Source organism: Neorhizobium tomejilense (assembly GCF_964254135.1).
GTDB lineage: Bacteria > Pseudomonadota > Alphaproteobacteria > Rhizobiales > Rhizobiaceae > Neorhizobium > Neorhizobium tomejilense.
The window spans coordinates 612,900-662,890 of record NZ_CAXUSO020000001.1 but is presented as its reverse complement, the minus strand read 5'-3'; the positions used below and the strand labels follow the sequence as shown (position 1 = coordinate 662,890).

Below are 49,991 nucleotides of genomic sequence, written 5' to 3'. Positions count from 1 at the left end.
ATCCCGCTTAGTAAATTCCCTAGGAAATCTAGAAACTCGCTCATCGTACCCCATCGGGACTATCGCAACGCGCCTATCATTGCGCTGGATCTCTTTTGACTGGCTTTCGATACATGCTCAGGCCAGTACCCTAAGGTGATGCGACCGTGAGTAGTCTCAGCGGTCCGCTCTCAGCCCATCCTGACTGAGCGTCTGGACCGTCTTCTCACTAAACATAGGAAATCTGTTCTGCAACAATTGGACAACCATCGACTCTCTCGTCGTGATTGGAACGTGTTTACCGACTCGATGAGTGATCTCTTCCACGCAGCGACCATAAGCCTGCTCTAAACGGATCGTGAGTTCAAAGCCTTCGACGATTTCACCATCTGTAGCGCCCGGATTTGCGATCTTCATCCAACAGAATAGCGGGCTCTCATGGAAGACGTACGGCCGAGGATCGGTCATGCCTGCCTTCCACTCGTGTCGCCCCAAGACGTTTCGTGATCGGAAGATCTGGTAGATTGAATCATTAAGCGGAAGAGCTGAAGCCCGCTTTAAAATTGCATCTATCTCCGGAATGCCTCGCAGGCCGGCTAGGTCATCAGGTGCAATCATTCCTAGTCTCCAGGTTTCCCTTAGTGTCTCCTCCTGCTCCTGCCATGTTCGGTGGAGGATGTCGTTGCCAACCTTGGCACATCAGAACGGCTCCGTCGGTTCCCGCCTTGGCCACAGGATAGGGCATTCATTAACATCATCTAGTCACGATGTGGTGGTGCGGATGGGGAGCAACATGACGATCGGCCAGAAGGTAGCATTGCTTGCATTCGTGATGCTCGTTGCATTCGCGGGAATTGTCTCGCGACACCTATTGTTCGGCAGCTTCAACATGGGGGACAGGACAGGCACGATCGGACTGATGGCGATAATGCTCGCGCTCATCCTTGGGACGGCAACAGCGGCGATTTTCCCCGAAGCCTTCTAAGCTCGGCCCCTCCGCCCCGGCCGAAATAGCGGGCAAGAGCTCGTTGTTTCGGTGCAGCTTGTCGGCTAGCTTCCGATGAATTGGAGGCAATATGTCCGTTCTAACCAGTGTAACGATTTCCATCGCACTGATAGCGTCAGCTTCAGGTGCCGGTCTAAATGACTTCAGCATTTACGGCGGTGGGGATCGGACGACTTATCTCGGATGCATGAACTGCCTAAACAAAGAACCCGATTCTGTCGGCAACACGTCGGGGAAGTACGGGGGCGAAACATCGAGTACCTCAATCAACAATATTTATTCCGAGTACGCAGATGAAACGTCGGACACGAGCGTCTGCAATAAGTTTGCACTGAATCCCCCGATAGTGGTCGGTGCAAATGGGAAGGTCTACGGTGTATTCTCGATAAATGAGTTCGCCAAAAATCAGCATCCGACGTTTTTGCACATGGCGCGTAGCCACTGCACGCGCCTCTACGGGAGAAGGATGTTCTAGTTTTTGGACCTAGCTTTGTGATCCCACTGCGTCCGATCATCAAATGGTGGCGGCAACTTTGCACCATGAGCGGACATTGCTGGCGTCGCAAAACTGCTTATTCTGCGACCGGCCGAGCTATGTTGGGTTCGCGCTCCCGGCTGGTGCTTGGCCTATGCTTAAGCAACGGTTCGGCATCATACATCATAAGAAGGCGTCACTCAGCCGAGAATTTCACCGTCACGCCGCGCTGCCGAAAGTAGGCCTGCATCAGCTTCCTGCCAGAACGGTTGTTCTGCACGAGCTTAGCCGGGTCGAATACGGCCTCTTTCAAACCCGCTCGGGCCATCGCCGCCTTGAGAGCCGCGATATGCACGTCGATGTCGGCATTGTTCGCCTGGAGCGATTCATAAATGCGGATTGTTGCATCTGCTACGGTCGGTTCGCTCACTGTTTCACTCCTGCTGTTGTTTGGCTGGCGCTTATATTGTTGTTAGGCTGGCGCTTACCACATTTTTTCGGCTTGACCTTATTGTGGTGAAAAATCCCCTCGTCAATGTGCGGCGATAGATTGGAACATCGCGTCCGCTTTCGACGATGTGACACCAGAAGCAGGCCCGCGGAAACCAGCATTTCGGTCCGGATGCTAGGGCAACAAGGCGCCCCACACCGGACATTAACACTTTCCGGGAAGAGTGGGCGCAACTGGCACGACAATGTGCATTTCATCGGGGATGACGAGCGCCATGCCAGAAGGCAATGCAATGCAAAAATTGTCCGAGAAAGCCCCAGCTCTTGTAGTGACAGCCATACTGCTAGGGATCATTCCGCATGCCCTGATGGTGTTAGGAATCAGAGGATTTGCAATTGGTTTGACCTTTTTCTTGCTCAATTTGGCGCTCTGCGCAGCGGGGCTTATGACACGGAGATTTCGTATATTCTGGTGGTGTTGGGGTGTTGCGTCGGTCGCTTTATTCCTTCTGTTCGGAATGGCGACGCCGGTCGGGATGCTCCTAGCTCTACCTCTGCTCGTGTCCAACTGGCTTTGATCCAACGGAGTGCTTCGTCCGCTAAGGCCCCGAAACAGCCATGCCCGCATCCGCTCTCCAATCGCGGACTTTTCCTTCGCCGCCTCGATGCCTATCTATGGGGAAACGAAAGGAACCTTGCGATGTCCGATGTCATCACCCCGAAAATCCAGAAGACCGATGCGGAATGGCGCGAGATCTTGACGCCCGAGCAGTACCGCATCCTGCGGCAGGCCGGCACCGAACGCGCCTTTACCGGGCCCTTCTGGAACAGCCATGAAAAGGGCCTCTACAGCTGCGCCGCCTGCCACGAGCCGCTGTTCGTCTCCGACACCAAGTTCGATTCCGGTTGCGGCTGGCCGAGCTATTTCGAGGCGGTGAATCCGGAAGCGATCACCGAAATCCGCGACGTGTCGCACGGCATGGTGCGCACCGAAGTCCGCTGCAGCAATTGCGGCGGCCATCTCGGCCACGTCTTCCCCGACGGCCCCCCGCCGACCGGCCTGCGCTACTGCATCAACGGCCATGCAATGGATTTCGAGGCGATGAAGTGAATCTGATGTTCTCGACCATCAGGCTATAATTTCCAAATGGGCGGGCCGCTCGAGGCTCCGTCCATTTGGAAAAGATTTTCACGCCTGCTGCCGAGCCAGATATTCCGCCCGCTTTTTCTCCGTCTCCGCATAATTCTCGGCCATGCGGTCGATCTGCGCGGACAAGGGGTCGTTCTTCATGCCCTCGTAGTCGATGGTGATCGTCGGTCCTTCGAATGGCGGCATGGCATTGTATTGCCGCTGCGTCATCGCGGTGGAAGCCTTGACGATCCGGCCGCCCAGCAATTCGGCGATCTTCTCGGCCCTGTATTGCGCATTTGCCGGACCGCCGGGGATGTTAGCCTCGTCGGGCAGACCGGCCGCCAGCAGTTTGGTGATGCGTTCGCCCATCGCATCGCTCGCAGTCGTCACAACGCCCTGATTGTCGATGGTGGCGACGACCCTGCCTGCGATGGTGATTGTCGCATAGGTCTTCATGCGCGGATCGTTCGAATAGTCCGGGAAGGACCGCTCGGTATACTGGCTTTCGAGGTAGCTCTTGTTCGCCTCCATGCGCCGCCGCGCTCCCTCCATGAATTGCTGGTACTCGTCTTCCGGCAATTCGGCGACGTTGATCGCCTTGAGGTTCGAACGGTCGAGGACAATCGCGTTGACGACCTTGCCCATGAAATTGATGGTCACCGTCGAAGCGCCGCCATCGGCCTGCGCACCATCGGCGGTTGCCGATGCCTTGCCGGCCCCGCGCGCCGAACCCTGGTCTCCGACGGCGTCCCCATAGGGATCGTCGGCCTTGGCAAGACCCGCGCCATTGGAACCTGCATGTCGAGTGGCCGCGTTGTAATAGGATGTGGATGCAATAGTGGTGGTCATGATTATTCTCCCCGAAAATATTCCCCGAAGAGAAGCATCCAAGCCTTGCGCCAACCTTGGGCTGTAAATTCATGACATTCGCGCATTCGCGCGAGTATTGCGGCAGTTCAATAATCGTCGCTGATCTCGAGCCAGTAGCCGTCCGGATCCTGCAGGTAGACGGACCGGACGCCGTCGGCACGGGTGTAGATCCGGCCTTCGTTTCTGGCCAGATCGCCGTATTTCGTGCCGGTTGCGGCGATGTGGGCGACCGTGGCGTCGAGGTCTGTCACGGCGATGCAGAGATGGGTCGACATGGTGACGTAGGTTTGGCCGAAATCGCCTTCGATCAGGTGGATCGATTGGCTGTCGCCGATGCCGAACCAGCGGATATTCGGCTTGCGGGCCTTGCACTCGATTTCCGGCAGGCGCAGGACGCGGTGATAGAATTCGGCGCTGCGGGTCAGGTCCCGGACCATGATGGACAGGTGGTTTATGCGAAGCGACGCGGCCATGCTCTCCTCCAACAGCAATCGCGGGACCGCCTGACGTCAGGCCGGGTCCTTGTCGTAGACGATGATCCCGGGCGGCAACTGCACCCAGGAATGCCGACGGTAGTCATAAACCGAATGCGGGGCCTCGGGAAGCCGGGATACCCTGTATGCTAGACCGGCAGTTCCACCGTGAAGGCGAAGCGGGCCTTTTGCCCGGCAGCAAGGGCCACGCCGTAGGGACGTTTCGCCAGGTCGTCCGAGCCGCCGAGTTCGGCCGCGGTGCCGTGCCAGGGTTCGATGCAGATGAAGGGGGCGCCGGGTTTCTGCCAGAGCGCCAGGTTCGGCAGGTTCTCGAAGGAAAATTTCAGGGCGGGACCGCCTTCGGCGGCATAGGTCAGCCCATCGCCAGCCCCTTCCGGGAAGATCATCGCATCCGCCTCGAACATCGCATGGTCGAGGGTCAGGCTGCCGGCCTTGAAGGGCGACGGCAGCTTTTCCGGGCTGACCAGCCCACCTTCCAGCCGCGTCAAAGCCGGTTCGGCGCCGTTGTCGAGGGTGATTTTGTGGGCCTTGTCCGCCGCTCCGGGAATCGGCCAGGCAAAGGCCGGGTGGAACCCAAGGCCGAAGGGCATCGGTTTTTGGTCGCGGTTCTCGACTTCGGCCGCGACCGTCAGCGTCCGGCCCTCCAGCGAATGCTCGACCGCCAGCAGGAATTCGAACGGATAGACCGCGCGTGTCGCATCCGAGGCGCCGAGCTCGTAGCGGCACATGGTCCTGCTCGACGAGGCGAGCGTGAATTTGCTGCGGCGGGCAAACCCGTGCTGGCCCATCTCATATGGCTTGCCATCGACGCTGATCCGGTTTTCCGGCGCCTTGCCGACCATCGGGAAGAGAACCGGCGACCGGCCGTTCCAGAAGGCGGCATCGCCATTCCAGAGAAACGAGCGGCCATCGGCGGCTGTCAGCGCCTGCATCTCGGAGCCTAGCGAGGAGATGTCGACGGTCAGGTACTGGTTGGAGATGCGGGTGACGTCTGACATGGCGGCTCCTTCTGGTTCCGGTTCGGAATCATGCCCTCATCTTTGCGCGCCAGACGTTTCCGTTCAATGACGCGCGAAACCTTTTCGAGCCTCAGGCCCGCATCGCCAGGACGGGCCTGCGCTCCTGTTCGGCCTTCTCCGCCATGCGGACCTCGTAGGCCTTGCCCCACTCCGCCATCACCGTCACGGCGTGGTTGAGGCTGCGGCCGAAATCGGTGGCGGAATATTCCACCCGCTGCACCTTCTCCGCAAACACTTCGCGGCGAATGAGACCGTCCGCCTCCATCTCGCGAAGCTGCTGGGCGAGCACCTTTTCGCTGACACCTGAGAGTATGCGCTTCAGCTCCCCGAAGCGGCGGGGCTCGATGTTGATCTCCCAAAGGATGTCGGTCTTCCACTTTCCACCGATCACGTTGAGGGCGCTGGCAAAACCGCAATCGTCGTCCGGCAAGCGTTTCATTCCCGTTCTCCCCTTACTGCAGAGTAACCGCTTACCCGAAGGTGCGTAATTTACCGCCTCCGGCCAGAGGCGTTATCAAAATGCCGTCTCACATATTGGAGTTCGATGCGATGACCACAATAGGGTTTCTCGGCGCCGGCCGAATGGGAACGGCACTTGTTCGTACGCTCGCGAAAAACGGCCACGAGGTGCATGTCTGGAACCGCACGGCGGAAAAGGCGCAGGCGCTCGGCGCTTTTGGGGCACGACCGGAAACGACACCCGAACGGGCGGCGGCCGGAGCGGAGATCGTTTTCGTCAACCTGCTCGACTATCCCGCTTCCGATGCGCAGCTGAGGAAGCCGGATGTCACCGAGGCGCTGAAGGGCAAGCTGCTCGTGCAGCTCACCTCCGGTTCGCCGAAGACGGCGCGCGACACCGGCGCCTGGGCGGCCGAACACGGCATCGCCTATCTCGACGGGGCGATCATGGCCACGCCGAATTTCATCGGCGAACCGGAGACGCTGATCCTCTACAGCGGGTCGGGCGCCCATTACAGGCAGCACGAAAGGGTGTTTGCCGGGCTCGGCGGGAAATCCGCTTTCGTCAGCGAGGATTTCGGGGCCGCCTCCGCGCTCGACAGCGCCCTTCTCGGCCAGATGTGGGGCACGCTGTTCGGTACGCTCCAGGCGCTCGCCATCACCAAGGCCGAAAATATCGATCCCGAAATCTACGCGAACTATCTAAAGCTTTCCCAACCCGTCATCGATGGGGCGGAACAGGATCTGAGGCAGCGGGTGCGGGACGGGCGCGACCGGGGCGACGAGGAAACCCTCGCGACGATCGCAGTCCATAATGTGGCCTTCCAGCATCTCGTGGAAATCAACACGGAGCGCGGCATCAACCCGGTGATTGCGAACGCCTTCGGCAGCCTTTTCGAGGCGGCCATCCGGAACGGCCACGCCGAGGACGACTTCGCGGCGCTGGCGCGCTTCATGGAGACCAAATGACCGAGGCGGAAAACCGGCAGGGAGAGACCACCCGCACCGCCGCCTGTTCCTGCGGCAACTTCCGGCTCACCCTCGCGGGCGCGCCGGAGCGGGTCTATGCCTGCGCCTGCCTCGAATGCCAGAAGGCGACAGGATCGGCGTTTTCCTATCGGGCCCGTTATCGCAAGCAGGCTATCGTCGCCGACGGAGGCGAGCGGCGGCGCTTCCGGCGGATCACCGACGAGGGCCGGTGGATGGACCAGGTCTTCTGCCCGAATTGCGGCACGCTGGTCTACATGGAGGCGGAGGTGCTGGAGAACGGGATCGTCGTTTCGGTCGGCTGTTTCGGCGAGCCGGATTTCGCGCCGCCGGCCGCGATCTTCTGGTCGCGCCGGCGCCATGGCTGGTACGAACCGGACGCAGAAATCCGGCTCGTCGAATAGGGCTCAGTCCTTCGCGACCTCGCCTGCATATTGATCGTCCGTCACCGCCCCCAGCCATTCCGCCGTGCTGCCGTTCAGCGCTTCCTGGATGGCGATATGGGTCATGGCGGTGGTCGGGGATGCGCCGTGCCAGTGTTTTTCGCCGGGCGGGAACCAGATCACGTCGCCGGGCCGGATGGCCCGGACCGGCTCGCCCCAGACCTGGGCGAGGCCAGCGCCGGCCGTGACGAGCAGCGTCTGGCCGAGCGGGTGGGTGTGCCAGTCGGTGCGCGCACCCGGCTCGAAGGTGACCGAAAGGGCGCGGACCCGGGCCGGCTCCGGCGCCTCGACGATCGGATCCAGCCGGACGGTGCCGGTGAAATATTGGGGCGGGGCCTTCGAAGGCTGCGATCCGCTGCGCTTGATGTCCATGGTTCGATCCTCGCTGAACGACTGGTTACATTTCATATGGGTCAGGTCATATAGGTCACAACGGGCGCGGCGTGATGTCCAAAAATTCTTGACTTCGATTTTCGCACGTTTATGCCTTTCCGTCGAAGAGCGTCGGCCTTTGAGGTTCAGTTTGCCTAAGTAATCCCCGGTCTCGACAGGTTCACCCTCCCATGTGTGGAAGAGCGATGACGCTTGCCCGCGTGGGAACACTGTTCATCGGGGTGGCGGCTTGAGACCGGTTTGGCATTGATCGTGCCAGTGCGGCCTCGTGCTGCCCTGAACCGTCCGACTAAGGCCTCCGACGCTTATCTCCCACAGTCCGGACCTTCGCCACACCGTGTGCGCCCTTAAGAGGGCTTCTTCAGTGCCGTTTCCCGCATGAACTTCCTGACCGGAAGATCAAAACGGCATGTGCGACATCCTCCATCTCGAATGGACTGCAACCCCTAAAACTCCACCCCGGCCGATCCTTGCCTGCAGCGGCTGCGGGTTATCGAGACCGTTCCGCTCCAGCGGCCGCATCCGCCTCAATGCCAATGGCAAGCGGCTCGATGCCTGGCTCATCTACAGATGCATCGCCTGCGACGGCACCTGGAACCGGCCGATCTTCGAGCGGCAGACCATCCGGGCAATCGACCCTGCCATGCTCGACGCGATGCAGGCGAGCACGCCGGACTTCGTGGCCCGCATCGAATTCGACGCGCAGGCGCTGAAGGCCAAGGCCGGACGCATCGAGGAAAGCGACGACATCGAGACCCGCAAGGCGGTGCTGCGCCACGATGCGGATTGGTGGCGGATCGCGATCACGCTCGCCCTGCCCTGCCCCGCCAGCCTGCGGCTCGACCGGCTGCTTTCGGCGGAACTGCCGCTGTCGCGCAGCCGGCTGCAGGCGCTTTTCGAGACGGGCGAGATCCAGGTCGCGCCGGAGCGGAAGGATGCCTTGAAACGCGGCATCCGCGACGGCACCCTGATCACGCTCGACCTGCGCGACGAGGCCGAGCGGCTTGCGATAGGAAGGGCGGCGACGGGCGGCTGATCAGCGATAACCCGTGGCGTCAGCCGGCTTGCCGGGCTCCTGCACTTCTTTCATGTAGCGCCAGCAATCCGGCCGCGAGCCGTCGACGTCATCGAATTCATAGACCTTGGCGAGGCCGCCGCTCGACAGCGACCGGCCGTTCCAGCGCGCCCGGTCCGGATCGGCGGCAAGGGCTGTCACCGCCCGCCCGATGAAGCGCGGGGTTTCCGAAATGCAGAAATGCGGCTGGGCGACGAGCGCATCCCGCCAGTTCTCCTCGGTCACCTGATAGATATCGAGCATCATTTCGGAGCGCAGCCAGCCGGGGGTGATCGACACGGAGGTGCTGCCCACCTTTTCCAGATCCTTGCCATGCGCCCAGGCGAGCCGGGTGATCGCGGTCTTGCAAAGATCGTAGAAGGGCGAGAGGCGGTAGTGTTCGGCATTGTATTCGGCCGTGCCGTCGGTGACCTCGACCAGCAGGCCGCCCGGCTTTTCGACCATCAGCTTCAGGGCATGATGCGCGGTGATCAGGTGCGTGTCGATCGCCAGACGCAGCATACGGAGGCCCTTTTCGAGGTCGTGCTCCCAGACCGGCTTGTCCCACTCGAAAAGCCGCTCCCCGCCCCAGATGTCGTTGACAAGGATATCCAGCCGGCCCTGCTCCCCGCGGATGCGCTCGACGAGCGCTGCGACATCCTCCGAGACGAGGTGATCGAGGGGGACCGCGATGCCCGTGCCGCCGGCTTGCGTTACCAGCTCGGCGGTATCCTCGATCGTCTCCGGCCGCCGGTATTCCGACTGCTTCTGCCGCGTCGTTCGGCCGGTGACATAAACGGTGGCGCCGGCCGCCCCGAGCTCGACCGCGATACCCCGCCCGGCACCCCGCGTGGCGCCTGCCACCAGCGCGATTTTTCCCTCGATCGGCTTTTTGTACACGTGCGACATGACTGCTCCTTCCCTTCCGGTTCCGTATGGTTAGAACTGGCGCTTCAAATCAAGGCAATATATAAACGTTTATTCGTTTATAATTCGAGAGGCAAGATGGCACGACCAAAAACCATGCCGGACAGGGACGTCCTGGCGGCGGCACTGAAGGTGATGCACGAAAAAGGCCCGGAGGCGCTGACCTTCGCCTCGCTCGCCACCGCGTGCGGGCTTTCCGGCTCGACGCTGGTGCAGCGCTTCAGGAACAAGGAAGAACTTGCCCGTGCCGCGCTGCTGTTTGCCTGGGACGATCTGGATGCCAAGACGGAAGCGGCGATCGCCGCCGCGCCGAAGACACCTCAAGGTGCCGTGGACATTCTCGTCGCGCTTTCCGGAGACTATGGCGGCATCGAAGCCTATGCCGAAGGCCTGCTGATGCTGCGGGAGGATTTTCGCGATCCGCGCCTGCGCGCCCGCGGCAGCGCCTGGGGCGAGGTTATCTCCACCGCGATCACCGCCTGTTTTGCATCGACACCCGGTAGGCCGGACAATATCGGCATGCTGATGGCCTCGCAGTGGCAGGGTTGTCTTCTCTGGTGGGGGTTCAATCCCGCGGGGCCGATCGACGCGCATGTGCGCCGGAGCCTGGAAGCGTTTGTCGCAGCGGTGCTGCCCGGACAATAGAAAAGGCCCGGGATCTTCCGGGCCTTTCGTTTACCTTCCGGCTCAGGCTGTCGGTTCAGGCGATCTTGCCGCTGCGCCGCGGGCGAAGAATGGCAGCCAGCCTGCGGCAGGCTATCAATAGCATTTCCGTCTTCAGCGACACGATCGCGACACCGGCAAGCACGATCGCGGTGGCGATGACCTCTCCCAGGCTGACGGGTTCACCCAGCAGGACAAAACCGAGGATAATCGTCCAGGGCGGCAGGAAATAACCGTTCATCGAACCGATGGTCGGACCCGCCTTCTTGAGGATGTTCATGTAGATAACGATCGGCAGGGCCGTTCCGAACACGCCGAGGACGAGAAGCAGCGGCAGGTTGTCGAGCGCCGGAGCAAAGGCCGAAAGACCGCCGAGATAGATCATCATCGCGAAGGTCGGCAGGCCGGAAAACAGCTGCTGTCCCAGCGCCAGCCGGACCGGCTGAGCACCTGGAATGCCGCGCACATAAAGATTGCCGAGCGCATAGCTGACCGCCACGATAGCCACGGCGCCGACGCCGCGAAGGCTGACATTGTCGGCACCGAGCGCCGCCGGGCCGATCAGCAGGACCATGCCGCCGAAGCCGGTTGCAAGCCCGAGCGCCACTTTCGGCGTCAGCCGCTCGCTCGCAAACAGCGCCTGCGCCAGAACCGCGACGACGAGCGGCGTGGAGGCCTGGATCATCGATGTCAGGCCCGCCGAAATTTCCGTCAGCGCATAGGCCGTCAGGCTGTTCGGCACGACGCCCTGCAAAAAGCCGAGGACGACCCAGTCGCGCATTTCGCGTCCACGCGGGAGAATGTTGTGACCGGAGACGATCATCCAGATGGCGATCAGGCTGCCGCCCATCAGCCCCCTCACCGCCGTCAGGGCGAGCGGAGAGAGCGCGGTGCCGGCCAGCTTCAGGAGAATGAAAGCGCCTCCCCACAGGAAGGAACAGGCAAGCATCTGCACGATCAGCGGAATTTCAAAGGACTTCCTTGCGGCGATCGAAGGCATGGTCGGCTCCTTACCGATTTATCTTCATATGAAGATATTTGCTCCCAATTTATCTTCATGTCAAGATAGTTTTATCGAGACGGAGAATCGGAATGGCGCAGACGCAAAAAACGCAGGATCACATCGACCGGGCGCGGGCCCAGTGGGCCAAGCAATTGCCGGATCTCGACACGGGTCCGATGGAGATTCTCGGCCGCATCTACCGCCTGTCGCGGCTGGTCACGCCATCGATCGAGGCGACATTCGCATCGTTCCAGCTCGATCGCGGGGAATTCGATGTCGTGGGCACGCTGCTGCGCTCCGGGCCGCCCCATCGGCTGACGCCGACGGAACTCTACCGGTCGCTGATGATCGCCTCTGGCAGCCTCACCCACCGTCTGGGCCGGCTGGAAAAGGCCGGCCTGATCAAGCGCGTCCCGTCCGACAGCGACGGCCGCAGCCTTTCCGTACAGTTGACCGACAAGGGCATCGGCAGAGCGGAGGCCGCGTTCCGGCAGGACATGGCGAGTGAGGCGGCGGCGATCGCGGGCTTCGATCCGGAGAAGAAGGCACAGCTTGCGGACCTGCTGCGGGAACTGAACCTTGCCGTCGAGGCCCATCTTTCACAGCCGGGACCGCCAGAACCGACGGGGGATTGACGCAAGGCGGGCTCACACGGAAACGAGCTTTTGACGTGGCGGCAAGGTCATGGCGGCAACGCCTGCGACGACGCAGACGAGGCCGGCCCATGCGCCCGGATGCAGGCTTTCGCCGAGGAAAACGACGCCGATCGCCACCCCGACGGGCACCCGCAGATAGGCCTGCGACGTCGCGCCGACCGAGCCGAGCGTCTGCATCAGCCTGAAATAGATGACGAAGGCGAGCGCCGTCGAAAACACCGAGAGCGCCACCAGCGCGAGGATCGATTCCATAGAGGGCTCAAGCGTCCAGGGCTTGTCGACGATCAGGCTTGCCGGGACCAGCAGCGCGGCGCCGCAGACGAGCGAGCCCGCCGCCGGCATGATCGGGTCGAGACCCTTGAAGTTCTTGCCGAAGATCGCCGCGCCGGCATAACACACCGTCGCCAGCACGATCGCCAGCTGCGGCACCAGTCTCTCGCCGAGGCCCGACAGCGCTTCGACGCCGATCACCATGCAGATGCCGACCAGCCCCGCGCCGACGCCGAACAGTTTTCGCACCGTCACCGGCTCGTGGCGGGTGATCAATGCCGTAATCAGGAAGGCGAAGATCGGCGTGGTGGAATTGAGGATCGCCGCAAGCCCGGCATCGGTCGACTGTTCCGCCCAGGCGATCAGCGTGAAGGGAATGGCGCTGTTCAGGCAGGCCTGGAACAGGAAGCGCGCCCAGGTGCCGCCGTCACGCGGCAGCTTCAGGCCGCGCCAGCGGATGACGGCGAGCAGCACCGCTCCGGCGATCAGCGTCCGCAGCGCGATCAGCGTCACCGGCGGGATGGTCCCGACGCCGATCTTGATGAACGTGTAGGAAGCGCCCCAGAGCGTGGAGAGCGCCAGAAGCAGCGCCAGTTCCCTGGTCATATTCGGTGTGTTCGGCATGATCTCGCCTGGCCTGTTCGCATTTCGATGCGGGTGTTCTAGGTCAGGACGACGGGCGGATGCTTCGGTGCTGATCGAAGTGTCCGACACTGCGCCGCTCGAACGGCAGCGGCTGAGCGCACTTGCGGGCGGGCACCGCCTGTTGCAATGATGCGGGCTCACTCAAGGAACACGATATGCCCTCGACCGAGCTGTTTCTCGCCTTCCTCGCCACCACCGTGGTGTTCGCCTACATACCCGGGCCGGCCATGATTTATGCCGCGGCCCAGACGCTGGCGCGCGGGCGGTGGTCGGGCCTGATGGCCTCGCTCGGCATCCATATCGGCGGTTACGCGCATGTGTTCGCCGCAGCCGCCGGGCTTTCGGTGCTGTTCCATGCGGTGCCTATGCTCTACCTGGCGGTGAAGCTGGCCGGCGCGGCCTATCTGGTCTGGCTCGGCATCTCGCTGTTCCGCGCCAAGGCGGCCGGCGATCTCGAACTTCCGGAGATTGCCCAGAAATCCGGCCGGCGGGCGTTTTTCGAAAGCATCACGGTGGAAGTTCTCAATCCAAAGACGGCGATCTTCTTCCTCGCCTTCCTGCCGCAGTTCATCGACGCCTCGGCCGCCTTCCCCATCTGGCTGCAGTTCGTGATCCTCGGCACGATCGTCAACCTGATGTTCTCGTCTGCCGATATCGTCTGCGTGTTCCTCGCCGGCGCTGTGATCACCCGGCTGAAACGCTCGAGCGGGGCGCAGCGGCTGATGCAGCGGGCCGGAGGCGCGCTGCTTGTCGGGCTGGGGGCGCATCTGGCGCTGCAGCGAAGCTGAGGATCATTCGTCGGGGAAGAGAATGGCTTCGTAGTCCCGGGCACCGTTCAGCACATGCAGCATTTCAATCCGCTTGTCGCCGACCCGGTAGAAGATGAGATAATTTTTATAGGGCATGCGCCGGATACCGGTGCTCTCGTAGCGAGCAATCAACGGAAACCTCAAAGGCATTTCGGAGAGCTTATTGCTGCGTTCGACAATTTCGCGAACAAAGCTGATGGCGCGTCGAGGATTGTCCTCTGCGACATAAGCCCAGATACGGTCAAGATCCGCGCGAAACCTCGCCGAAAAAACGACGATCACGCGCCCGTGTCTTCCATCATTTTTGTATACTTGGCCTCGAAGTAAGCGAGCATTTCGTCACCGGACATCACTCGACCGGCATCCGCATCGGCAATGCTTTCCGCCAACGCTGCATCCAGTGCCGCAAGCCGCTTCTCGCGCTCTTCGACCAGTCGCACGCCTTCCCGAAGGACTTCGCTACGGGAATTGTAGCGTCCGGATTTCACCAGTTCGTCGACGTAGCTTTCGAGATGCTGTCCGAGATTTGCACTACTGGCCATAGTCTTTCTCCGTTCACAGGAAAATACCAAAACCAATAACTATTATCAACGTCACCCCGGAACCTTCAGCTCCATGCAGGTCAGATCCAGCCAGCGGCCGAATTTGGTGCCGACTTCGGAAAACGTGCCGGCGGTGCGGAAGCCGAGTTTTTCGTGCAGGCCGATCGAGGCGGTGTTTCCGGCCTCGATGCAGGCGACCATGACGTGGATGCCGTTCTCGGCGGCGCGGGCGATCAGGTCCCGCATCAGCAGCCGGCCGATGCCGGCGCCGCGGAAATCGCGGTGGACATAGACGGAATGCTCCACCGTGTGGCGGAACCCGTCGAAGGCGCGCCAGTCGCCGTAGGAAGCGTAACCGGCGACCTTGCCGTTCACGTCCGCGACCAGAACCGGAAAACCTCGGGCCTTGCGGGCAGAGAACCATTCCTTGCGGTTCTCAAGGTCAACCAGCACGTCGTTCCAGATCGCCGTCGTGTTGGCGACGGCGTCGTTGTAGATCTCCATGACGGTCGGGAGATCGGCTTCGGTGGCGTCGCGTACAAGGGGTTCGGTCATTAGGTTTTGTCCATCATGATACTCGCTTGTCCATTATATCAGACGATCGAATGACGAGTCCAGATTTGCTGGTCTGCTCTTTGGATAACTTCATTGGAATCGATGCGGGAGGGGCAAGCGCGGTATCTGCTGATGGTCCTGGCTTGCCGACGGAATGCGGGAGTAGCGAGCCTGAAGCCGGTCGCCTACCCGCGATAAACCGAACCTCGGATCAAAAACCGCCGGAGAGGCTGAAGCAGGTCATCACCGCGCCGTAGTGGACGGCGGCGGCGGCGACGACGAACCCGTGCCAGATGGCGTTCTGGAACCGCAGCCGCTCCCAGACGTGGAAGATCACCCCAAGCGAATAGATGAAGCCGCCGATGACGATCAGCCAGACGGTGACGGCCGGCAGATATTGCGAGATCGGCCCGGCCACCATCACGCCGCTCCAGCCCATCGCGAGGTAGAGCAGGATCGTCAGCTTGTCGAAACGGCCGGGAAACAGGCATTTCAGCGTGATGCCGAAAATGGCGGTCGCCCAGATCGCCAGAAGCATGGCGAATATCCAGGGGTCGTGCGCGCCGCGTTGCAGAAACGGCGTATAGGTGGCGGCGATCAGGATGAAGATCGCCGAATGGTCGAGCCGCCGCAGCACCCATTTGGTGCGCGAGTGAGGCCAGATATTGTAGGTGAAAGAGATCGACAGGCAGATGATCAGGCCGAGGCCATAGATCCAGGCGGCGGCGATTTCGCCATGACTCGACCAGACGGTCGCGTAGAAGATCAAGGCGGTGGCGCCGACCAGCGCGAACACGATACCGACGCCGTGGATGATGCCATCCGCGACGATCTCGTGAAAATCGTATTTCCGCCCGAAATTGAAAAACTCGTTCATCCGACCTTCCGCCTGCATGGATCTAAGAATGAGCATGACCAGGGAGGAAGGCAAGAGAGGGAGGATTCACATTCCATTTCCCGCGTTAAAGTTCGGCCGGCACCTCGGCGGCGCAGGTCTGGCAAAGGGGCGTGTGCGGCACTGCATCGAGGCGCTTCTCGGCGATCGGCTGGCCGCATCTGGCGCAGATGCCGAACGTGCCGGCGGCGATGCGGTGAAGTGCCGCATCGATGGCCGCAAGCTCCCGTTCGCCGGTTTCGCCGAGCTCTTCCAGCACCTCGTCATTGTTGCGTTCGACGGCACGGTCGTCGTCGTCAGGGTTGCGGGGCGTGACGAAATCCTGTTCGATGCGGTTCAGGCGGCTTTCCAGCTCCGCCTTTCTCGCCCTCAGAACACTGCCATATCTTGTCGTATCCATGGGTCCGTTCCTTCTCAGCGGTCGACGAGGACCGAGCACGTGGCGTGGCGCACGACGCGGTCGGCGGTGGCACCGATCAGATAGTTCGAGAGGTCCGGGATATGCGAGGCGACGATGATCAGGTCGGCATCCTGATCCACCGAAGCGGCCAGGATTTCGCGCGCCGGCGCGCCCTGGCGGATCTCGATATCGGCTTCGATGCCGGCTTTCCGGCGAAGCTCGACGAGTTGCCGTTCGGCATCCTGACGGGCTGCGACGGTCAGATCGACGGTCAACTCGGAGACGAGATAAGCGGGCATGTCCTCGACCACGTTGACGATCAGGATCGTGCCGTCCTTGTCGAGCAGGTTCGCGGCGGTAAGTAGGATGCGCTCGCCCTTTTCCAGAGCGGAGACATCCACTGCGACGATAATCTTTTTGTACATGCGATCTTCCTTCACGTCTTTCGGCCTATCGTAGCGTCGCCTGCCCAAAGCCGCCTTGATCAGGGTCAAACACCCCTGATCGTCTACAATTTGGAGACGATCAATCGCCAGTTTGCGCTCTTTCGTGAACGATGAGCATGGGCCATATAGGTTGCAACAGGGCGTTCACCCGCCCGATGTCAGAGAGGATTTCGATATGTCCGATGTCACGCAGCCCTTTGCCCTGACCCGTCCCGCCCATGTCCGCGGCGCGCATCTGGTCGTCAGCGACCTGGCCCTGGTTTCCGGTTTCTACCAGGATATTATCGGCCTGAAGGTCATCGAGAAGAGCCCGAGCGGCGAGGTTCTGGGCGTCGGCGGCCAACCGCTCCTGACACTTTCGACCGGCAAAAACGTCGCCCGCGCGCCGCGCAATGCAGCCGGCCTGTTCCACACCGCTTTCTTGGTGCCGAACCGGCAGGAGCTTGCTCACTGGCTGGCCCATTCCGCCCATAACAATATCCGGCTGGAGGGCGCTTCCGACCACCTCGTCAGCGAAGCGATCTATCTGTCCGACCCCGAGGGCAACGGTATCGAGATCTACCGCGACCGAACCCCGCAGGAATGGGCCTATCAGCCGGACGGCACGATCGCCATGGCGACCGAGCGCCTGAACCTCCAGGAACTCTACAACAGCGCTCCGAAGCACGCCTTTGACGGCATGGCGGATGGCACCGCCGTCGGCCACATCCATCTGCAGGTCGGCGATATTCCGCAGGCAGATGCGTTTTATCGGGACGTGCTGGGCCTGAAGATCATGGCGCGGTATCCGGGCGCCAGCTTCTTTGCAACCGGCGACTACCACCACCATATCGCCGCCAATATCTGGAACAGCCGCGGCGCCCAGGCCCGCGAAGGCAATATGACCGGGCTCTCGGACTACACCGTCCGGTTCAACGACAAGTCGGCGCTCGACAGGGCGCTGACGGCGCTCGATGCCCAGGAGATCGCCGCGACCAAAACCGCCGACGGCTGGTCGCTGAAGGACCCTTGGGGCATCGGCCTGACGCTCGCCGCCTGAGCGCAGCCAACCCCGTTTGCGGACAAGCGGCGTTCCGGAACCGGAGCGCCGCTTTCGCGTTGAGAGCGATCACGGGGACCTCTGGACATGACAATCATGAGTGCGCGCGGCAATGGCAAGCTGAAGAAACACCTGACGGACATGTCGGCGCAACGCAAGGAGGCGGCCCTACACCCGGAAGATATCGAGGCCGCCGAGAACCTGCCGCTCGGCCGCGAGGCGCTCGACGTGGCGATGGCCTGGGCGGTGATCGGCATTTTCGCGATCGTGTTCTTCTCGCTCGTCCATTACATGTCGCTGATCCTGATCCCCGTGACGCTCGCCATCGTCGTCGGCCTGATCCTCGGGCTGGTCGCAGATCGCCTCGGCAAGGCAGGCGTGCCCCGTTTCGGCATTGCCTTCATCCTATCGACGCTGGTCTTCGCGGCCTTGTTCCTGATCATCAATTCGCTCGCCGAACCTGTCGCGACGCTGATCCAGGAAGGCCCCAGTTTCATCGAGCGGACCATCAACCGCATCAAGCCGTTCCTCGAAAGCCAGCATTGGATCAACGTCTCGCCTGCGACATTCGAGACGGGGCCGATGTCGATGCAGTCGCTGATCGAGAATTCCGGAAACATCCTCGGCATCGTCACCGCCAACCTGACCCCGGCAATCATCCAGGGGATGATCTTCTTTGCGGCCCTGCTGCTCTTCCTCTACGGCCGGGTGCGGCTGCGGCGCACCATCATTCTCGCCTTTCCGACACGCCGCCAGCGGCTGATGGCGATCCGGGTGCTCAACTCGATCGACCAGGTGCTCGGTTATTATTTCGCGACCGCCAGCCTTCTCTATCTGGGGCTCGGGGTCGTGATGGCGCTGATCGCCTATTTCGGCGGGCTTTCCATGCCGGTCCTGTGGGGCCTGTTCGCCTTCGTCTCGAGCTTCATCCCGTTCCTCGGCATCACCCTGATGACCGTTTCGGTGGCGATCGCCGGCATTCTTACCCACGACGCCCTGTTCCTCGGCCTGATCCCGGCGATCATCTTCTTCACCATCCACCTTGCGATGGAGAACCTGCTCTTCCCGGCGATCATGGGCCGGCAATGGGAGATCAATCCCTTCATCGTCTTCATCGCCATCCTGTTCTGGACCTGGATGTGGGGCGCCGTCGGAGCGATGCTCGCCCTGCCGCTTTCGCTGATCATGATGACGGTGCTGACCGAACTTTTCCCCGACCGGAAAACCGTGCCGCACCTGCCAGGATGACCTCACTCGTAGAGGTAATATTTTTCCCACTCCTCGCGCGGGACCTTCGAGCCGATCTTGTAGTCGAAGGACATCACTTTCAGGCCTTCGTCGCCGGTCTCGCATTTGTATTTGAGCCGGTACCAGTCGCCGGCGCTGCGAAAAACGGCACCCGGTGCACGGATGGCATTGCCGGCCTCGATCGGATCGCCAAACGTGTAGGCAATCACCTTGTCCGGTTTGAACTCGCCCTTGTTGTCCTGCTTGATGCGATCCATCGCCTCGATATCGCAGCGCTGTTCGCGTCGCTCGTCCGGGGCGAGCGCATCGAGCTGTCGGACGATGCGGGCATCGAGCGCATGCGCCGGCAGCGCGAAAAGAAGGGTCAGTGCGGCGAGTGACCAGGTTTTTATCATGTCATTTCCTATCCAATATGACTCGGACGGGCGGAAACTATGAGACGGTTACGCGATTGACCACCTACCAGAACGGGAAATAGGATGATGTGATTGAGGGGTAAACAATGACCAAACTGCCCTACCCGGTTCTCGTCTCGCCGCTCCTTCCAGAAGATGGCGGCGGTTTCCTGGCGACCGTTCCCGGTCTTCCTGGCTGTATGAGCGACGGCGAGACGCCGCAGGAAGCCATTTCCAACGTAGGTGACGCGATAGCAAGCTGGATCGAGGCAGCGCAGGATATGGGGCGCGACATTCCACCGCCCTCGACAGTGGCCACACTCGGTTAAACCTCATCATGAGCGAAGAAATCCGGCTGTCTTCGGACGCGAAAAAGGAACAGATCAAATTGCGCGCTACATTCCTGAACAATATCGGGATCGGGGCCATTCTGATCGGCGTATTCACGCCGGTTACGCGCGTTACTCTAGAATTGCCGGTGGCCAAGCTCGATGTTCTCTGGATCTCCGTCTGGATGATGATTTGCTTTGCGATCGGGCTCGGCTTACATTCACTGGCGACACGATTGCTGAACGGGCTGGATAGATGACCGCAATTGATATCTTCCTCCTCTTCCTTCCTCTTGCCGGATTGCTGCTGATTGCCGCATTTGTCTGGTGGCAGAACGAGCGCGACGCTTCGCTGCCTCACAGGAAGAAATAACACTCGTTCCTTCCCCGCTTGCCTAGCGCCTAAGCGCCCCCTATCTCTGGCACTCCTCGCCTCACAACCGGAGTGCTTCCTTGGCCACCTCCCGCCTATCGCCTTTCGCCAATCTTCCCGCCGCTCCCGTTGCGCCCAAGAAGCCGGTCTCCGATACCCGCCACGGCATTACCCGCACCGACAACTATGCCTGGTTCCGGGCCGATAGCTGGCAGGCGATGTTCAAGGATCCGTCGCTCCTCGATCCGGAAATCCGCAAACATCTGGAGGCCGAGAACGCCTATATGGAAGCGGCCATGGGCGACACGGCCGAGCTGCAGAAAAAGCTGTTTGCCGAAATGCGCGGCCGCATCAAGGAAGACGACAGCTCCGTGCCGATGAAGGACGGGGCCTTTGCCTACGGAACGCTTTATGTCACCGGCGGCGAGCAGCCGCATTATTTTCGCACGCCGCGCGATGGCGGCGAAAAGCACCTCCTGCTCGACGGCGACAAGGAAGCGGTAGGCAAGGATTATTTCCGGCTTTCCGGCATCGACCACGCAAGCGACCATTCCCGCGGCATCTGGGGTTATGACGACAAGGGTTCGGAATATTTCACCCTGCGCATCCGCGACCTCGCGACGGGAGAGGATCTTGCCGACGTGGTCGAAAATACCGGCGGCGGCGGCATCTGGGCGCCTGACGGCAAGAGCTTCTTCTATACGCTGCAGGACGAGAACCACCGCCCCTCGAAAGTCTTCCACCACATTGTCGGCCAGCCGCAATCGGAAGACCGCCTGGTCTATGAGGAGGAGGACCCGGGCTTCTTCATGGGCGTCGGCGGATCGCTGCTCGACGACTTCATCTATATCGACATCCACGACCACGAGACATCGGAATACCGGCTGCTCTCGACCAAGGACCTGACCGCCGAGCCGGCGCTGGTCGCCGAACGTGAGGAAGGCATCGAATATTCGATGACCGAAGGCGGCGACGTCTTCTATATCCTCACCAATGACGGCGACGCCAAGGATTTCAAGATCTGCCAAACGCCCGTGACGGCGCCGGGCAAGCAGAACTGGACCGAGGTCGTGCCGCACGAGCCGGGCCGGCTGATCATCAGCCACGTGGCGTTCGCCCGTTATCTGCTGTGGCTGCAGCGCAAGGACGGTCTGCCGCAGATCATCATCCGCGACCGGACGACCGGCGAGGAACATGCGATCGCCTTTGCGGAAGAGGCCTATTCGCTCGGCCTGCAGGGTGCCGCCGAATATGACAGCGACGTCATCCGCTTTTCCTATTCGTCGATGACGACGCCGAGCCAGCTCTACGACTACGACATGAGGACCCGCGAGCGGGTGCTTCTGAAGACCCAGGAAGTGCCGTCGGGCCACAATCCCGACGACTACGTCACCCGCCGGGTGATGGCGCCGGCGCATGACGGCGAGTTGGTGCCGGTCTCGCTGCTCTACCGGAAAGATACGCCGCTCGATGGCTCGGCCCCCTGCCTGCTTTACGGCTACGGCGCCTACGGGATCACCATTCCGGCCGGGTTCTCGACCAACAACCTGTCGCTCGCCGATCGCGGCTTCGTTTATGCCATCGCCCATATCCGCGGCGGCAAGGACAAGGGGTTCGCCTGGTACGAAACCGGCAAGATGGAATTCAAGGAAAACACGTTCAAGGACTTCATCGCCGCCGCCGACCATCTGGTGGCCCAGGGCTTTACCTCCTACGATAACATCATCGCCGAAGGCGGTTCGGCCGGCGGCATGCTGATGGGCGGCATCGCCAACATGGCGCCGGAAAAATTCGCCGGCATCATTGCCGCCGTACCCTTTGTCGATGTGCTCAACACCATGCTCGACGACACGCTGCCGCTCACCCCACCGGAATGGCCGGAATGGGGCAACCCGATCGAAAGCCTCGAAGAATACCAGTGGATCGCCGCCTACTCGCCTTACGACAATGTCGAGGCGAAACCCTATCCGCCGATCCTTGCCATTTCCGGCCTGACAGACCCGCGCGTCACCTACTGGGAACCGACCAAGTGGGTTGCGAAGGTCCGCGAATTTTCTACCGGCAGCGCACCGATCCTCTTGAAGACCAACATGGCAGCCGGGCATGGCGGCAAATCGGGACGCTTCCAGCGGCTGGAAGAGATCGCCTTCGAATATGCGTTTGCGATCAAGGTGGCGGGGAAGGTGTAGAGGTCTGCCAGCGAGGGTGTGCCGTGTTCCTGAAAGCATGTCCGGCAACTCCGGAACATAAGGATTGCTAGCGTTTGGGAGGAGAAGAAATGACCGTCTACATTGCCCTGCTCCGCGCGGTGAACGTCGCCGGCACGGCACTCCCAATGACCGAACTCAAGGCGATCTGCGAAACCCTCGGCTTCACGGACGTGAAAACCTATATCCAGAGCGGCAATGTGCTGTTCCGGTCCGACGAGACGGAGGCCAAGGTCGCCGAGAAGCTTGATGAAGCGCTGGGCGGGAAACTGGGCAAAAAGCCGGGCGTGATGGTGCGCTCGACGCGGGAGATGGAGGCGATTGCCGAAAACGCGCCCTTCCCCCATGCCCAGCCGAATTTTCTGCTCGTGCATTTCCTGCCCGAAAAGGCCCCGAACGATGCACTCGACAAGATGGTCGCGCCGGATGGCGAGGAGGCGGTCGTCGCCGGGCGCGAGATCTATGTCCACTATCCGGTCGGCTCGGGCAAATCGAAGCTGAAGCTTCCGGCCCTGAAACCGGGCACGTCGCGCAATCTCAACACGGTCCGCAAGCTCGCCGAAATGGCCCGCGCAATGGAAGGCTGACCGGCCGATGGCGGGCATCGTCATTCCGATCGTCCGCCATGCTGTCGTCCTTGAGGTCCCGGGCGTGGCTCAGACTTCGCCCGCCAGAGCGACTTTCCCTTGAGCGGCTAGGGAGCCCCAGGGCGATATCCGACAGGTTTATCAGCGACTGGAACGGATGCGGAACGCGCCGAACAGCCGTTCATTGTCATTTTTTTGTCAAGCCCCTGCCGTCAATCGGCAACCTCGGACGCAAGCCTCGCGCAAGCTTCGTGCGTTAACTATTTGTTAACCATTCTGAACACGGGCGTTGCGCCATGAAGATCGATAGCGGCCTCAACGGCTATTATTATCCCAACCGGGCACAAGAGATGGACCGGAAAGTCGAGGAAGCGCCTCAGCGTGAAGCTGCGGCATTCCAGCGGTCTCCCAATGCCTTGACGGGAAGCGCCACGCTGCTGTCGTCTTCGCTTGCCAATGCGCTCTGGGTCATGGAAATCGACGACGCGGGCTCAGCAAACGTCGACACGCAGGGCCGATCAGCGCCCCAGGACTGGGTCGAAGATCGCTATCAGGAATTCGCGGAATTCTAAGACATCCCGCTACGCCGTTCTGGCGGGCGTGACTTCCACCGTGACATGCGACAGATCCCGAATGCCCCGGAGCTTATCCTTGTAGAAGGACGGCGCCTGGGGTTTCGGCGTGACCAGCGCGACGATCGCCGCATGGTGCCCCGGACCAAGCTGCCAGACATGCAGGTCCGAAATCCTGTCCTCCTCCGTCTCGACGCTCCGGCGAATCCTGCCGGCCAGTTCCGCGTCATCCGGTTGCGCATCCAGCAATATCGTCGCCGTCACGCGGATCAGCCCCCAGGACCAGCGCGCGATCACCAGACCGCCGACCACGCCCATGACCGGATCCAGCCAGGCCCAGCCATAGGACCGGCCGAGAATGAGCGCGACGATCGCCAGAACCGAGGTCAGCGCGTCGGCGAGGACATGCAGATAGGCGGCGCGCAGATTGTGGTCCTTGGCAGCCCCGTGCGCATGGGCGCCATGGTGACCGTGATGTCCATGATGGCCGCCGTCATGGGCATGGCCGCCGTGATGAGACCGGCCATGATCCTCCCGCAGCAGCCAGGCGCTGAGCAGGTTGACCGCGAGCCCGACCACGGCGACGAGGATCGCCTGATCGAAATCGATCGCCACCGGATTGGCGAGGCGGACAAAACTCTCCCAGGCGATCAGCAGCGCGATCAGGGCGAGCACGATGGCGCTTGCGAAGCCGGCGAGATCGCCAAGCTTGCCGGTGCCGAACGTGTAGCGCGGATTGCGGGCCTGGCGGCGGGCATAGAGATAGGCGAGCGCCGCAATCAGCATGGCGCCGGCATGGGTGGACATGTGCCAGCCGTCGGCGGTCAGCGCCATCGAGCCGAAGATCGAGCCGGCAACGATTTCCGCCACCATCATCGTCGCCGTCAGCGCGATCACCAGCCAGACCTTGCGCTCGTTGCGCTCATGGTCGGCGCCCAGAAACACGTGCTCATGCTTCAGCTCCTCGATGGAATCGGGCATGGTCTTCTCCTTCGTCGCAATCAGCGGATATAGGTGCGGAGCGCGTCGGCGAGTTCGTCGACCGCCTGCGCCCTCTGTTTCTCGTCATCGGCATGCAGGACATGCTCGCGCAGATGATCCTCCATGACCTCACCGGTGAGCCCGGAAAGCGCGCCACGGATCGATGCGAGCAATTGCAGCACCTCGCCGCAGGGCGCCTCGGCTTCCAGCGCCCGCTCGACCGCCTCCATCTGCCCCTTCAGCCGGCGCACCCGCGCCAGAAGCTTTGCCTGTTCCCGAATGGTATGCGCCACGAGCGTCTCCATGTTAATATAGGGGGGTACCCTATATCCCGATGCGCTGCCGGCACAAGTCAAAATCCGAAAGCTCCGTGCAGGTTTCGGGACCTAAGCCGCTAGTGGTCTCACACGGGGGAGAGTCGCGATGACGACAATTGGAAGCACCAATCCTTATTACGCATCTCTTTACGGTATCCTTGGCAAGAACGGCGGCGACAAGAATGCTTCGGGAAACGCCAACGACTACGCGGCGCCGCGGCAGTCGGTCTCGGGCGGCATAACCGGCAGCGATACGGTGTTCGGCGCAAAGCTGGCAGATAGCCTCTGGACGATGGAAAGCCAGGGCGCCGAGGTCGATCAGGACGCCGGCGACACCTGGCTTGGCGAGGCGCCTTCGACGAAATACGAGGACGAGTTCATGGATCTGGCCAAGAAGACCCTGGCCGAGCGCATTCGCGAACAGTATCTCAAGGACAAGGATCTTACCGAAGACGATCTCAAGACCATGTCGGCGGAAGACCGCGAGGCGATCGAGGCGGATATCCGCAAGGCGATCCTCGAGGCCATGGGCGTCAACGGTCAGAAGCAGGAAACCGCGATGGACATGGGCGGCGACCCTGCTGCACTGGCACAGGGCAATGCGCAGAAGCAGCAGTTGCAGAACGGTACCAAGGACGATCCGCGGTTCTCCCTGTAAGGTTATAAAGCTTTCGGCGGCTGCGGCCTTGTCAGTCAGGGCTGTAGCCGTTTTACGTTGGGCGATCGGCGCCATGCCCCCGCTTGCCTTCATGCCGGTGACTGACTAGATAATTCCTCCAGTGACTAGAGCTTCAAGAGGGAATTTTCAGCCATGCTGTCGATCGGCGATCTTTCGAAACGCACCGGCGTCAAGGTGCCGACCATCCGTTATTACGAGCAGATGGGCCTTATCGAAGCGGCCGAACGTTCGGAAGGCAACCAGCGGCGATATGAGCGGCACGACCTCGAGCGGCTCGCCTTCATCCGCCATGCCCGCGACCTCGGCCTCGATATTCCGGCGATCCGCGAACTGATCGCGCTCAGCCAGCACCCCGACCTCCCTTGCGTCAACGCCGACAGGATCGCCGCCGATCATCTGATCGCCGTTCGCGAAAAGATCGAAAAGCTGAAGAAGCTGGAACACGAACTCGAACGGATCATCTCACACTGCGACGGCCATTCGATCGAGGATTGTTATGTGATCCGGGCGCTATCGGACCACGGGCTGTGCGAGGGGGAGCATTGAGAGCGGGTCAGAGGCGTTCTTCGAGAATCTCGGTGGTTGCCAAGCGGCCGTTGTAGAAGAAGCCTAAAATGACGACCTGTTCCTGCTGAACGACGAAGGCGATGCTGAGGCTGCGACGATAACCTATGATCCGCAGCCCCGGAACAGGTCCTTCGCGGGCAGTTCCCCGCTCGGGAAATTCGGCCATGTCCTCAACGAATTTACGGATGCCGACAACGTAATTCCAGGCGACGGGCGGACCTGCCCGATCGGCGATGTAGTCATACAGCGCGTCGAGTTCTTCCTCAGCCTTTTCGTGAATGATGATCGTGCGCCGCATCGCCTATTTGGCTTTCGCCACGCGAGCATGATGCTTGGCTTCAAGCCGAGCGAAAGCGGTATCAAGCGGCACGCCTTTCGAAGCATCGGCCTGCAACTCCTCGAAACGCGAGGGAATTTCGTCGCGAAGCCACTTATCCCGAGCCTCTTCGAAATCCTCGAGCATGCGCAGACCGGCGCGCACGACTTCGCTCGCGTTGTTATAACGTCCCGACTCCAGCTGCTTCTTGATAAAGCGCTCATAATGCTCGTTCAGTGCTATGCTGGCCATGATGTTTTACCCTCCTACGGACAGCGAGAATGTAACATCTATTGTTATTATATGATACCTAGCTGTTGCCAGTATGGGCCATGCCCTGCCAGTCTAATAACCTGGATTCAACCAGTGACCGGGGCATGGCGGAGGCGATCATGGCGGCGGCCAGCCGTTTCGAGGATGGTGCTTGACAAGATTTGAGATCGGGAGCATCTAGGCGCCATGATCAACGCGCGCACAACCATCGCCTGCTCGTATTTTTGGGCCTTCCTTTAAAGGGCGGCTCGACAGATCACCATGTCAACAAGCCGCCGTCAGGCGGCTTTGTTGTTTCAAACGGCACCTGACGGCGAGAAGACCGAAAAAGGATGCCGGAAATGACTGAGGATACCGATATTACCCTGCCTCGCCCGTCGGTCGTGACGATCCGCAACGCGAAATCGCGCGACCTGCCGGAACTCAACGAGATGATCGCGCTGCTCGCCGCGCATCACAACGATCCCGCCGGCATCACCCCTGAAAAGCTCGAGCGCGACCTGTTCGGCGCGATGCCATGGATCAGCGCGCTTGTCGCCGATACCGGCTCGGACCTGATCGGCTACGCCATCCTCGTGCCGCTCTACCGGGCGCAGGAAGGCACCCGCGGCATGGACCTGCACCATCTCTTCGTGCGCGACGGCCATCGCGGCCATGGCATCGGCCAGCACCTGGTCACGCGTGCCCGCGAGATCGCCAAGAATGCCGGCTGCGACTATCTTTCGGTCAGCGCCGCCACCGGCAATTTCGCCGCCCACCGCTTCTACGAACACATGGATTTCAAGCCGCGCCCGGTCACCGGCATGCGCTATACGCAGGCGCTGGCGTGATATCCGCGGCCGAGGCCTATCCGGCGGCCTTGGCCAGGATTTCGCCTGCCCATTCGTTGAGGCTCTTTCCAGCAAGCTCGGCTGCCTTTGCGGCTCGGGCATGCACGTCGGGGTCGATGCGAAACATCACCCGGCCGGAATAGGGCTTGTGCGGCGATCTTCCGAGCCGCTCACAGGTTTCCAGATAATCGTCGACCGCCTCGTGGAAGGCGGTCTTGAGATCGGCGACGGAATCGGCGTGAAAGCCGATGACATCGGCAATGCCGGCGATGTGCCCGACAAAAATCTCATCTTCGGCATCGAATTCGATACGGGCCGAGTATCCCTTATATTCCAAGACATTCATGGCTCTATTCCTAACTGAGACAGAAAAAGCCGCGCATCCTTGATCTGATATCGCTTCGCTTCCTTATCCGGGTGGGGTCGATGGAAGAACGCGACCAGTCCGTCTTTTTCAAAACGAACTCGCGAGCCATTGCCCTCCAGCAGACGGCATCCAATGGCGATCAAAAGATTTTCGACGTCGCTCCAATCGATGGACGGCGACACCGGATCCCGAAATATGGCGCCAAGCGTCTTGCGCTGCTTGCTGTTCATGCTAGCACTTTAATCCATGCTAGCAGATTTTGCAAGCAATCCACCTACCGCGCCGGCACCGCCTTCAGATAGGCGGCGATTGCCTCAAGATCGCCTTTCGGCAGATGCGCGAGGTTCTGCTGCACTTCGACCATGGAGCCGCCGACGGTGTCGAAATCCGGGGTGAAACCGGTTTCGAGGTATCCGGCGATGTCGCTCTCGCTCCATGAGGCGATATCCTTCGAGCCCGGCGTGATGTTCGGGATGGTTCCCTTGCCTTCCGGGTTCGGGCCGCCGGCGAGCCAGCGGTCGGGGAGAAAACCGCCCGTCGCGTCGCGCGGCGTATGACATTCGCCGCAATGGCCGGGACCTTCGACCAGGAACTGGCCGCGCTTGACCTTGTCGTCGGCAGAGGCAAGCTGCACGCGCGGCTGGTCGTTGAAATACAGGAATTTCCATCCGCCGACCGCCAGCCGGATATTAAAGGGGAACGGCAGTTCGTGCGGCGGCGCGACGTTGGTGCTCGCCGGCAGGGTCTTCAGGTATCCGAAGAGATCGTTGATGTCCCTGGCCGAGAGCCTCGAATAGGAGCCGTAGGGGAAGGACGGAAAGAGGTGTTCGCCGTCCGGCCCGACGCCGCGGGTCGTGGCATTGCCGAACTGCGCCAAGGTCCAGTTGCCGATGCCGGCATTCGGATCGGGCGAGATATTGGGAATATGGAACGTGCCGAACGGGCTCGGCAGCGGCCTGCCGCCGGACAGAACCTTCAGCGCGTCGCCGGTGGCGCCGGTCGCGGCATGACAGCTCGAACAGCCGCCGGCCCAGAAGAGCTGCTCGCCCTTGGCAAGATCCGGCGCGCCGAGGCCCGCCCAATGGGAATCCGGATAGGGATCAGGTTTGGTCAGCGCCCAGGCCGAGGCGGCACCCGCCGCGATCACCACGACGCCCGCCGCCAGGATTTTGGACCATATCGATGCCATCGCCTTCCTCCTCCGGCGTCACTCTGCAATGCAAGGACGGCCGCAGAAAGCTGCGGCCGTCCCATATGCTAAGACAGGGCCGCGATCACTTCAGGCGAAAATTCTGGTGGCAGGTGCTGCAGTTGCCACCGAGCGTCTGCAGCGCCTTGCCGACAGCGGCCTGGTCTGCCGGCATGGAAGCCAGAACAGCCTCCGCATCGGAGCCGAGCTTCTGGGCGTTCCCTCGGAATTCGGCGTTCTTTTCCCAGATGGCCGGTGCCGCCTTGGTCTTGTCGCCGGTCTCGGAGCCCGCCGGGAACTGATCCGGGAAGGCCTTGATATTGGTGCTGATCGTGGTCAGCGCCGTGCGCACGGCAGCCTGGTCATACGGCTTTTCGCCCTTGGCGATCCCGCCGAGCGCGCCGGCTGCGCCGCCGATACCCTTCATCAGTGCCTGGCGCTTGGCAATCGGCGTTTCCTGCGCGGTCACTGCCGTAAAGCCAAGACAGAGTACGGCCGCGGCGGCGGCAATCAATTTAAACTTCATCCATTCCTCTCCTCATCGAGCCGGTCATGCCGGCGCATTTTAGCAACCTCATGATTGCCGGCTTATGCGTTTGAAAAAAGTAACTTTTCTGTCATGAGGCCGCGAGCGTTCCGCCTGTTGCCGGGCAGGCACGGAATGTGAAGGAGATATGTCTCGCCGAGACTGCTAAGCCGTCCTTCAGGCCATCACCCCTTCCCAGAGCGTCAGCATGGAAACGGCAAGCAATAGGAGGCCGGCGATCCGCCCGACCCAGATCGTCGCGCTGCCATTGCCGACCAGGAACTGTCGCGCGTGGCCGGCGGCGACGGCGAGGCCGCCATAGATCGCGAGCTGGGTCGCAGCCGTCATCGCCGCCATGATTGTCGCCTGCGGGGCGAGCGGCCCGAAATCCGGCCGCAGGAACTGCGGATAGACGGCGAGCATGAACAGATAGGCCTTGGGATTGATCAGGCAGGTGACCGCGCCGCGCCGGAACGCTTCCCAGTTCGACCGCGTGTCCGCCGGGCCGACATGATCAACGGTGATCGAACTGCGGATCAGGCTGACGCCGATCCAGGCCATGTAGAGCGCGCCGGCGATCAGCAGCGGCTTGAACAGGACCGGCATCAGGCTTGCGAGCAGGCCGACGCCGACCGCGCCGTAAAGCGAGTGCACCAGCCCGCCGGCGATGATGCCGGCGGTGGCGGCAAGCCCCGCCGTGCGGCCGCGGGTCAGCGAGTTGGCGAGCACGAAGATCATGTCCATGCCCGGCACGACGATGATGCCGAACAGGAGGGTGAAAAAGAGCCAGAGGTTTTCGGTGTAGGTCATGTCAGTTTCTTGAGCCTCGCAATGTCGGCTTCGAATGCCGAAGCCTTGTTTTTCAACCGGATATGCGGTCCTATACGGCAGCCCAACTGACAGCGTATTGTCAGTAGCGATCATCCGGCCACAAGGAAAACCGGCATGCGCAAGGCCTCGCGCCTGTTCGAGATCATCCAGATCCTCCGGCTTGCCAGAAAGCCGGTGACGGCGGCGGAAATCGCCTTGCAGCTGGAAGTGACGGTGCGCTCGATCTACCGGGATATCGCGGCGCTGCAGGCGATGCGGGTGCCGATCGAGGGCGGGCGCGGCATCGGCTATATCCTGCGCCCCGGCTTCACACTGCCGCCGCTGATGCTGTCGATCGAGGAGACGGAGGCGATCGTGCTCGCCCTGGCACTGCTGGAACGGACCGGGGACACGGAGCTGCGGCAGGCGGCTAAGCAGGTCAACCGCAAGATCGCCGCCGTGGTGCCGGCGCCGCTTGCCGGCACGTTTTCCGCCAATGCGCTGCATGCCTGGGGCTCGATCGCGCCGGTGCCGGACGCGCTCGACCTTGCGATGGTGCGCCGGGCGATCCGCGACGAACAGAAGCTGGCACTCGACTACCGCGACGAATATGCCCGGGCCACGGAACGGACGATCCGGCCGGTGGCGCTGATCTACTACTCGCAGACGGCCAATATCGTCGCCTGGTGCGAACTCCGGCAGGCAATCCGCAATTTCCGCGCCGACCGGGTGGAGCATTGCGAACTCGCCGACGGCTTCTTCCGCGGCGAAGGCGAAAACCTGCGGTCGCTCTGGGTTCAGGGTTGGACCAGTCCGCCGATGTGAACGACCGGTATCCCGTGACCTTCGCCCTCCCCTGACAGTTGGCGGCTTTGTCCCTATGGTGCCCCCGCTTCGTCAGGAAACAGCAGGGCATGGGAGACATCGAATGCGTAGGGCCATTATCGTCTGGGGCGGATTGAAGATCCATGAGCCGGAGGAATGCGCCGGCATTGTCGGCAGTATCCTTCGGGAGGACGGTTTTGCGGTCGAGATCACCGGGGATCTCGGCATCTTCGGCTCCCAGACCATCGCCGCTGCCGACCTGCTGGTGCCGATCATTACCGGCGAAAAGCTGGAAAGGGTGGATGCCCATGCGCTTGTCGAGGCGGTGCGTGGCGGGCTCGGGCTTAGCGGCCACCACGGGGCGCTTGCGACCTCCTTCAAGGAGAGTGCGGCCTTCCGTTATCTTGCCGGGGTCACCTGGGTGGCGCATCCCGGCAACATCATCGACTACCGCGTCAACGTCACTCGCCCCAACGACCCGGTGATGCAGGGCATTGCGGATTTCGACTACCGCTCGGAGCAGTATTACCTGCATTACGATCCGTCGGTCGAAATCCTCGCGACGACGACCTTTTCAGGCGAATATGACGAGGCGGTGCGCAATGTGACGATGCCCGTCGTCTTCAAGCGCCATTTTGGCAAGGGACGGATCTTCTATTCGGCGCTCGGCCATGTGGCGGCCGAATTCGAGCATCCGCATATGCGCAGCATCCTGCGGCGCGGGCTTTCCTGGGCCGCGCGCGGCTGAGCCTCTCCGGCCTTAAAGAGCGAGAGTGCGGCTTTCCTCGCGGCCATGGCCGATGATCTCGATGCGGTCGGCGAAGATCTCGACGACGGCGAAGGTGTTTTCCGCCTTGGTATCAACCATGCCTTTGAAGTTCACATACCAGGTGTTTCCGGCGCGGCCGAGATTGCCGACGTGGTTATGGCCGTTCAGATAGGCGATGACATTGCCGGAGCGAGCGAAGAGATCGGTCAGCCGCTCGGCACTCCAGAGATTGTGCTCGTTTTCGGGGTAAAGCGGATAGTGGCCCATCACCACGACCTTCTCGTCCGCAGCACTTGCCCACGCAAGCACCGCCTCCAGCCAGGCGAACTGCCCGTCGCCGATGCCGCCGTTCCATTCCTTGGCGTTGATCGCGCCTTCGGTAAGCAGTGTTTCCAGCCGCCGCTGCGCCAAAGCGTGGCGCAGATGGCCTTCCGGGGTTGAAAACAGGCTGATCTCGTTGCCGTCGATCACCACGAAGCGAAAGCCACCGCGGGCAAAATCGTGCCAGGCGGCGGGCATGCCGAGCCGTTTGTGGACATCGCCAAGTTTCGCCGGCGCAACGAAAAAATCGTGGTTGCCCGGCATCAGAAAGCTTTCATGGCGCAGGCCCTGATAGGCGGCAAGCACCGGATCGTAGCTCTCCCAGCCCCGGTCGATGAGATCGCCGAGCGTCACCACGAAGGAGAGATCCTCGCCGTTCAACACGCCGATCGCCTGGCGCAGCTTGTCGAGGCTGCTCGCGTAATAACGCTCCATCTCCAGCCATGGCGGCAGGTCGGCATATTGCGGATCGGCGATCACACCGAAGCGGAGGAGAGGTTTTTCGTGGGGCATTTCGCGGAGTTAGTCGGTGGTTGTGACAGGCGTGTGACGATTGGCATCCTTCAAGCGATCACCGTGCCCTGATGAAAGACGATCTTCCAGCCGGTCGCAGTGCTCCTCCAGAACGTGGACCGCCGGCTGAGGCGGTCCGGCTCTTCCAGGATATACGACAGATGGTAGAGGTCGTCGGCGAGGCGGCTGATGGTGAAATCCCGGCAGGGCCAGTTATGCTGTTCCTGTGTGCGGTATCGCTCAAGAAGAGTGGCGATGACGAAATCCCGGCCGTAGACCCTGCCGCTCGCGCCGATCTCCCAGAACGTCTCTTCGGTCATGGCTTCCAGCGCCTCACGGCTGGTGCCTAATTCGCGGCGATGGAAGATCGGCTCGCGGGCGGCGAGCTCTGCCAAGATCATCTCTATCGATTGCTCGTCCATAACCTGCTTCCCTGCTGCTTTCCGCCCCGACGGCCGAGTTCAAAAACAAAAACACCCGGCGCCTTGCGACACCGGGTGTGATCCTCGGGTTAAACCCGAGGATGACGGCGGTTGGCCGGATTACTTCGTGGCGGCTTCGTAGCGCTCGAGGACGTAGTCCCAGTTGATCAGGCTGTCGACGAAGGCTTCGAGGTATTTCGGGCGAGCGTTGCGGTAGTCGATGTAATAGGAATGTTCCCAGACGTCGACGCCGAGGATCGGCTCGGCACCGTGAACCAGCGGGTTCTCGCCGTTCGGGGTCTTGGAGATGACGAGCTTGCCGTCCTTCACCGAAACCCAGGCCCAGCCGGAGCCGAACTGGGTCGTGCCGGCAGCGATCAGGTCGGCCTTGAACTTGTCGTACCCGCCGAGATCGGAGGCGACTGCCGCTTCGAGCTTGCCCGGCAGCTTGGTGCCGCCGCCGCCCTTCTTCATCCACTTCCAGAAATGGACGTGGTTGTAGTGCTGGGCAGCATTGTTGAAGAGGCCCTGGTTGGTGCCGAAGGACTTCTTGACGACTTCCTCGAGCGACAGATCGGCCAAGCCGGCTTCGGCAGCAAGCTTGTTGCCGTTGTCGACATAAGCCTTGTGGTGCTTGTCGTGGTGGAATTCGAGCGTCTCTTTCGACATGAAGGGCGAAAGAGCTTCGTAGTCGTAGGGGAGTTCGGGAAGTTCGAAGGCCATTGGTCTACTCCTTGTTCGGCAGCTACCTGGGTTCGGCAGATACCTGGGCATAGCGTCGTGCGGGAACATAGGAGCGGAGGGGCCAAGAGGCAACGGTGAACTTGCCAAAAATCAAGCCGATCGGGTGAAGAAGTTGCGGAAATTTCGAGATACAAGAAACGGGCCAGATCACGATTCGGAGCCTGTTCGATGAAGACCACTTTTGCTCTTGCCGCCGCCCTCCTCGCATCCAGCGTCCCTGCCGCGCATGCCTCCTCGGACGACGCATGGTCCGGTTTCCAGGCCGAGGTCGCCAAGGCCTGCGTGTCCGCCGCCAGGGGGCTGATCGAGAACGGCAAGGCTCTCGTCGATCCCTTCGGCAGCCAGAGCTACGGGCTGGCCGTCGTCTCCGGCAAGGCGGTCGGTGCCAAGGTGACGATCAGCGCCCTCTGCGCCTTCGACAAGAAAACCCGCAAGGCCGAGATCGGCGGCGAAATCTCCGCCGACAAGCTGGCGGTGAAGGCGGGGAAGTAGTTCGCGGCCGTGCCCGTCCGGCTCTCCGCCGGCATCAGGTGCAGGTCCAAAGAGGATGCGATCCCTTGTCGGGTCGATGCAACCCTGCATCCAACCGTCGGAGGTCATTCCGTTTTTTTCGAATGGCCGAGGGAAAATCCTCTGATTTGCCCGGCGGTAAAACGGGAACCTTTCTTCGCGCCTGCGAATTGAAAGCGAACGCCCTTGGCAAAGAGGAGGCTGCATGTCGTTCGACTTCCTGACGTCCGATTTCCTGATCTTCGTCGCCATCGGCTTTTTCGCACAGATCGTCGACGGGGCGCTCGGCATGGCTTTCGGGGTGCTGACTACGACCAGCCTGCTTGCCATCGGCGTCGCGCCCGCGGCTGCAAGCGCCATGACCCACGTGACCGAGTGTTTCACCACCGCCGCCTCGGGACTGTCGCATCTCTATAACCGCAATGTCGACTGGCGGCTGGTGGTCCGGCTGGCGCCGGCAGGCATGGTCGGCGGGGCGATCGGCGCCTATGTCCTGTCGAATATCGACGGCAAGGCGATCGAGCCCTTCGTCTCGGCCTACCTGATCGCCGTCGGCCTGTTCATCCTCTACAAGGCCTTTCAACCGAAATGGCCGCGCGACGTGCGCGACTGGATCGTGCCCTTCGTGGGCGGCGGGGGCGGGCTGCTCGATGCGATGGGCGGCGGCGGATGGGGGCCGATCGTGACGAGTTCGCTGCTCGGTCGCGGCCACGATCCAAAAAAGGTGATCGGTTCCACCAACCTGACCGAATTTTCCGTCACCACGGTGATTTCCGCGACTTTCATCGTGTCGCTCGGCTGGTCGGAACTCTCCTCCGCCCTCGGCCTCATCCTCGGCGGCATCCTGGCGGCGCCGATCGGCGCCTTCATTGTCCGTTACCTGCCGGTCAAACCCCTGATGATCGCCGTTTCGATGATCATCATCGGCACGGCTGCGGTCCGGCTTGTGTGAGGAGAAATAGCTGGATCACTCGGCACTGAGTTTCGTGCAGCACTGTGCCGGGAATGGTCTGGCGAAGTCTGTCACTGAAATGGCGCCCCGCCCTGCGATCTGATAAGCTTACCTGCGAACAGGAACCAACCGATGCGCCCGAACCGATCCATCACCGTTTCCATCCCGGAAGACATGGCCGAACTCGTCGAAAAGAAGGTCGCGTCCGGCGAATTTGCCGACGAGAGCGAGGTGGTCGCCGAAGGACTGCGGTATCTGGCGGATCATGATGCCGGAATAGAGAGTTGGCTGCGGGATGAAGTCATGCCGACCGTCACGGCGCATGATCCTTCCAAGGCAATTCCGATCAGCGAAGTCCGTCGGCGCATCAATGCGCATATGGATGCGCGCGACAAAGACACCCGCCTCCCCGAATGAGATACCGGGTCGTTTTCGATCCGGCAGCGGATGCCGACCTTGCCGAACTCTATGACTATATTGCTCCGAAAGCCGGCCGCGCCATTGCCCGGCGATATGTCAACGAACTCCTCGGTCACTGCGCGGCCTTCGAAACCTTTCCCGCCCGCGGCACGAAGCATGACGAATTCGGCCCCGGCATCCGCGTCGTCGGCTTCAAACGGAAGGCCAGCATCGTCTTTCGCATCGATGCCGACCTCGTGACGATCATGCGCATTCTACATCGGGGCAAAAGCCTCACCGGCGCGAACGACATCGAGGACGACGAATTCTAACTTATCGCCTGCCTCGCACGCCGCAGCCTGAAGGTTTCAGGCCTCGTCGCCGGGGGAGCGGGCCCAGTCCATGTAGAGTTCCAGCGCCTTGCGGGCGACCGGGCCTTCCTGGAGCTGGCGTTCCTCGAAGCGGTTGACCGGGACGATCTTGGAATAGTTGCCGGAGGTGAAGATCTCATCGGCATCCATGAAATCCGCGACCGTCAACGTCGTCTCGCGCACGTCGAAACCGCCGCGGCGCAGGAGGTTGATGACCCGCGCGCGGGTGATGCCGGCAAGGAAGGTGCCGTTGGCGATCGGCGTCATGATCACCCCGTCCTTGACCATGAAGATGTTCGAGGAGGCTGTCTCGGCGACATTGCCGTTCATATCGCGGGCCAGCGCATTGTCGAAGCCGCGGCTGCGGGCTTCCATGATCATGCGGCCGCTATTGGGATAAAGGCTGCCGGTCTTGGCGCCGGTCATCGCCACTTCCGGGTTGGGGCGGCGATAGGGCGAGACGGTGAGCGACGAGGGTTTGGCGGTCTGCATCGGCGCCTCGAACAGGCAGAGCGCGAAACGGGTCGATTCCGGATCGGCGGTGACGACGCTGTAAGGCATGCCGTGTTCCGACCAGTACATCGGCTTGATGTAGATCGCCGTCTTGCCATCGAATTTCTTGATGCCTTCCCAGGCGAGCGCCTCGATCTCCTCGGGCTGCATCACCGGCTTCATGCCCATGTTCGTGGCCGACCGGTTGACGCGCTGGCAATGCAGGTCGATGTCCGGCGCAATGCCGTCGAACCAGCGGGCGCCGTCGAACACGGTGGAGCCGAGCCACATCGCATGCGAGGTGGGGCCGATCAGCTTCGGATTGCCCTCCAGCCATTCGCCATCCACGAACGTCCAGGTGGTGGTGCGGGGGGCGGTATTGACGGACATGGCGATCTCCTCGGTCATTCTCGGGGTCATTCTGGCGCTTCAAAATTGCGGGTGAGTGAAGTCCGGCGCCGCCGCCGAGGTCAAGCGATAATATGAAATGGATCATCACAAAAATTGATATTTTTGCCCATGGAGACCAGCGTGTCGGAGTGCCATGTTCCATCGAAACGAACACTCGAGGAAGACGCTCATGGCATGGTCGGCGGAACAATATGTGAAATTCGAGGATGAGCGGACGCGGCCGGCGCGCGATCTTCTGGCGCAGGTACCGTTCGGCTCGGTTGCCCGTGCCTATGACCTCGGCTGCGGCCCGGGTAATTCGACGGAGCTGATCGCGGAGCGTTTTGGGGCAACCAATGTCGCCGGGCTAGACAGCGACGACAACATGCTGGCGGCGGCCCGCAAGCGCCTGCCCGGCACGCAATTCACTAACGCCGATCTGAACACCTGGGTCCCGGAGGAGCCGGCCGACCTGCTTTACGCCAATGCGGTCTTCCAGTGGGTGCCGGACCATATTTCCGTGCTCGCCCGGTTGATGGATCACCTGAGACCCGGCGGCGTGCTCGCGGTGCAGATGCCGGACAATCTCTCCGAACCCAGCCATGTGCTGATGGAGGAAACCGGTGCGGCCGGCCCGTGGAAGGCGGCCTTCGAAGGCGGCAGGGTGCGCCGCGCGGTGCTGCCGCCGCCTGGGGCGTATTTCGACCGGCTGATGCCGAAATCCGCCCGGATCGACGTCTGGCACACGGTCTATTACCACCCGCTTGGCCATGCGCCGGCGATCGTCGAATGGGTCAGGGCGACCGGGCTGCGGCCCTATCTCGACGCCGCCGGCCCTGCCCATGCCGAAGCCTTTGCAGCCGACTACACCGCCCGCATCGCCAGGGCCTATCCGCCGATGGCCGACGGGCGGGTGCTGTTGCGTTTCCCGCGGTTCTTTATCATCGCGGTCAAGGCCTGAAGGCGGCTTCAAGGAGTGCCCGGCGGCTTCAAGGGGTGCCCGGCGGCGGGGCCAGCGGGTTCTGCTGCTGGGGCGGCGTCGCTTCTATCCGGCCATTACCGGGGTCATTCATCCAACCGATACTCAATACACAGCCGATGAGGATCAACAGCACCGCGATAAAAAGCCAACGCATCAAATTCCTCCGCCGGCCATCAACCGGAATGCACCCGACCAAGGAAATCGCGGATCAGCGGTGCGACTTCGTCGAGATTGGTTTCCAGCAGCCAATGACCACCATCGAGAAGATGAAGTTCCGCCCTGGGCAGGTCGCGCAGGAAGGCGCGGGCGGATTTTTCCGGCATGTAGCCGTCCTGCGGCCCCCAGACGATCAGGGTCGGCGGCTGGCGGTCGCGCAGATATTGCTGATAACGCGGAAACCAGGCGACATTCTCGCGCAGCCCGGCGATGACATCGACGGCGATCTGCCGCCGCCGTTCGTCCGTCAGGGCCCAATGCAGCTTCCAAAGGTCGGGCGAGATGCGCTCGGCGATCTCCGGCCGGACCTCGTTGAGGAACTCTTCCCTGAAACCCTCCTCGCTGACAGCGCCCGCGATCGTGCGGCGGCCTTCCTCGGTCGGGTTGCGCCAGAACTCCTGCAGGCCGGCATATTTGGGGCCGAGCGCATCCTCGTAGATATCGCCGTTCTGGACGATCAGCGCGGCGATCTTTTCCGGCCGCCGGATCGCCAGGCGAAGTCCGATCTGCGAACCGAAGTCGTGAAGGTAGAGCGCGAACCGGTCGAGCCCGAGCGTCTGCGTGAACGTCTCGAGGAAATCGGCAAAACCGTCGAAATCGTAAGCAAAGCCCGAGGGCGTTTCGGTATAACCGGAGCCGGGAAAATCCGGCGCGACCAGATGCCAGCGATCGGCAAGCCGCGGCATCAACTCGCGAAACTCATAGGACGAGCACGGATAGCCGTGCGGCAGCAGAAGCACGGGCGCACCGGCCCTGCCCGCCTCCCGGTAAAACACCTTCATGCCTTTGAGATCGAGCCACTTGTGTCTCGCCCGCATGCGCTCTGGCGGGGCTTCGGTGGTCATGTCCATGATCATCGCTCCTTGAACTGTCAGCTCTTCAAGAATGGTTCATGCTGGAAATGTTCCGTGACCATTTCGTGGCACCCGGCCGACTTTTCGTATCGCGGCGACGTCAGTAATTCTCTAGCTTGGCGCACCCGGCGTGCAGCCGCAACGCAGCAAAATGGTTGACTCGGGCCGGTTCGGCTTGCACTCTCGACCCTTCCTGTTTTCGTCGTCCTGCCCGAAAAGCCGTTCGAAGCCATGCCGAAACCATCCACATTGTCGCTGACGCAGGATCTGGTCGATCTCTGTTTCCGCGAGGAAACGGACCCTGGCCCACCCGCCAGCTGGGAGCCGCTGACCGACGACGACTACATTCAGATCGCCGATCGCCTGGCGGCGGAAATCGGCGACGATCCGCTCTGGGTCTTCGCCTATGGCTCGCTGATCTGGAAGCCGGGCTTCGACAGCATCGCCTGCCAGCGGGCCGCGGCGTTCGGCTGGCATCGCTCCTTTTCGCTGAGGATCGAGCGCGGCCGGGGCTCGCCGACACAGCCGGGGCTGATGATGATGCTGTCGCGCGGCGGCCGCTGCGACGGGGTGATCTACCGCGTGGCCGATGACGACAAGCGCGTCCAGATCGAAAAAGCCCTGCGCCGCGAGGTCAGCCATCGCGACAGCCTCACCTCGTTCCGCTGGCTGCCGGTCCGGACCCAGGCCGGCGAGACCGTGCGGGCGCTGACCTTCTGGGTCGGCGGCACCAGCAAGCGCATCATCCGGCCGCTGCTGCCGCTCGACGAGGTCGCAAAGGTTCTGGCCCGCGCCTGCGGGCATCGGGGATCGTGTGCCGAATATCTCTACAATACCGTCGTGCATCTCGCCGAATTCGGCATCAACGACCGCAATCTCTGGCGGCTGCAGGAAATGGTGGCGAAGGAGATCCAGGGGATGCATGTGCGGGAACCGATGGAAGCGGTCGGCGTGGTGGCGTGAGGTCCGGGGACAGCGTGTCGCGGGAGGGACGTTTTGCCGTATGTGCCTCCCCTCTGCCCTGCCGGGCATCTCCCCCTCAGGTGGCGAGATTGCAAGCGGCTTGCTCTTCCCGCTAAATTGACCGTGCAGACACGAGGCGGTGCGGCGTTCTTAACCCTCCCCCTTGTGGGGAGGGTGGCCGGCAGGCAGGAGGGGTTTTTGATGCTGGATGAAGTCCCCTCCCCAACCCCTCCCCACAAGGGGGAGGGGCTCCACGCGAAGCCGGCGCTCCAAATGGCCGGCAGGGCGGAGCGACTGCCTTGCTCGACAGAAGACGGTCGGAATCGTGCCTCAGCACAAAACCAATTGCAAAAAGCAATCGGCTGAGTTATCCATAAACCAGTTTCACTTCGCAATCGGTTATGGGAGGCCGTCATGCGTCCGGTTCTGTATTCGCATCCATTTTCGTCCTACTGCCAGAAAGTGCTCACCGCGCTCTATGAGAACGGCACCGAGTTCGACACCCGCATGCTCGGGCCGGAGGATCCTTCGGCCTATGAAGACCTCTGCAGCATGTGGCCGGTGAAGCGTTTCCCGGTCCTGCTCGACGGCGAGAAACGGGTCTTCGAATCGTCGATCGTCATCGAATATCTCGGCCTTCATTATCCCGGCCCGGTGAAGCTGATCCCCGACGATGCGGATGCGGCGCTCGATGTGCGGATGATGGACCGTTTCTTCGACAACTACATTTCCACCCCGCAGCAGAAGGTGGTCTTCAACGCCATCCGGCCGGAAGAGCACCGCGATCCATACGGCGTGCAGGAAGCGCGCGGCATGCTGGATGCCGCCTATGGCTGGCTGGACGAGCGGATGGCGGGCCGGGAATGGGCGGCGGCCGATGCGTTCAGCCTGGCCGACTGTGCCGCGGCGCCTGCCCTCTTCTACGCGGACTGGACGCACCCGATCGGCGAGCAGTTCGCTCATGTGCGGGCCTATCGCAACCGGCTGCTCGCCCGACCGTCTTTTGCGCGCGCGGTGGACGAGGCCCGGCCCTATCGCTCGTTCTTTCCGCTCGGCGCACCGGACAGGGACTGACGGGTCGGCGGCGCGTCTATCCGGGTACCGACCCGGCCCAACTGCCCCGAACGCTTAGAACGTGCTCTCGGTCGCCAGGACGTGGCCGTTCATGGCAGCCCAGATCATCCGTACCTCGCGGCGAAGCACGGCGCTGGGACGAACGCCGCCGTTGCCATAGTTCTTATATTTATCGCGGTAAGCTGCAATAAAGACTTCGACGGCCTCTACGACTTCCGCGTGCTGTTCCACGCGGCGGCGCAGCGCTTCCTTCTCCGCATGAAGGATTTCGAAGCTCTGGACGATGAGCCGCAGGTCTTCCAGCGGCACGTTCACGTGTGGGTACTCCGACGAATCGGCGATTACCTCCGCCCGCAGACGGGCGATGATGTCGTTCAGTTGGTCACTCATGCCGGGATTCTCCTGAACCCGGGATTTGGGTACGGAAATCGGCTAAAGCAAGGCGAATCTGTGGCATAGAAGACACGTTTGCCGATCAACACGACCAGAACGGTCTCTTAAAGTCGTGCCGCGAGGAAGTCGATATAGGTGCGGATGCGCAGGGCGAGGTGCTCGTGGCCGGCATAAACGGCATGGATTTCCTCGATGTCTTCCGGGTTGAAATCTTCCAGAACCGGCACGAGACGGCCGGCCTCGATATCCGGTTCCACATGGAAACGCCCGACCCGGCCGATGCCGAGGTGATCCAGGCAAAACTGTCGGATGATCGACCCGTTGCTCGCCTTCAGGTTTCCAGAAACCGGCAACAGCTCCCGGCTGCCGGTTTTCGGGTCACGAAAAGGCCAGCCTTCGACCGCCCGCCGGAAATTGAAATTGATGCAGTTGTGATGGATGAGCTCGGCCGGCATCTTCGGGACACCGTGACGTTCCAGATAACCCGGCGAGGCGATCACCACCTGACGGCTCTCGCCGAGCTTTCGCGCCATCAGCGACGAGTTGCGCATCGGCCCGTGGCGGATTGCGATATCGACCCGCTCGCGGATCAAATCGACGATGTCGTCGGTCAGCGTGATATCGAGCTGCACATCCGGGAAAAGCTGCTGGAATTCGCAGGTGAGCGGCAGGACATAACGTTCTCCGAAGCCGACCGATGCGTTGATCGACAGCGGCCCGCGCGGCAGCGTCCGGCCGCCGCCGGAGACCATCTCTTCGGTATCGGCGATCTCGGCCAGGATGCGCCGCGCCCGCGCCAGATAGGTCTCCCCCTCCGGCGTCAGCTGCAGCATGCGGGTGGAACGGACCACGAGGCGCGTGCCGAGCCGATCCTCCAGCCGGGTCACGAGCTTGCTGACCGCCGACGGGGAGAGTTTCAGCTTTCGCCCCGCGGCGGAAAAGCTCTTCAGCTCGGCTGCCAGCGCAAACACTTCCATTTCACCGGCGCGGTTATCCATTCCTCATCACCTGTGATTTCAATTCACAAATGATTATCCGCTTATGCGGCTACACAGGCAAGTCCGAGATGACGATATTGCGGTGCAGAAGGCCTCCTTGTCACCCAGGCCCCCTCATCCGCCTTCCGGCACCTTCTCCCCGCTGGGGAGAAGAGGAGATGTCGTGACCGTATCCGTTCCTCTTGGCCCTCGTGGAAAAGAAGAGCGGAGCTGTTCGCGACTATTCCCTGAGGGCGAGATGTGAACGGGACCGTGCGGCATGCCTCTTCTCCCCTCGGGGAGAAGGTGCCGGCAGGCGGATGAGGGGGCTTCGCCAACGACTATCAATTCCTTCCTCCCAAGGACAAGGACCCAAGCCAATGCCTCTCGCTCTCTACGCGCTGACGGCCGGTGCCTTCGGCATCGGGGTCACCGAATTCGTCATCATGGGCCTGCTGATCGACGTCAGCAAAGATCTCGGCGTGTCGATCTCGGCCGCCGGCCTGCTGATTTCCGGTTACGCGCTCGGCGTCGTCGCCGGCGCGCCCATTCTCGGCATGCTGACCGGCAAATGGTCGCGCAAGACCCTGCTGATGAGCCTGATGGTGGTGTTCACCGTCGGCAACCTCGCCTGTGCGCTGGCACCCGACTACTGGACGCTGATGGCGGCGCGGGTGCTCACCGCATTCGCGCATGCCTCGTTCTTCGGCGTCGGCTCGGTGGTCGCCACCAGCCTCGTTGCTCCGAACAAAAAGGCTTCGGCCATCGCCATCATGTTCACCGGCCTGACAGTCGCCAACATTCTCGGCGTGCCCTTCGGCACCTGGCTCGGCCAGGCCTTCGGCTGGCGCTCGACGTTCTTTGCGGTCACCCTGATCGGCATCGTCGCGCTCGCCGTCATCGCGCTCTTCGTTCCGAAGGACAAGGCCGCGGACAATCAGGAGGAAAGCTCGCAAGGCGCGCTTGCCGTGCTCGGCCGCCGCTCGGTCCTGCTCGGGCTCTTGATTACCGTGCTGAGTTGGGTCGGCGTGTTCGCGGGCTTCACCTATATCGCGCCGATCCTCACGCAGATCACCGGCTTTTCGGAAGCCGCGGTCTCGCCGATCCTGCTGGTCTTCGGCGGCGGTCTGGTGATCGGCAACCTCGCCGGCGGGTGGCTTGCCGACCGTCATCTGGTGCCGACCATCGTCGCCAGCCTCATCGCGCTCTCCGTCGTGCTGCTGGCATTGACGGCCGCGATCCACCAGCCGGTGCTCGCCGTCATCGCCATCGGCCTGTTCGGCGCCGCAGCCTTCGCCACCGTCTCGCCGTTGCAGATCTGGGTGCTGCAGAAGGCCGAAGGCGCCGGCCAGGGGCTTGCCTCGTCGTTCAACATCGCCGCCTTCAATCTCGGCAATGCGATCGGCGCCTGGCTCGGCGGCGTGATCATCGACCATGGCCCGGGGCTCGGCTCGGTCACGCTGATCGCCGGCCTGGTGCCGCTCGCAGCCCTTGCCGTCGCCCTCTTCGCCATCCGGCTGGACAGGCGCGAGACCACCGTCAGCGGCAATCCCGCCCTCTCCTGCCCGGCCGAATAGTTTTCACACTCGAGGATCACCATCATGGAATACCGCAATCTCGGACAATCCGGCCTCAGAGTGCCGGTCTTAAGCTTCGGAGCCGGCACATTCGGCGGCTCCGGCCCGCTGTTCAGCCACTGGGGCACGACCGATGTCGAAGAAGCCCGCCGCCTTGTCGACATTTGCCTCGAGGCCGGCGTCAACCTGTTCGACACGGCCGACGTCTATTCGGCCGGTGCTTCGGAAGAGGTGCTGGGTGAGGCGATCAAGGGCCGGCGGGGCGAGGTGCTGATCTCCACCAAGGCCAGCCTGCCGACCGGCGACGGGCCGAACGACTGGGGCTCGTCGCGATCCCGCCTGATCGGCGCGGTGGATGCGGCCCTGAAGCGGCTCGGCACCGACCATATCGACATCTTCCAGCTGCATGCCTTCGATGCCTCGACGCCGGTCGAAGAGGTCGTCTCGACGCTCGACCAGCTCGTGAAGGACGGCAAGCTGCGTTACATCGGCGTCTCGAACTTCTCCGGCTGGCAGATCATGAAGTCGCTCGCCGCCGCCGAGAAACATGGCTGGACGCGTTATGTCGTGAACCAGGTCTATTATTCGCTGGTCGGCCGCGACTACGAATGGGACTTGATGCCATTGGGACAGGACCAGGGGCTTGGCGCGCTCGTCTGGAGCCCACTCGGCTGGGGACGCCTCACCGGCAAGATCAGCCGCGGCAAGCCGCTTCCGGAAGGCAGCCGTCTGCATGAAACGGCGGATTTCGGCCCGCCCGTCGAAGACGAGCTGCTCTACCGCGTCGTCGATGCGCTGCAGGTGATAGCGGAGGAAACCGGCAAGACGGTGCCGCAGGTGGCGATCAACTGGCTCACCAGCCGGTCGACCGTTTCCTCGGTGATCATAGGCGCCCGCAACGAAGAGCAGCTTCGCCAGAATCTCGGATCCGTCGGCTGGTCGCTGACTGCGGAACAGATCGGCAGGCTGGATGCGGCAAGCACCGTCACCGCCCCCTATCCGCATTTCCCCTATCGGCGCCAGGAAGGTTTTGCCCGCCTCAACCCGCCGCTTGCCGGCTGACGTCTCCTGAAATCAAGGTGGTTGATCCGTCACCGAATCGGTCCATGTAATACGGGCCTCATTTGGCCCGGCCGTATGCCGGGCTTCCCCATAGGAGTTCCATATGTTCACAGTCAGCGCCAACGGCGCCAACATTCCCGCCCTCGGTTTCGGCACGTTCCGCATGCCCGACGAGGACGTCGCCCGCGTGCTGCCGGAGGCCCTGAAGCTCGGCTTCCGCCATGTCGACACCGCGCAGATCTACAAGAACGAGGCAGCCGTCGGCGATGTGCTTTCGAAATCCGGCATCCCCCGCGCCGATATCTTTCTCACCACCAAGGTCTGGGTCGACCGCGTCGGCCATGCCGCCTTCGTCGCCTCGGTCGACGAGAGCCTCGCCAAGCTGAAGACCGACTATGTCGACCTGCTTCTCCTCCACTGGCCGCAGAGCGAAATGCCGCTCGCCGACCGCATGGGTGCGCTGAACGAGCTCAAAAAGGCCGGCAAGGTGAAGAATATCGGCGTCTCCAATTTTTCCGTCGCGCTGATCGCCGAAGCGGTGAAGCTCTCGGATGCGCCGCTTGCCACCAACCAGGTGGAATACCATCCCTATCTCGACCAGACGAAGGTTCTGGCCGAAGTCGCCAGGCACGGCATGTCGCTGACCGCCTATTACCTGATGGCGAACGGCGCGGTGCCGGGCGACGCAGTGCTGAAGGATATCGGCGCCAAGCACGGCAAGACGGCCGCGCAGGTGACGCTGCGCTGGGCGATCCAGCAGAAGGACGTGATCGCGCTTTCCAAGACCGCGACGGTTTCCCGCCTGCCGGAAAACTTCGACGTGTTCGATTTCGCGCTGTCGGAGGACGAAATGCAGGCGATCCACGCCCTCGCCAAGCCGACCGGCCGCATCGTCAGCCCGGGCCATCTGGCGCCGGAATGGGATCTTTGAGGATTATCTTCTCCCCAGCGGGGAGAAGGTGGCCCGGAGGGCCGGATGAGGGGGGCGAAGCCACATTCTGCCTCAAACATTACGGTTCGCGTGTTCGTCGCTGCAATCGATCCAGTGGATCGATTGCTCCGGCTTCGCCGGACCGCTCCTCATCCCCCTCATCGCCTCGCTTAAGCTCGGCACTTCTCCCCGCCGGGGAGAAGAGGGAGCAAGCCGCGGCCTCCGCGAGAAAACGGGAGGCCTTCCTTGCCTACAGCCAGCCTCTCCGCTTGAAATACAGATAAGGCATGGCCATCGAGAAGATCATCAGCGCGATCGCGGCGTGATAGCCATAGTGCCATTGCAGCTCCGGCTGGTAGGCGAAGTTCATGCCGTAGATCGAGGCGACCAGCGTCGGCGGCAGGAAGACGACCGAGGCGACCGAGAAGATCTTGATGATCTGATTCTGTTCGAGATTGATCAGCCCCAGCGTCGCATCGAGCAGGAAATTGATCTTGCCGGACAGGAAAGCGGAGTGATCGCCAAGCGAGGTGGCGTCCCGCTGCAGCAGTTTCAGGCGCTGGCGCAGTTCCTTCGACAGCTTGCGGTCGACTCCGTCGAGCGCTGCGTAATAGGCGACGACCCTGGAGACGCTGACGAGGCTTTCGCGCACGACGGTGATGAACTCGCCCTTCTGGCCGACCTCGCGGATGAGGTCCTGCAGGTCGCGAGTCTTCTTGTTGGCCTTGGCGGCCTTGGTCGAAAAGACTTCCTGGGAAATCTGGTCGATCTCGGTGCCGAGCCGTTCCAGCGTGTCGGCCATGCGGTCGATGATCGCCTCGATCAGCCCGGTCATGATCAGTTCGCCGTAACCGCAATGCAGGCCGGCGCCGTTCGGCTTGCGGGCACGCGCCATGAAGGCATCGAAGGGGCGCGGCTCGGCATAACGGACGGTGACCAGGACCTGGCCCTTGACGATGAAGGTGACGGGAACCTTTCGCGGCGTGCCGGCATCGGGCCTGGTCAGCACCGTCATGGTCATGAACTCGGCGCCGTCCTCCTGGTAGAGGCGGGCGGAGAGTTCGATATCCTCCATCTCGTCCATGGTCGGCACGGTGATGCCGACGCGCTCGCCGACGATGCGTTCCTCGTCGGGCGTCGGGCTGACGAGATCGTACCAGACGACTGCAGGGGTTGCGGGAGCGGGCGTGACCGGTGCCGACGGATCGGTAGCGACCGGCGCTACGGCAACGGCCGGCACATCGGAAGCGACGGAAACAAGGCGATCAAGGTCGTAGGCATGGATGCGCAGCATGACGGCTCCTTTTTCGGACCATCGGTCCCTTCGGAGCGCGCATCCTTTCAAGCAAGGACTAGAGCCCCGGAGGAACGGGTCGGTATGATGACGTCGAACTTCGACTGTCGGGGTTCATCTCAATTGTCCTTTGAAAGAGTGGCGCCCGGTCGGGCGTCACTTCGCTTCTGGAAATGTGCCTTGAGGGATAAAAAGTCAATGACTTTTCTGTCGCAGCCGAGCCCAAAACAACTGCCGCCGCTTCGGGCCGGATAACCGGCAAACCGAGCCATCGGCTAGGTCATCTGGTGATCCGGAAGCCGGCCGGCTTTTCCGCGAGCGTCGCCGGTTGTCGCTCCGCACCGGAGACCGACGCACCGGGCGGACCGTGCCGGAAACGCTCGAGCATTTGCGATATGCCGGCGGGTGGTCCCGCGAGCAGAGCAAGGACGGAACCATCCGGCTCGTTGCGGACCCAGCCCGTCAAACCCAGCCGTTCCGCCTCCTCACGGGTCCAGGCACGGAAACCGACGCCTTGCACCCTTCCGGTTATCCGCACCATGGCGGCCTCGTCATCATCGGACATGGCAACCTCCCATCTTGGGTTACCCTCATTGACATGGAGAGTGCGAAACCGAGGACAAGCCTGCAAGGTGCCGACAATACCCAATTGGCCCCTCGTCGGTCTCATTGCCTTGGATAAGACAAAAAAGCCGCCGGCCTCGCGGCCGACGGCTTGGAAAAGTCGAAGGATGCAGATCAGACGAACTGCGACAGGCCCGGGACCGAAGCGATGACCGTATCGACGACCTCGTCGCCGGCGTGTTCGCGGGCGACCGCCATGGTCTCCTTGGCAAGGCCGGTGATCTCGCCCATGCCGAGGCCCTGGCTCATCAGCTGCTGGCCGAGCGCCATGACGCCGCCGCCGAAGCTTGCCATCAGGCCGCCGAGGAGACCGCCGCCGCCGGCACCTTCGCCGTTGAACTTGGCAACCAGTTCGGAAGCACCGGGGATCGCCTCGATCATCTTGGCAACCGCGCCGTCATCGGCCTCGCGCTGCAGGAAACCGAGCATCATGCCGATCGCCTTTTCGGCGACGTCAGGGGCAATGCCGACATTCTCGGCGACGCGGGAAACCAGTTCGTTCATCAATCTCTCCTGAAGGTTTTGACGTTCACGTCAAGGTAATACACACAGTCTTTGCCGAAGCCAACAGGGAGCGTGAAGCATCTCCAGGCTTCATGCGTCGCCGGAACTCTCGCCTACCGTATCGGCCATGTAGGCGCCGCGGGCACCTAAGGGCACCGGCGTGCCAGTGGTCGAATCGCGGGCCGTCTGGTGTTCGAGTTCGGCATTGATCTCGGCACCGACGATGACGATGATGACCGATATCCATGTCCAGACCATGAAACCGATCAGCGCGCCGAGCGTGCCGTAGGTGGCGTTGTAGTCGGCAATATTCCCCAGATAGAAGGAAACCGCAATCGAGGCGGCGAGCCATGCGACGGTCGAGAATGCCGCACCCCAGGTGAGCCACTTGAGTTTGGCCGGCTCGCGGCTCGGGCCGAAGCGGTAGAGCATCATGATGCCGCCGGCGACGAACAGCATCATCACCGGCCATCTGGCGAGCCGGATAATGATTTCCGTGAAGCGGTCGAGCCAGAGATAACGCAGCACCGCCGGCACGACGCCCATCGCAAACAGGATGACGATCGCCAGCAAAAGCGCGCCGAGCGTGAAGAGAAGCGAGATGAGGTTGAGGCGGACGATGCTGCGCTTTTCCTCTTCCGCATAAGCGACGTTCATCGCCTCGAACAGCGCCTTCATGCCGTTGTTGGCGCTCCACAGCGCCAGCGCCAGACCGCCGATCAGGGCGATCGACAGCGTCGTGTTGCGCTCCGTGGTCAGCGCCCGCAGCTGATCGAGAAAAATGTTCAGGGCGTCCGCCGGCATGACGGAGCTTAGGAAGGTGATTCGGTCGACGATCGCCGAGGGATCCGCGACGAAACCGTAAAGGGAGACGAGCGCGCTTGCCGCGGGAAACAGCGCCAGAAGCAGATAATAGGTGACGCCCGCGGCGATCAGCATGATGCGGTCCCTGGTGACGCCGGCATAGACGCGCCAGAAGACGTCCTTCAGGCCCGTGGAGGGAATCTCTTGCGGGGAATCGGCCTCACGGCCTCTGTCGGTTTCCAATGCGGCCGCCCTTTCGCCGGTCGTCATGCCTACCCAGCCTTCCCTCGCAAGCGGACGCGGGCCGATCTCGTTGCCGTTGCCCGGCGCCTCCGCACATCCTATAAGCAGTTGCCACAGAACGCGGTCAGGGAGCGCATAGTTGCATGGACGATACGGGAAAGCTCTTCATCGGCGGCAGCCGCAAGCCGGACGATTCGCTCAACAAGGCTGAATATCTGGAACTGAAGTTCGGCAACCGCCACGGTCTCGTCACCGGCGCCACCGGCACCGGGAAGACGGTGACCCTGCAGGTTCTCGCCGAAGGTTTTTCGAAGGCCGGCGTGCCCGTGTTCGCCGCCGACATCAAGGGCGACCTGTCCGGCATCGCCCTGAAGGGCGAGCCTAAGGATTTTCTCCTGAAGCGCGCCGAGCAGATCGGCTTTGCGGACTATGATTTCGAACAGTTCCCGGTGATCTTCTGGGATCTGTTCGGTGAAAAGGGCCACCGGGTGCGCACCACCATCGCCGAGATGGGACCGCTCTTGCTGTCCCGCCTGATGGATGCATCCGAGCCGCAGGAAGGCGTCATCAACATCGCCTTCAAGATCGCCGACAAGGCGAACCTGCCG

General features: G+C 62.0%; 69 protein-coding genes (1 of these 69 only partly in view). 31 read left to right on the top strand and 38 right to left on the bottom strand.

All coding sequences use genetic code 11. From position 1 onward, the window contains the following. Positions 1–156: 156 nt before the first annotated feature. Positions 157–597 (bottom strand): hypothetical protein, encoded by a 441-nt coding sequence (locus tag ACSQ3G_RS03430; RefSeq protein ID WP_436109057.1) that lies wholly within the window; start codon positions 595–597, stop codon positions 157–159. Positions 598–772: 175 nt separating this feature from the next. On the opposite strand from ACSQ3G_RS03430, the gene ACSQ3G_RS03425 reads away from it, so the two are divergent. Then, on the top strand, positions 773–964 hold the full coding sequence (locus ACSQ3G_RS03425; protein WP_436109056.1) for a hypothetical protein: 192 nt from the start codon (positions 773–775) through the stop codon (positions 962–964). 692 nt (positions 965–1,656) lie between these two features. Here ACSQ3G_RS03425 and ACSQ3G_RS03420 read toward each other — a convergent pair. Further along, entirely contained in the window at positions 1,657–1,890 is a 234-nt protein-coding gene (locus ACSQ3G_RS03420; protein WP_436109055.1) for a hypothetical protein, read from the bottom strand. Between the two features lie 720 nt (positions 1,891–2,610). Here ACSQ3G_RS03420 and msrB point away from each other — a divergent pair. Next, the gene (gene msrB / locus ACSQ3G_RS03415) at positions 2,611–3,021 is read left to right on the top strand and encodes a peptide-methionine (R)-S-oxide reductase MsrB (RefSeq protein WP_105432358.1); all 411 of its coding nucleotides are present in this window, start codon (positions 2,611–2,613) and stop codon (positions 3,019–3,021) included. A gap of 78 nt (positions 3,022–3,099) precedes the next feature. On the opposite strand, the gene ACSQ3G_RS03410 is transcribed toward msrB, so the two are convergent. From ACSQ3G_RS03410 to ACSQ3G_RS03395, 4 genes are all read right to left on the bottom strand, one after another. Continuing rightward, positions 3,100–3,891 carry a hypothetical protein gene (locus ACSQ3G_RS03410; RefSeq protein ID WP_436109054.1) on the bottom strand — a complete coding sequence of 264 codons (792 nt, stop codon included), beginning with the start codon at positions 3,889–3,891 and terminating at the stop codon, positions 3,100–3,102. Between the two features lie 107 nt (positions 3,892–3,998). Continuing rightward, positions 3,999–4,385, bottom strand: a complete 387-nt coding sequence (locus ACSQ3G_RS03405; RefSeq protein ID WP_436109053.1) for a VOC family protein — start codon at positions 4,383–4,385, stop codon at positions 3,999–4,001. Between the two features lie 149 nt (positions 4,386–4,534). Continuing rightward, complete coding sequence (locus tag ACSQ3G_RS03400) at positions 4,535–5,404, bottom strand: aldose 1-epimerase family protein (RefSeq protein ID WP_436109052.1); 870 nt, start codon at positions 5,402–5,404, stop codon at positions 4,535–4,537. A 91-nt stretch (positions 5,405–5,495) separates the two neighbouring features. Then, entirely contained in the window at positions 5,496–5,864 is a 369-nt protein-coding gene (locus ACSQ3G_RS03395; RefSeq protein WP_436109051.1) for a winged helix-turn-helix transcriptional regulator, read from the bottom strand. 110 nt (positions 5,865–5,974) lie between these two features. On the opposite strand from ACSQ3G_RS03395, the gene ACSQ3G_RS03390 reads away from it, so the two are divergent. Both ACSQ3G_RS03390 and ACSQ3G_RS03385 read left to right on the top strand, forming a co-directional pair. Next, entirely contained in the window at positions 5,975–6,853 is an 879-nt protein-coding gene (locus ACSQ3G_RS03390) for an NAD(P)-dependent oxidoreductase (protein ID WP_436109050.1), read from the top strand. Continuing rightward, positions 6,850–7,275: a GFA family protein gene (locus tag ACSQ3G_RS03385; protein ID WP_105405100.1), complete on the top strand. Its 426-nt coding sequence runs from the start codon at positions 6,850–6,852 to the stop codon at positions 7,273–7,275. The genes ACSQ3G_RS03390 and ACSQ3G_RS03385 overlap by 4 nt, the downstream gene beginning before the upstream one ends. Before the next feature lie 3 nt (positions 7,276–7,278). Here the strand turns inward: ACSQ3G_RS03385 and ACSQ3G_RS03380 are convergent, their stop codons facing one another. Continuing rightward, on the bottom strand, positions 7,279–7,686 hold the full coding sequence (locus ACSQ3G_RS03380; RefSeq protein ID WP_038584852.1) for a (R)-mandelonitrile lyase: 408 nt from the start codon (positions 7,684–7,686) through the stop codon (positions 7,279–7,281). A 430-nt stretch (positions 7,687–8,116) separates the two neighbouring features. Here ACSQ3G_RS03380 and ACSQ3G_RS03375 point away from each other — a divergent pair, with 430 nt between their 5' ends. Further along, positions 8,117–8,743, top strand: coding sequence for a DUF1062 domain-containing protein (locus ACSQ3G_RS03375; protein WP_436109049.1), 627 nt, complete (start codon positions 8,117–8,119; stop codon positions 8,741–8,743). Here ACSQ3G_RS03375 and ACSQ3G_RS03370 read toward each other — a convergent pair whose 3' ends face one another. Further along, positions 8,744–9,670, bottom strand: a complete 927-nt coding sequence (locus ACSQ3G_RS03370; protein WP_436109048.1) for an SDR family oxidoreductase — start codon at positions 9,668–9,670, stop codon at positions 8,744–8,746. Between the two features lie 96 nt (positions 9,671–9,766). Here ACSQ3G_RS03370 and ACSQ3G_RS03365 point away from each other — a divergent pair, with 96 nt between their 5' ends. Then, on the top strand, positions 9,767–10,333 hold the full coding sequence (locus ACSQ3G_RS03365; protein ID WP_436109047.1) for a TetR/AcrR family transcriptional regulator: 567 nt from the start codon (positions 9,767–9,769) through the stop codon (positions 10,331–10,333). A 55-nt stretch (positions 10,334–10,388) separates the two neighbouring features. Here ACSQ3G_RS03365 and ACSQ3G_RS03360 read toward each other — a convergent pair whose 3' ends face one another. Further along, positions 10,389–11,351 (bottom strand): DMT family transporter, encoded by a 963-nt coding sequence (locus ACSQ3G_RS03360; RefSeq protein WP_436109046.1) that lies wholly within the window; start codon positions 11,349–11,351, stop codon positions 10,389–10,391. Positions 11,352–11,443: 92 nt separating this feature from the next. Here ACSQ3G_RS03360 and ACSQ3G_RS03355 point away from each other — a divergent pair, with 92 nt between their 5' ends. Further along, on the top strand, positions 11,444–11,989 hold the full coding sequence (locus ACSQ3G_RS03355) for a MarR family winged helix-turn-helix transcriptional regulator (protein ID WP_436109045.1): 546 nt from the start codon (positions 11,444–11,446) through the stop codon (positions 11,987–11,989). Positions 11,990–12,001: 12 nt separating this feature from the next. Here ACSQ3G_RS03355 and ACSQ3G_RS03350 read toward each other — a convergent pair whose 3' ends face one another. Then, positions 12,002–12,904: a DMT family transporter gene (locus ACSQ3G_RS03350; protein ID WP_436109044.1), complete on the bottom strand. Its 903-nt coding sequence runs from the start codon at positions 12,902–12,904 to the stop codon at positions 12,002–12,004. Between the two features lie 176 nt (positions 12,905–13,080). Here ACSQ3G_RS03350 and ACSQ3G_RS03345 point away from each other — a divergent pair, with 176 nt between their 5' ends. After that, the gene (locus tag ACSQ3G_RS03345; RefSeq protein ID WP_105405107.1) at positions 13,081–13,713 is read left to right on the top strand and encodes a LysE family translocator; all 633 of its coding nucleotides are present in this window, start codon (positions 13,081–13,083) and stop codon (positions 13,711–13,713) included. A 3-nt stretch (positions 13,714–13,716) separates the two neighbouring features. Here ACSQ3G_RS03345 and ACSQ3G_RS03340 read toward each other — a convergent pair whose 3' ends face one another. From ACSQ3G_RS03340 to ACSQ3G_RS03315, 6 genes are all read right to left on the bottom strand, one after another. After that, positions 13,717–14,016: a type II toxin-antitoxin system RelE/ParE family toxin gene (locus ACSQ3G_RS03340; RefSeq protein WP_436109043.1), complete on the bottom strand. Its 300-nt coding sequence runs from the start codon at positions 14,014–14,016 to the stop codon at positions 13,717–13,719. Continuing rightward, positions 14,013–14,276, bottom strand: coding sequence for a type II toxin-antitoxin system ParD family antitoxin (locus ACSQ3G_RS03335; protein WP_436109042.1), 264 nt, complete (start codon positions 14,274–14,276; stop codon positions 14,013–14,015). The genes ACSQ3G_RS03340 and ACSQ3G_RS03335 overlap by 4 nt, the downstream gene beginning before the upstream one ends. A gap of 51 nt (positions 14,277–14,327) precedes the next feature. Next, complete coding sequence (locus ACSQ3G_RS03330; RefSeq protein WP_436109041.1) at positions 14,328–14,831, bottom strand: GNAT family N-acetyltransferase; 504 nt, start codon at positions 14,829–14,831, stop codon at positions 14,328–14,330. A gap of 211 nt (positions 14,832–15,042) precedes the next feature. After that, positions 15,043–15,708, bottom strand: a complete 666-nt coding sequence (trhA, locus tag ACSQ3G_RS03325) for a PAQR family membrane homeostasis protein TrhA (protein ID WP_038584820.1) — start codon at positions 15,706–15,708, stop codon at positions 15,043–15,045. An 85-nt stretch (positions 15,709–15,793) separates the two neighbouring features. Then, positions 15,794–16,126 (bottom strand): TraR/DksA family transcriptional regulator, encoded by a 333-nt coding sequence (locus ACSQ3G_RS03320; protein ID WP_105405111.1) that lies wholly within the window; start codon positions 16,124–16,126, stop codon positions 15,794–15,796. Between the two features lie 14 nt (positions 16,127–16,140). After that, the gene (locus tag ACSQ3G_RS03315; RefSeq protein WP_436109040.1) at positions 16,141–16,551 is read right to left on the bottom strand and encodes a universal stress protein; all 411 of its coding nucleotides are present in this window, start codon (positions 16,549–16,551) and stop codon (positions 16,141–16,143) included. Positions 16,552–16,747: 196 nt separating this feature from the next. On the opposite strand from ACSQ3G_RS03315, the gene ACSQ3G_RS03310 reads away from it, so the two are divergent. Both ACSQ3G_RS03310 and ACSQ3G_RS03305 read left to right on the top strand, forming a co-directional pair. Continuing rightward, positions 16,748–17,611 (top strand): VOC family protein, encoded by an 864-nt coding sequence (locus ACSQ3G_RS03310; protein ID WP_436109039.1) that lies wholly within the window; start codon positions 16,748–16,750, stop codon positions 17,609–17,611. Between the two features lie 87 nt (positions 17,612–17,698). After that, on the top strand, positions 17,699–18,859 hold the full coding sequence (locus ACSQ3G_RS03305) for an AI-2E family transporter (protein WP_436109038.1): 1,161 nt from the start codon (positions 17,699–17,701) through the stop codon (positions 18,857–18,859). A gap of 2 nt (positions 18,860–18,861) precedes the next feature. Here the strand turns inward: ACSQ3G_RS03305 and ACSQ3G_RS03300 are convergent, their stop codons facing one another. Next, positions 18,862–19,254: a DUF930 domain-containing protein gene (locus ACSQ3G_RS03300; protein ID WP_436109037.1), complete on the bottom strand. Its 393-nt coding sequence runs from the start codon at positions 19,252–19,254 to the stop codon at positions 18,862–18,864. 107 nt (positions 19,255–19,361) lie between these two features. Here ACSQ3G_RS03300 and ACSQ3G_RS03295 point away from each other — a divergent pair, with 107 nt between their 5' ends. The 5 genes from ACSQ3G_RS03295 to ACSQ3G_RS03275 all read left to right on the top strand — a co-directional run bounded on the left by ACSQ3G_RS03295 (position 19,362) and on the right by ACSQ3G_RS03275 (position 23,322). Then, the gene (locus tag ACSQ3G_RS03295) at positions 19,362–19,583 is read left to right on the top strand and encodes a type II toxin-antitoxin system HicB family antitoxin (protein WP_436109036.1); all 222 of its coding nucleotides are present in this window, start codon (positions 19,362–19,364) and stop codon (positions 19,581–19,583) included. A gap of 8 nt (positions 19,584–19,591) precedes the next feature. Further along, complete coding sequence (locus tag ACSQ3G_RS03290) at positions 19,592–19,843, top strand: hypothetical protein (RefSeq protein WP_436109035.1); 252 nt, start codon at positions 19,592–19,594, stop codon at positions 19,841–19,843. 193 nt (positions 19,844–20,036) lie between these two features. After that, the gene (locus ACSQ3G_RS03285; RefSeq protein ID WP_436109034.1) at positions 20,037–22,145 is read left to right on the top strand and encodes a S9 family peptidase; all 2,109 of its coding nucleotides are present in this window, start codon (positions 20,037–20,039) and stop codon (positions 22,143–22,145) included. 89 nt (positions 22,146–22,234) lie between these two features. Continuing rightward, positions 22,235–22,750 carry a DUF1697 domain-containing protein gene (locus ACSQ3G_RS03280; RefSeq protein ID WP_436109033.1) on the top strand — a complete coding sequence of 172 codons (516 nt, stop codon included), beginning with the start codon at positions 22,235–22,237 and terminating at the stop codon, positions 22,748–22,750. A gap of 296 nt (positions 22,751–23,046) precedes the next feature. After that, positions 23,047–23,322, top strand: coding sequence for a hypothetical protein (locus tag ACSQ3G_RS03275; protein ID WP_046669500.1), 276 nt, complete (start codon positions 23,047–23,049; stop codon positions 23,320–23,322). A 9-nt stretch (positions 23,323–23,331) separates the two neighbouring features. Here ACSQ3G_RS03275 and dmeF read toward each other — a convergent pair whose 3' ends face one another. Continuing rightward, entirely contained in the window at positions 23,332–24,303 is a 972-nt protein-coding gene (dmeF, locus tag ACSQ3G_RS03270) for a CDF family Co(II)/Ni(II) efflux transporter DmeF (protein WP_436109032.1), read from the bottom strand. 20 nt (positions 24,304–24,323) lie between these two features. Further along, positions 24,324–24,608 (bottom strand): Ni(II)/Co(II)-sensing transcriptional repressor DmeR, encoded by a 285-nt coding sequence (dmeR, locus tag ACSQ3G_RS03265; protein WP_371412011.1) that lies wholly within the window; start codon positions 24,606–24,608, stop codon positions 24,324–24,326. A gap of 118 nt (positions 24,609–24,726) precedes the next feature. Between dmeR and ACSQ3G_RS03260 the strand changes: the two genes are divergently transcribed. Continuing rightward, a complete protein-coding gene (locus ACSQ3G_RS03260; protein WP_436109031.1) occupies positions 24,727–25,278 on the top strand; it encodes a hypothetical protein in 552 nt (183 codons plus the stop codon). A 153-nt stretch (positions 25,279–25,431) separates the two neighbouring features. After that, complete coding sequence (locus tag ACSQ3G_RS03255) at positions 25,432–25,845, top strand: MerR family transcriptional regulator (RefSeq protein ID WP_105405121.1); 414 nt, start codon at positions 25,432–25,434, stop codon at positions 25,843–25,845. 7 nt (positions 25,846–25,852) lie between these two features. Here ACSQ3G_RS03255 and ACSQ3G_RS03250 read toward each other — a convergent pair whose 3' ends face one another. Continuing rightward, on the bottom strand, positions 25,853–26,164 hold the full coding sequence (locus ACSQ3G_RS03250; RefSeq protein WP_436109030.1) for a type II toxin-antitoxin system RelE/ParE family toxin: 312 nt from the start codon (positions 26,162–26,164) through the stop codon (positions 25,853–25,855). 3 nt (positions 26,165–26,167) lie between these two features. Beyond that, positions 26,168–26,434: a type II toxin-antitoxin system ParD family antitoxin gene (locus ACSQ3G_RS03245; RefSeq protein ID WP_436109029.1), complete on the bottom strand. Its 267-nt coding sequence runs from the start codon at positions 26,432–26,434 to the stop codon at positions 26,168–26,170. A 362-nt stretch (positions 26,435–26,796) separates the two neighbouring features. On the opposite strand from ACSQ3G_RS03245, the gene ACSQ3G_RS03240 reads away from it, so the two are divergent. Further along, positions 26,797–27,285: a GNAT family N-acetyltransferase gene (locus ACSQ3G_RS03240; protein WP_436109028.1), complete on the top strand. Its 489-nt coding sequence runs from the start codon at positions 26,797–26,799 to the stop codon at positions 27,283–27,285. Between the two features lie 16 nt (positions 27,286–27,301). Here ACSQ3G_RS03240 and ACSQ3G_RS03235 read toward each other — a convergent pair whose 3' ends face one another. From ACSQ3G_RS03235 to ACSQ3G_RS03215, 5 genes are all read right to left on the bottom strand, one after another. Then, entirely contained in the window at positions 27,302–27,631 is a 330-nt protein-coding gene (locus ACSQ3G_RS03235; RefSeq protein ID WP_436109027.1) for a type II toxin-antitoxin system HicB family antitoxin, read from the bottom strand. Then, positions 27,628–27,882, bottom strand: a complete 255-nt coding sequence (locus tag ACSQ3G_RS03230) for a type II toxin-antitoxin system HicA family toxin (RefSeq protein ID WP_038584771.1) — start codon at positions 27,880–27,882, stop codon at positions 27,628–27,630. Before ACSQ3G_RS03230 ends, ACSQ3G_RS03235 begins: the two co-directional genes overlap by 4 nt. Before the next feature lie 44 nt (positions 27,883–27,926). After that, the gene (locus tag ACSQ3G_RS03225; RefSeq protein ID WP_436109026.1) at positions 27,927–28,841 is read right to left on the bottom strand and encodes a c-type cytochrome; all 915 of its coding nucleotides are present in this window, start codon (positions 28,839–28,841) and stop codon (positions 27,927–27,929) included. A gap of 85 nt (positions 28,842–28,926) precedes the next feature. Then, positions 28,927–29,367, bottom strand: a complete 441-nt coding sequence (locus ACSQ3G_RS03220) for a c-type cytochrome (protein WP_436109025.1) — start codon at positions 29,365–29,367, stop codon at positions 28,927–28,929. 177 nt (positions 29,368–29,544) lie between these two features. Continuing rightward, on the bottom strand, positions 29,545–30,177 hold the full coding sequence (locus ACSQ3G_RS03215; protein WP_436109024.1) for a LysE family translocator: 633 nt from the start codon (positions 30,175–30,177) through the stop codon (positions 29,545–29,547). Positions 30,178–30,312: 135 nt separating this feature from the next. Between ACSQ3G_RS03215 and ACSQ3G_RS03210 the strand changes: the two genes are divergently transcribed. Both ACSQ3G_RS03210 and ACSQ3G_RS03205 read left to right on the top strand, forming a co-directional pair. Next, a complete protein-coding gene (locus ACSQ3G_RS03210) occupies positions 30,313–31,002 on the top strand; it encodes a helix-turn-helix transcriptional regulator (protein ID WP_436109023.1) in 690 nt (229 codons plus the stop codon). 103 nt (positions 31,003–31,105) lie between these two features. Next, positions 31,106–31,750, top strand: a complete 645-nt coding sequence (locus ACSQ3G_RS03205; RefSeq protein ID WP_436109022.1) for a ThuA domain-containing protein — start codon at positions 31,106–31,108, stop codon at positions 31,748–31,750. A gap of 12 nt (positions 31,751–31,762) precedes the next feature. On the opposite strand, the gene ACSQ3G_RS03200 is transcribed toward ACSQ3G_RS03205, so the two are convergent. The 3 genes from ACSQ3G_RS03200 to ACSQ3G_RS03190 all read right to left on the bottom strand — a co-directional run bounded on the left by ACSQ3G_RS03200 (position 31,763) and on the right by ACSQ3G_RS03190 (position 33,750). Next, positions 31,763–32,605 carry a metallophosphoesterase gene (locus ACSQ3G_RS03200; RefSeq protein ID WP_436109021.1) on the bottom strand — a complete coding sequence of 281 codons (843 nt, stop codon included), beginning with the start codon at positions 32,603–32,605 and terminating at the stop codon, positions 31,763–31,765. Between the two features lie 50 nt (positions 32,606–32,655). Further along, a complete protein-coding gene (locus ACSQ3G_RS03195; protein WP_436109020.1) occupies positions 32,656–33,027 on the bottom strand; it encodes a nuclear transport factor 2 family protein in 372 nt (123 codons plus the stop codon). Positions 33,028–33,147: 120 nt separating this feature from the next. Then, on the bottom strand, positions 33,148–33,750 hold the full coding sequence (locus ACSQ3G_RS03190) for a superoxide dismutase (RefSeq protein WP_436109019.1): 603 nt from the start codon (positions 33,748–33,750) through the stop codon (positions 33,148–33,150). A 189-nt stretch (positions 33,751–33,939) separates the two neighbouring features. On the opposite strand from ACSQ3G_RS03190, the gene ACSQ3G_RS03185 reads away from it, so the two are divergent. The 4 genes from ACSQ3G_RS03185 to ACSQ3G_RS03170 all read left to right on the top strand — a co-directional run bounded on the left by ACSQ3G_RS03185 (position 33,940) and on the right by ACSQ3G_RS03170 (position 35,964). After that, positions 33,940–34,263 (top strand): hypothetical protein, encoded by a 324-nt coding sequence (locus ACSQ3G_RS03185; protein WP_436109018.1) that lies wholly within the window; start codon positions 33,940–33,942, stop codon positions 34,261–34,263. A 238-nt stretch (positions 34,264–34,501) separates the two neighbouring features. Then, a complete protein-coding gene (locus tag ACSQ3G_RS03180; protein WP_436111660.1) occupies positions 34,502–35,233 on the top strand; it encodes a sulfite exporter TauE/SafE family protein in 732 nt (243 codons plus the stop codon). A 132-nt stretch (positions 35,234–35,365) separates the two neighbouring features. Further along, positions 35,366–35,650 (top strand): ribbon-helix-helix domain-containing protein, encoded by a 285-nt coding sequence (locus ACSQ3G_RS03175; RefSeq protein ID WP_436109017.1) that lies wholly within the window; start codon positions 35,366–35,368, stop codon positions 35,648–35,650. Continuing rightward, entirely contained in the window at positions 35,647–35,964 is a 318-nt protein-coding gene (locus tag ACSQ3G_RS03170) for a type II toxin-antitoxin system RelE/ParE family toxin (protein WP_436109016.1), read from the top strand. Before ACSQ3G_RS03175 ends, ACSQ3G_RS03170 begins: the two co-directional genes overlap by 4 nt. A gap of 36 nt (positions 35,965–36,000) precedes the next feature. Here the strand turns inward: ACSQ3G_RS03170 and ACSQ3G_RS03165 are convergent, their stop codons facing one another. Beyond that, the gene (locus tag ACSQ3G_RS03165; RefSeq protein ID WP_436111659.1) at positions 36,001–36,885 is read right to left on the bottom strand and encodes a branched-chain amino acid aminotransferase; all 885 of its coding nucleotides are present in this window, start codon (positions 36,883–36,885) and stop codon (positions 36,001–36,003) included. Between the two features lie 190 nt (positions 36,886–37,075). Here ACSQ3G_RS03165 and tam point away from each other — a divergent pair, with 190 nt between their 5' ends. Beyond that, positions 37,076–37,846, top strand: coding sequence for a trans-aconitate 2-methyltransferase (tam, locus tag ACSQ3G_RS03160; protein WP_436109015.1), 771 nt, complete (start codon positions 37,076–37,078; stop codon positions 37,844–37,846). A 28-nt stretch (positions 37,847–37,874) separates the two neighbouring features. On the opposite strand, the gene ACSQ3G_RS03155 is transcribed toward tam, so the two are convergent. Together ACSQ3G_RS03155 and ACSQ3G_RS03150 are read right to left on the bottom strand one after the other, a co-directional pair. Further along, positions 37,875–38,021, bottom strand: coding sequence for a hypothetical protein (locus ACSQ3G_RS03155; RefSeq protein WP_172717276.1), 147 nt, complete (start codon positions 38,019–38,021; stop codon positions 37,875–37,877). A gap of 19 nt (positions 38,022–38,040) precedes the next feature. Further along, positions 38,041–38,934 (bottom strand): alpha/beta fold hydrolase, encoded by an 894-nt coding sequence (locus ACSQ3G_RS03150; RefSeq protein WP_436109014.1) that lies wholly within the window; start codon positions 38,932–38,934, stop codon positions 38,041–38,043. A 234-nt stretch (positions 38,935–39,168) separates the two neighbouring features. Between ACSQ3G_RS03150 and ACSQ3G_RS03145 the strand changes: the two genes are divergently transcribed. Both ACSQ3G_RS03145 and ACSQ3G_RS03140 read left to right on the top strand, forming a co-directional pair. Then, positions 39,169–39,900: a gamma-glutamylcyclotransferase gene (locus tag ACSQ3G_RS03145; protein ID WP_436109013.1), complete on the top strand. Its 732-nt coding sequence runs from the start codon at positions 39,169–39,171 to the stop codon at positions 39,898–39,900. A 414-nt stretch (positions 39,901–40,314) separates the two neighbouring features. Next, positions 40,315–40,974, top strand: coding sequence for a glutathione S-transferase family protein (locus tag ACSQ3G_RS03140; RefSeq protein WP_436109012.1), 660 nt, complete (start codon positions 40,315–40,317; stop codon positions 40,972–40,974). 54 nt (positions 40,975–41,028) lie between these two features. On the opposite strand, the gene ACSQ3G_RS03135 is transcribed toward ACSQ3G_RS03140, so the two are convergent. Continuing rightward, positions 41,029–41,364, bottom strand: a complete 336-nt coding sequence (locus ACSQ3G_RS03135) for a hypothetical protein (RefSeq protein WP_105405138.1) — start codon at positions 41,362–41,364, stop codon at positions 41,029–41,031. A gap of 107 nt (positions 41,365–41,471) precedes the next feature. Beyond that, the gene (locus tag ACSQ3G_RS03130; RefSeq protein WP_436109011.1) at positions 41,472–42,365 is read right to left on the bottom strand and encodes a LysR family transcriptional regulator; all 894 of its coding nucleotides are present in this window, start codon (positions 42,363–42,365) and stop codon (positions 41,472–41,474) included. Between the two features lie 359 nt (positions 42,366–42,724). Between ACSQ3G_RS03130 and ACSQ3G_RS03125 the strand changes: the two genes are divergently transcribed. The 3 genes from ACSQ3G_RS03125 (at position 42,725) to ACSQ3G_RS03115 (ending at position 45,914) form a co-directional block, all read left to right on the top strand. After that, on the top strand, positions 42,725–43,921 hold the full coding sequence (locus ACSQ3G_RS03125; protein ID WP_436109010.1) for an MFS transporter: 1,197 nt from the start codon (positions 42,725–42,727) through the stop codon (positions 43,919–43,921). 24 nt (positions 43,922–43,945) lie between these two features. Then, a complete protein-coding gene (locus ACSQ3G_RS03120) occupies positions 43,946–44,983 on the top strand; it encodes an aldo/keto reductase (RefSeq protein WP_436109009.1) in 1,038 nt (345 codons plus the stop codon). A 103-nt stretch (positions 44,984–45,086) separates the two neighbouring features. Further along, the gene (locus ACSQ3G_RS03115) at positions 45,087–45,914 is read left to right on the top strand and encodes an aldo/keto reductase (protein WP_105405142.1); all 828 of its coding nucleotides are present in this window, start codon (positions 45,087–45,089) and stop codon (positions 45,912–45,914) included. Positions 45,915–46,164: 250 nt separating this feature from the next. Here the strand turns inward: ACSQ3G_RS03115 and ACSQ3G_RS03110 are convergent, their stop codons facing one another. From ACSQ3G_RS03110 to ACSQ3G_RS03095, 4 genes are all read right to left on the bottom strand, one after another. Further along, positions 46,165–47,208 (bottom strand): magnesium transporter CorA family protein, encoded by a 1,044-nt coding sequence (locus ACSQ3G_RS03110; protein WP_436109008.1) that lies wholly within the window; start codon positions 47,206–47,208, stop codon positions 46,165–46,167. A gap of 280 nt (positions 47,209–47,488) precedes the next feature. Next, the gene (locus ACSQ3G_RS03105; protein ID WP_436109007.1) at positions 47,489–47,773 is read right to left on the bottom strand and encodes an acylphosphatase; all 285 of its coding nucleotides are present in this window, start codon (positions 47,771–47,773) and stop codon (positions 47,489–47,491) included. A 173-nt stretch (positions 47,774–47,946) separates the two neighbouring features. Continuing rightward, positions 47,947–48,336: a hypothetical protein gene (locus tag ACSQ3G_RS03100; RefSeq protein WP_007764435.1), complete on the bottom strand. Its 390-nt coding sequence runs from the start codon at positions 48,334–48,336 to the stop codon at positions 47,947–47,949. A 90-nt stretch (positions 48,337–48,426) separates the two neighbouring features. After that, a complete protein-coding gene (locus tag ACSQ3G_RS03095; protein WP_436109006.1) occupies positions 48,427–49,410 on the bottom strand; it encodes a YihY/virulence factor BrkB family protein in 984 nt (327 codons plus the stop codon). 116 nt (positions 49,411–49,526) lie between these two features. Here ACSQ3G_RS03095 and ACSQ3G_RS03090 point away from each other — a divergent pair, with 116 nt between their 5' ends. Next, a protein-coding gene (locus tag ACSQ3G_RS03090; RefSeq protein WP_436109005.1) for a helicase HerA-like C-terminal domain-containing protein crosses the window boundary here: on the top strand, positions 49,527–49,991 show its start. Its footprint extends 1,110 nt past the window's final position; 465 of the gene's 1,575 nt are visible here — the first part of the coding sequence; the start codon lies at positions 49,527–49,529; its stop codon lies off the right edge, out of view.

What these genes read in the sequence shown, in the direction of transcription:
- ACSQ3G_RS03430 (WP_436109057.1), bottom strand. Translation starts at nt 597, where the DNA reads ATGATTGCACCTGATGACCTAGCCGGCCTGCGAGGCATTCCGGAGATA.
- ACSQ3G_RS03425 (WP_436109056.1), top strand. Translation starts at nt 773, where the DNA reads ATGACGATCGGCCAGAAGGTAGCATTGCTTGCATTCGTGATGCTCGTT.
- msrB (WP_105432358.1), top strand. Translation starts at nt 2,611, where the DNA reads ATGTCCGATGTCATCACCCCGAAAATCCAGAAGACCGATGCGGAATGG.
- ACSQ3G_RS03410 (WP_436109054.1), bottom strand. Translation starts at nt 3,891, where the DNA reads ATGACCACCACTATTGCATCCACATCCTATTACAACGCGGCCACTCGA.
- ACSQ3G_RS03405 (WP_436109053.1), bottom strand. Translation starts at nt 4,385, where the DNA reads ATGGCCGCGTCGCTTCGCATAAACCACCTGTCCATCATGGTCCGGGAC.
- ACSQ3G_RS03400 (WP_436109052.1), bottom strand. Translation starts at nt 5,404, where the DNA reads ATGTCAGACGTCACCCGCATCTCCAACCAGTACCTGACCGTCGACATC.
- ACSQ3G_RS03395 (WP_436109051.1), bottom strand. Translation starts at nt 5,864, where the DNA reads ATGAAACGCTTGCCGGACGACGATTGCGGTTTTGCCAGCGCCCTCAAC.
- ACSQ3G_RS03390 (WP_436109050.1), top strand. Translation starts at nt 5,975, where the DNA reads ATGACCACAATAGGGTTTCTCGGCGCCGGCCGAATGGGAACGGCACTT.
- ACSQ3G_RS03385 (WP_105405100.1), top strand. Translation starts at nt 6,850, where the DNA reads ATGACCGAGGCGGAAAACCGGCAGGGAGAGACCACCCGCACCGCCGCC.
- ACSQ3G_RS03380 (WP_038584852.1), bottom strand. Translation starts at nt 7,686, where the DNA reads ATGGACATCAAGCGCAGCGGATCGCAGCCTTCGAAGGCCCCGCCCCAA.
- ACSQ3G_RS03375 (WP_436109049.1), top strand. Translation starts at nt 8,117, where the DNA reads ATGTGCGACATCCTCCATCTCGAATGGACTGCAACCCCTAAAACTCCA.
- ACSQ3G_RS03370 (WP_436109048.1), bottom strand. Translation starts at nt 9,670, where the DNA reads ATGTCGCACGTGTACAAAAAGCCGATCGAGGGAAAAATCGCGCTGGTG.
- ACSQ3G_RS03365 (WP_436109047.1), top strand. Translation starts at nt 9,767, where the DNA reads ATGGCACGACCAAAAACCATGCCGGACAGGGACGTCCTGGCGGCGGCA.
- ACSQ3G_RS03360 (WP_436109046.1), bottom strand. Translation starts at nt 11,351, where the DNA reads ATGCCTTCGATCGCCGCAAGGAAGTCCTTTGAAATTCCGCTGATCGTG.
- ACSQ3G_RS03355 (WP_436109045.1), top strand. Translation starts at nt 11,444, where the DNA reads ATGGCGCAGACGCAAAAAACGCAGGATCACATCGACCGGGCGCGGGCC.
- ACSQ3G_RS03350 (WP_436109044.1), bottom strand. Translation starts at nt 12,904, where the DNA reads ATGCCGAACACACCGAATATGACCAGGGAACTGGCGCTGCTTCTGGCG.
- ACSQ3G_RS03345 (WP_105405107.1), top strand. Translation starts at nt 13,081, where the DNA reads ATGCCCTCGACCGAGCTGTTTCTCGCCTTCCTCGCCACCACCGTGGTG.
- ACSQ3G_RS03335 (WP_436109042.1), bottom strand. Translation starts at nt 14,276, where the DNA reads ATGGCCAGTAGTGCAAATCTCGGACAGCATCTCGAAAGCTACGTCGAC.
- ACSQ3G_RS03330 (WP_436109041.1), bottom strand. Translation starts at nt 14,831, where the DNA reads ATGACCGAACCCCTTGTACGCGACGCCACCGAAGCCGATCTCCCGACC.
- trhA (WP_038584820.1), bottom strand. Translation starts at nt 15,708, where the DNA reads ATGAACGAGTTTTTCAATTTCGGGCGGAAATACGATTTTCACGAGATC.
- ACSQ3G_RS03320 (WP_105405111.1), bottom strand. Translation starts at nt 16,126, where the DNA reads ATGGATACGACAAGATATGGCAGTGTTCTGAGGGCGAGAAAGGCGGAG.
- ACSQ3G_RS03315 (WP_436109040.1), bottom strand. Translation starts at nt 16,551, where the DNA reads ATGTACAAAAAGATTATCGTCGCAGTGGATGTCTCCGCTCTGGAAAAG.
- ACSQ3G_RS03310 (WP_436109039.1), top strand. Translation starts at nt 16,748, where the DNA reads ATGTCCGATGTCACGCAGCCCTTTGCCCTGACCCGTCCCGCCCATGTC.
- ACSQ3G_RS03305 (WP_436109038.1), top strand. Translation starts at nt 17,699, where the DNA reads ATGACAATCATGAGTGCGCGCGGCAATGGCAAGCTGAAGAAACACCTG.
- ACSQ3G_RS03300 (WP_436109037.1), bottom strand. Translation starts at nt 19,254, where the DNA reads ATGATAAAAACCTGGTCACTCGCCGCACTGACCCTTCTTTTCGCGCTG.
- ACSQ3G_RS03295 (WP_436109036.1), top strand. Translation starts at nt 19,362, where the DNA reads ATGACCAAACTGCCCTACCCGGTTCTCGTCTCGCCGCTCCTTCCAGAA.
- ACSQ3G_RS03290 (WP_436109035.1), top strand. Translation starts at nt 19,592, where the DNA reads ATGAGCGAAGAAATCCGGCTGTCTTCGGACGCGAAAAAGGAACAGATC.
- ACSQ3G_RS03280 (WP_436109033.1), top strand. Translation starts at nt 22,235, where the DNA reads ATGACCGTCTACATTGCCCTGCTCCGCGCGGTGAACGTCGCCGGCACG.
- ACSQ3G_RS03275 (WP_046669500.1), top strand. Translation starts at nt 23,047, where the DNA reads ATGAAGATCGATAGCGGCCTCAACGGCTATTATTATCCCAACCGGGCA.
- dmeF (WP_436109032.1), bottom strand. Translation starts at nt 24,303, where the DNA reads ATGCCCGATTCCATCGAGGAGCTGAAGCATGAGCACGTGTTTCTGGGC.
- dmeR (WP_371412011.1), bottom strand. Translation starts at nt 24,608, where the DNA reads ATGGAGACGCTCGTGGCGCATACCATTCGGGAACAGGCAAAGCTTCTG.
- ACSQ3G_RS03260 (WP_436109031.1), top strand. Translation starts at nt 24,727, where the DNA reads ATGACGACAATTGGAAGCACCAATCCTTATTACGCATCTCTTTACGGT.
- ACSQ3G_RS03255 (WP_105405121.1), top strand. Translation starts at nt 25,432, where the DNA reads ATGCTGTCGATCGGCGATCTTTCGAAACGCACCGGCGTCAAGGTGCCG.
- ACSQ3G_RS03250 (WP_436109030.1), bottom strand. Translation starts at nt 26,164, where the DNA reads ATGCGGCGCACGATCATCATTCACGAAAAGGCTGAGGAAGAACTCGAC.
- ACSQ3G_RS03245 (WP_436109029.1), bottom strand. Translation starts at nt 26,434, where the DNA reads ATGGCCAGCATAGCACTGAACGAGCATTATGAGCGCTTTATCAAGAAG.
- ACSQ3G_RS03240 (WP_436109028.1), top strand. Translation starts at nt 26,797, where the DNA reads ATGACTGAGGATACCGATATTACCCTGCCTCGCCCGTCGGTCGTGACG.
- ACSQ3G_RS03235 (WP_436109027.1), bottom strand. Translation starts at nt 27,631, where the DNA reads ATGAATGTCTTGGAATATAAGGGATACTCGGCCCGTATCGAATTCGAT.
- ACSQ3G_RS03230 (WP_038584771.1), bottom strand. Translation starts at nt 27,882, where the DNA reads ATGAACAGCAAGCAGCGCAAGACGCTTGGCGCCATATTTCGGGATCCG.
- ACSQ3G_RS03225 (WP_436109026.1), bottom strand. Translation starts at nt 28,841, where the DNA reads ATGGCATCGATATGGTCCAAAATCCTGGCGGCGGGCGTCGTGGTGATC.
- ACSQ3G_RS03220 (WP_436109025.1), bottom strand. Translation starts at nt 29,367, where the DNA reads ATGAAGTTTAAATTGATTGCCGCCGCCGCGGCCGTACTCTGTCTTGGC.
- ACSQ3G_RS03215 (WP_436109024.1), bottom strand. Translation starts at nt 30,177, where the DNA reads ATGACCTACACCGAAAACCTCTGGCTCTTTTTCACCCTCCTGTTCGGC.
- ACSQ3G_RS03210 (WP_436109023.1), top strand. Translation starts at nt 30,313, where the DNA reads ATGCGCAAGGCCTCGCGCCTGTTCGAGATCATCCAGATCCTCCGGCTT.
- ACSQ3G_RS03205 (WP_436109022.1), top strand. Translation starts at nt 31,106, where the DNA reads ATGCGTAGGGCCATTATCGTCTGGGGCGGATTGAAGATCCATGAGCCG.
- ACSQ3G_RS03200 (WP_436109021.1), bottom strand. Translation starts at nt 32,605, where the DNA reads ATGCCCCACGAAAAACCTCTCCTCCGCTTCGGTGTGATCGCCGATCCG.
- ACSQ3G_RS03195 (WP_436109020.1), bottom strand. Translation starts at nt 33,027, where the DNA reads ATGGACGAGCAATCGATAGAGATGATCTTGGCAGAGCTCGCCGCCCGC.
- ACSQ3G_RS03190 (WP_436109019.1), bottom strand. Translation starts at nt 33,750, where the DNA reads ATGGCCTTCGAACTTCCCGAACTCCCCTACGACTACGAAGCTCTTTCG.
- ACSQ3G_RS03185 (WP_436109018.1), top strand. Translation starts at nt 33,940, where the DNA reads ATGAAGACCACTTTTGCTCTTGCCGCCGCCCTCCTCGCATCCAGCGTC.
- ACSQ3G_RS03175 (WP_436109017.1), top strand. Translation starts at nt 35,366, where the DNA reads ATGCGCCCGAACCGATCCATCACCGTTTCCATCCCGGAAGACATGGCC.
- ACSQ3G_RS03170 (WP_436109016.1), top strand. Translation starts at nt 35,647, where the DNA reads ATGAGATACCGGGTCGTTTTCGATCCGGCAGCGGATGCCGACCTTGCC.
- ACSQ3G_RS03165 (WP_436111659.1), bottom strand. Translation starts at nt 36,885, where the DNA reads ATGTCCGTCAATACCGCCCCCCGCACCACCACCTGGACGTTCGTGGAT.
- tam (WP_436109015.1), top strand. Translation starts at nt 37,076, where the DNA reads ATGGCATGGTCGGCGGAACAATATGTGAAATTCGAGGATGAGCGGACG.
- ACSQ3G_RS03155 (WP_172717276.1), bottom strand. Translation starts at nt 38,021, where the DNA reads ATGCGTTGGCTTTTTATCGCGGTGCTGTTGATCCTCATCGGCTGTGTA.
- ACSQ3G_RS03150 (WP_436109014.1), bottom strand. Translation starts at nt 38,934, where the DNA reads ATGGACATGACCACCGAAGCCCCGCCAGAGCGCATGCGGGCGAGACAC.
- ACSQ3G_RS03145 (WP_436109013.1), top strand. Translation starts at nt 39,169, where the DNA reads ATGCCGAAACCATCCACATTGTCGCTGACGCAGGATCTGGTCGATCTC.
- ACSQ3G_RS03140 (WP_436109012.1), top strand. Translation starts at nt 40,315, where the DNA reads ATGCGTCCGGTTCTGTATTCGCATCCATTTTCGTCCTACTGCCAGAAA.
- ACSQ3G_RS03135 (WP_105405138.1), bottom strand. Translation starts at nt 41,364, where the DNA reads ATGAGTGACCAACTGAACGACATCATCGCCCGTCTGCGGGCGGAGGTA.
- ACSQ3G_RS03130 (WP_436109011.1), bottom strand. Translation starts at nt 42,365, where the DNA reads ATGGATAACCGCGCCGGTGAAATGGAAGTGTTTGCGCTGGCAGCCGAG.
- ACSQ3G_RS03125 (WP_436109010.1), top strand. Translation starts at nt 42,725, where the DNA reads ATGCCTCTCGCTCTCTACGCGCTGACGGCCGGTGCCTTCGGCATCGGG.
- ACSQ3G_RS03120 (WP_436109009.1), top strand. Translation starts at nt 43,946, where the DNA reads ATGGAATACCGCAATCTCGGACAATCCGGCCTCAGAGTGCCGGTCTTA.
- ACSQ3G_RS03115 (WP_105405142.1), top strand. Translation starts at nt 45,087, where the DNA reads ATGTTCACAGTCAGCGCCAACGGCGCCAACATTCCCGCCCTCGGTTTC.
- ACSQ3G_RS03110 (WP_436109008.1), bottom strand. Translation starts at nt 47,208, where the DNA reads ATGCTGCGCATCCATGCCTACGACCTTGATCGCCTTGTTTCCGTCGCT.
- ACSQ3G_RS03105 (WP_436109007.1), bottom strand. Translation starts at nt 47,773, where the DNA reads ATGTCCGATGATGACGAGGCCGCCATGGTGCGGATAACCGGAAGGGTG.
- ACSQ3G_RS03100 (WP_007764435.1), bottom strand. Translation starts at nt 48,336, where the DNA reads ATGAACGAACTGGTTTCCCGCGTCGCCGAGAATGTCGGCATTGCCCCT.
- ACSQ3G_RS03095 (WP_436109006.1), bottom strand. Translation starts at nt 49,410, where the DNA reads ATGACGACCGGCGAAAGGGCGGCCGCATTGGAAACCGACAGAGGCCGT.